Source organism: Maribacter spongiicola, assembly GCF_004364165.1.
In the GTDB taxonomy this organism is placed as follows: domain Bacteria; phylum Bacteroidota; class Bacteroidia; order Flavobacteriales; family Flavobacteriaceae; genus Maribacter; species Maribacter spongiicola.
The window spans coordinates 1,677-59,347 of sequence record NZ_SOAY01000017.1; the positions used below are offsets into that span (position 1 = coordinate 1,677).

Consider the following 57,671-nt stretch of genomic DNA (forward strand, 5'->3'; position numbering starts at 1 on the left):
AGACGGAAACGGCATAGCATCCACGACCGATAACGGAGACGGTACATTTACCTTGACTTACGATGACGGAACAACTTTCACTACGTCGGATTTAACAGGTCCTCAAGGAACTCCTGGAAATAACGGGGCAGATGGTGCGAATGGAGCGGATGGAGCTGATGGAAACGGCATAGCTTCGACGACCGATAATGCAAACGGTACTTTTACCTTGACTTATGATGACGGAACAACATTTACTACATCAGATTTAACGGGTCCAACAGGAGCTAATGGTGCTGACGGAAATGATGGAGCAGACGGAAACGGCATAGCATCCACGACCGATAACGGAGACGGTACATTTACCTTGACTTACGATGACGGAACAACATTTACTACGTCGGATTTAACAGGTCCTCAAGGAACTCCTGGAAATGATGGTGCTGACGGAGCAGACGGAGCAGATGGAGACGGCTTTACCGGAGGAAACTATAATGCAAGTACAGGAGTGGTTACGTTCACATCCGATGACGGATTAGGTTTTTCAACAGGTGATTTACGAGGTGCTGACGGAGCGGTTGGTGCGGACGGAGCACCAGGTGCACCAGGCCCAGCAGGTGACCCGGCAACAGATGATCAAACATTAAGTTTAACAGGAAGTGAATTGGCAATATCAGGTGGTAATAGTGTTAATCTATCAAGCTTATCAGACCATGATTGGTATGAAGTAGGTACAACTACCGCGCCAGATGCTATTACAGATAATATTTTCACAGAAGGAAATGTAGGTATTGGTGTTCCTAGCCCTACTGGGACTCTTGAAGCTTCAAGTACCTCAAATGTAGATGCTTTCTACTTTACTCAAAGCGCAGGGTTGACGGGTGAAAGAGATGTATTTACTATTGAAGATCAAGACGATGGCGGTGGTGGTCAAGATGAAAGTTCTGTTTTAAAAATACATAAAAGTGGACCTATTAATACAGGTGATAATGGTTTTAGTTTAATAGAACTTACAAATTCTGGTGGCGATCCAGGAGATTATAAATACTGGATATCTGGTAGAACTACTGATGAAGGAGCTGTAGAATGGGGAGTTGATATAACAGATAACGATTACTGGTCTGAAGGTGGTATCACATTAGGTGTCAATGGTGCCGATGGCGGAACTTATAGTGGTGGTAATTTTAGAGTAGAATCTAATGGTGATACTGGTGTTGGTACTACTACACCAGATGCACGATTAGATGTTGAGGGCGGTACGGTAAGATTCTCTGATTATGGATCTAATGCCGTTTCAGGTACACCAACAACATTATTGGGTGTTGAAGCAGATGGAGATATAGTAGAAGTAAACTCAATGAAATCTTCTAAGATTTTCTACCCACCTTCAATTGAAGTAGATGTAGCGACAACAGGTACGGGAAGAACAATCGATTTACATGATGAGTATATTAGTCAATATGGTACTCCGGCGGTAGCCAGCGCTGGCGCACCAGCAGCAATACCAACATATACAAATACCGAGCTGTACTATTATGTAACTTATTATGATACTTCAGTATTCGCAAATGTAAGTGTAAGTGCAACGGGTATTATGACTTACGATGTAATTGCAGCACCAACAGATTACAATACATTAATTAACGTAGTTTTTGTTGTTCAATAATTAGCTAATTGAAGCATAGATTCCAAATCGATTTGAAAAAAACGCATATATATAAAACCATATTTCTCAGTATTGTTACTACGATACTGGGGGTATTGGTATCTAACGCCCAGTTCTTACTTCAGGCACCTACGGATAGTGATCAAAATAACTTTCGTTGGTATGAAGCTTCAGACACGGCAACCGTACTTGGTACAGATTCTTTTTACGAAGTCACACAACCAGGTATTTACTATGCTACTTATGATGGTACTTTATGTGGTTCTAATGCAACAGGGTATTTTATTGTAACAGACTGTAATAATCCAGACAATGAAGTAACTATGGATATTACATCTAACGTACCAAGCACAGCTTCGGTAAGTTGGAGTCCGCCATTAATAGGTGATCAATTAAGCCCAATGGTCATAGCAACCGATGCTGTAGTAAAATATACTGCACTAGTAACCAAAGCAGGTAATACGTTTAGTCTACCAAATTTCACGGTGGTGTGTTTACCAGAGGCTGCAGATTTAGAAGATGACTTGGTAACTACAGACGAAGAAGTTCCGGTTATTATAGACATTTATGCGAATGATGCCGATTTACCAGATGTAGGTGCTTTAACAACTACAAATCCAGCAAATGGTACGGTAACAATCGATGATGGTGGTACACCAAACAATCCGTTGGATGATATAGTAACCTATACTCCAGATGTTGATTTCAATGGTACGGACACTTTCGATTACACAATTTGTAATGCCTACGGTGACTGTAGTACGGCAACGGTAACTATAGAAGTATTGCCAATATTAGATACTAACGATGATTCTATCGCAATTGACATCAATGCGATAACTGCAATAGATACATGGCAAGTAAATGATAATGATTTACCTACAGATGGTACATTTAGTGTAACGCAACCAACCAATGGTTCAGTAACTGTTGACGATAATGGTACACCCAATGACCCATCCGATGATATACCAACATATTTCCCGAATAATAATTACTTAGGCACAGATGCTTTTGATTATACGGTTTGTGATGCGGTGGGTAACTGTAGTACATCGACCATTACAATTCTTATTAATCCGTTAGGGGTTGATATGGATAGTGATGATGATGGTATCGTTGATAGTTTTGAAGATCTGAATTTAGATGGCGATAATGACCCATCTACCGATCCAACAGATTCCGATGGTGACGGCTTCCCAGATTATTTAGATATCGATGCAGATGGTGATGGTATACCAGATAATGTTGAAGCTCAAGCAACGGCAGATTACATTCCGCCTTCAGGGATCGACGCGAATACCAACGGTTTAGATGATGCGTATGAAGCTAATGGTTTAACTGGATTATTCCCGGTTGATACTGACGGAGATAACCTACCTGATTATTTAGATGAGGATAGTGATAACGATAATGTACTAGATGCTATTGAAGCTCATGACTATAATCATGATGGTATCGCAGATGTTGTTAGAATTGGTTCTGATAAAGATAATGACGGACTAGATGATGGCTATGAAGGTGCAATTTCAGTTGATATTGACGTCAATGATGAAATTGATGATCCTTACGCACAATTACCAAATACAGATAGTGATGAAGAGTCAGATTATAGAGATACCGATGATGACGATGATGGTATAGAAACCCGTGATGAAGACGTCAACCTTAATGGAGATTATGTTGATGACGACTCTGACGATGATGGTATACCAAACTACTTAGATTCAGATTTAGGTCAGCTAGAAGAAGAAATTGAAGTTTTCAACGTTATTACACCTAACGGTGATGGCATTCATGATGTTCTAAGAATAGACGGTCTACAGAATTACCCTAATAATACATTGAAAATCTATAACAGATGGGGTGTAGCGGTATATATGACGAAGGCATATGATACAGAGGGTAACGTATTTGACGGAACGTCTGAAGGTCGAGTAACCGTAGACATGGAAAGTAAATTACCAGTAGGAACATATTTCTATATTCTAGATTATGAATTGCCGAACGGAGAAACAAAAACCTTGTCTGGTTACATATATATAAATAGATAATTAGAATGTTGAATACCTTTATAAACATACTTAAGAAGAATTTTCTAAAACGAACTGTCGCTATAATGGCAGTTTGTTTTGGAGTGTTTTCTTATGGGCAGCAAGATGCGCAGTATACCCAGTACATGTATAACACCATAAGTGTAAACCCTGCATACGCAGGTTCTAGGGGGCATATTAGTATTGGTGCTTTACATCGTTCTCAATGGGTAGGTTTAGATGGTGCACCAACTACGCAAACTATTAATGTGCATTCACCAATTGGGTATAGAGGCGTAGGTTTAGGTTTATCGATCGTAAATGATGAGATAGGTCCTACTTCAGAAACTAATTTTGATATTGATTTCTCATATACGGTTTGGACTTCGCAAGAAGGTAGATTAAGTTTCGGATTAAAAGCCAGTGCCAACTTGTTAGATGTTCGGTTTTCAGAATTAAACCAGTATACAACAGATCCAACCTTACAGCAAGATATTGACAATAGACTTTCACCAAATATTGGGGCTGGGGTGTATTATCATACCGAAAGATTCTATGCAGGTCTATCGGTACCTCGATTTTTGGAAACATCACATTTTCAAGAAACCAACCTTTCTACGGCTAAAGAACAAATGAACCTTTATTTGATAACTGGTTATGTTTGGGACCTAAATGAGTCTGTAAAATTTAAACCCGCATTATTGACAAAAGTGGTACAAGGTGCTCCGTTACAAGTAGATATATCGGCAAATTTCATGTTGAACGAAAAGTTCATTTTAGGAGCTGCCTACAGATGGGATGCCGCATTTAGTGGTATGGCAGGTTTCAATGTTTCCAATAAATTCTTAATTGGTATTGCGTATGATAAGGAAACTACAGACCTTGGTAATACTGCTTTCAATGATGGGTCATTTGAAATAATTTTCAGATACGATTTCATTATGACCAAGAACAACTTAAAATCGCCACGTTTCTTCTAGATTTTTCTTTTTATATATTCATCGTTACGAAAAATACCTAAAACGCCTTATTTTTACCTTATGAAGGAAGAACAGGTAATTCTCGTAAACGAAAATAACGAGCAAATAGGCACTATGGCTAAGATGGAAGCCCATGAAAAGGCAGTTCTACATAGGGCATTCTCAGTATTTATTACAAATAACAGCGGTGAAATTATGCTGCAACAACGAGCGGCATCTAAATATCATTCGCCATTATTATGGACAAATACATGTTGTAGTCATCAGCGTGTAGGTGAAACTAATATTGAAGCAGGTAAACGTAGACTTCAAGAAGAAATGGGGTTTCAGGCAGAGTTAAAGGAATTGTTCTCATTTATTTATAAAGCTCCTTTTGATAATGGATTAACAGAGCATGAACTAGATCATGTAATGATCGGTAGTTATAATGCCGAACCAAATATTAATCCCGAAGAAGTAGAATCATGGAAATGGATGTCTCCTGAAGCTATAAAAGAAGATATCGCTAATAATCCTCAAGAATACACGGCATGGTTTAAGATTATCTTTGATAAGTTTTACGAACATTTGTTTAAAATGCCAGCGAAATAATGAAAGTGAAAGTAAGTAGAAAAGCACATTTTAATGCCGCCCATCGTTTGTATAGAAAGGATTGGGATGACAGCAAAAACACCGAAATTTTCGGAAAATGTAATAACCCTAATTTCCACGGACACAATTATGAGCTTGTTGTAAGCGTTACAGGAGAGATAGACCCCGTAACTGGTTTTGTTATGGATATGAAGGTGTTAAAAGATCTGATCAAAGTAGAGATTGAAGATTATTTAGACCATAAAAATTTAAATATCGAGGTAGAAGAGTTTAAAACTTTAAACCCAACAGCCGAAAATATTTCAGTGATAATTTGGCAGAAGTTAAGACCACATATTCAAAAATCGCACGATTTAGAAGTGGTGCTTTATGAAACGCCTAGAAATTTTGTAACGTTCTCTGGATAATTCAAACATTAAAATGTAAGAAAAATCCTTAATTATCGTTATAAACCTGAATTAATTGACCAACAAAATAAGATATACAATGATACATCCTTTGAAATTTAGACCAATTTTGAAAGAAAGACTTTGGGGCGGTACTAAGCTTAAAGAAGTTTTTGGTAAGCCTATAGAAAGCGATATTACTGGCGAAAGTTGGGAGTTGTCTACCGTTAAAGGTGATATCTCTGTTGTTGCCAATGGTAGCTTAGCAGGTAAGTCACTTCAAGATCTTATAGACTCGAATGCAGAAGAGCTTTTGGGTAAAAGTGTTGTAGAACGCTTCGGAAAAGAATTTCCTATTCTTATAAAGTTCATCGATGCCAAACAAGATTTGTCCATTCAATTGCACCCAAATGATGCCTTGGCAAAAGAGCGACACGATTCATTTGGTAAGACTGAGATGTGGTATATTATGGATGCTGATCCTAAAGCAGAACTAATTGTTGGCTTTAACAAAGATGTTACGAAAGAAGAATATGCTGAAAGTATTGCTAATGATACCTTGCTTGATCTTCTTAATTATGAAGAGGTTAAAGAAGGAGATACGTTCTTCATTAATACAGGTAAAATTCACGCAATAGGAGCAGGGGTAATGTTGGCAGAAATACAACAAACATCTGATGTTACGTATCGTGTTTTCGATTTCAATAGAAAAGACAAAGAAGGTAATCTTCGTGAACTACATACAGATTTAGCATTAGATGCTGTAGATTATGAAAAGAAAGATGATTTCAAAGTCGCTTATGGTCATAATAAGAATGAGGTAAATACAATGGTAGATTGTCCTTACTTTAAAACTAACTTCATTGAGCTGACAGAGAATTTAGATTTAGACACTACACAGAGAGATTCATTTACAATATTTATGTGTGTTGGCGGTGAAGCTAAGATCAGCACTGATGAAGGTGAAGTTTCTATAAAAAGTGGAGAAACAGCGCTGTTACCAGCATCTACACAAATAATAAAATTGCAGTCTACAGGGGCTAAACTATTAGAAGTTACTATTTAAGGACTAATTAACCATAAGGAAGTTCAAAAATTGTACTTTTGCAAAAAATATAATTAGAGATGGCAAGTATTAAAAATTTAAAGAAAGATATTAATAATGTTCTTGGTGACATTATCGAAGGTGTTTATATAGTTGAAGCTGCTAATGGTACTTCGCATTCAAAAGAAGGCACCGCTATTATAGATGAGGCAATTTCTTCTTTTGATGAATTAGTTGCTAAAGTCAACAAAAACGATGTTGAGAACAAGAAAGCACATTTCAAAGAAGTTAGAAAAGACTTGGAAACTAAAGCAACCAAATTAGTTGAAGACTTGAATAAGCTAGCTTAATTTAAGACTACTTTAAAATTTAAAAAGCATCCTAATATTTTAGGATGCTTTTTAATTTCATACAAACTGAGATAAACTTATTTCTTCAAAAATGTAGCTAGTTCTTTACCATATTTTGATTCAGCAACCTCTGGTGAAAGTACACTGTATATAGAATCTAAATATTTGTTGTTGGCATCAGGTATTTCTTTTAAGGCAATATAAGGCGCTATAAACGACGATTTGTTATTAAGGGCGAAGTTAATGGCAAATGCATAGCCTCTCTGCGTATTTCTATTGCTTATGTTTTCTAATGAATCGATGCTTATTTGACTAAGTTCATTCTCTGGCTGGGCGGCCTTCATCATTATCTCAATATTTCTTTTGTTAATGGCAGACATAGTTTGCCTGTATTCTTCTAACTTTTCTTGAGTTTCAGAACCTGTAATTTTTGCCGTGGTGTCGAAAGTATTCCAATCTGTATTGATAGTTATGATACCTGGTTCGGCAAAGAAAGTTATACGGTCGTTAATATCGTTATTGTCTTTTTTATCTAAGTATAAATAGAATACCTCTGGACTCATTAATTTCGTTTTAAAAGAAAAATTTCCATCTCCGTTAATAGCAACGGAATCAACAGTAATTAAAACGGAGTCAGGTACATGTTGTAAATAAAGTGTTCCTTTTTTAAGACCTTTTATTTTACCCTTCACGGTCATGGTCTCCTCTGGGTTATCGCCACATGAACCTAATGTTAGTAATGCAGTAACAACAAATAATAATTTCTTCATTCTATTTATTTAGGTCGCAAATATCTATAAAATTTAATAATAAAGAACGCCATCCTTTATTTTGTTATTAAATATGAATCGTTATAACGAAGAAGCAACCTCCATCAAATAGGCACAAAGCAATGCACCACCGGTACCTACTACATACCCTAAAACTGCAAGCAGAACACCTACCGATGTTAATGAGGGGTGAAATTCAGCAGCGACAACAGGGGCGGAAGCGGCACCACCAACATTAGCTTGACTACCTACTGCTAAAAAGAAATAGGGAGCTCTTATGAGTTTGGCAACCAAAATCATTAATCCGGCATGTATGGCAATCCAAATAAAACCAACAGCAATCAATCCTGGATTTTCAAGTACTTTGTTCAAGTCCATTTTCATACCAATGGTAGCTACAAGAATATAAATGAACATTCCCCCGATTTTACTAGCACCGGCACCTTCATAATTTTTTGCTTTGGTAAAAGATAAGGCTATACCTAGGGTTGTGGCAACGACCACCATCCAAAAGAAAGCAGATCCTAAGAAGGAAAGGAAACTTTTTTTATCGCTTACAGCATCAAAATTACTTTCCAAATAAGTGCTGATATGGTCTCCAAAAAAATGAGCTAAACCAACTGCGGTAAACGCTAATGACAACATAATCATATAGTCGTTTAAGGTGGGTACACGAGTAATTTTCTCGGTAAACTCCGTCACCTTTACTTTTAAAGTTTCAATGGCAGAAGTATCCGCTTTTAACCAAGCATCAATTTTTTTGGTTCTACCGACTCCCAAAAGCACAATGGCCATCCATACATTGGCTACAACGATATCAATCAATACCATGCCACCATATTTTTCAGGATTATATTGAAAAATTTCCAACATGGCAGCTTGGTTGGCGCCACCACCGATCCAACTACCTGCAATAGTAGATAAACCCCTCCATATAGCATCAAAATCATTTCCACCAACGGTATCTGGGGAAAAAATAGAAACAATAAGAATAGCAATTGGTCCGCCGATAATGATACCTGCGCTACCGGTCAAAAACATAATAATAGCTTTAGAACCTAAGTTAGAAATTGCTTTTATATCAATGCTCAAGGTCATCAAAACTAGTGCCGCAGGTAGTAAATACCTACTTGCCATAAAATATAAATTTGAAATTTCATCAGATACAATACCCGTGCTGGTCAATATCGCTGGTAACAGATAGCACATTAGTACCGCTGGTACAATGGAGTAGAACTTACTCCAAAATCCGGTTTTTAAACTTGAGGTGTAAAAGATGAAACCAAGGCATAGTGTCAGCAAACCGAATACTACGGTATCATTTGTAATTAAAGGTTGTGCAAAAAGATATGGCATAAATAGTATGTAAGTTGCTAGTTTCAAATATAGTTAATTAACCAAGTTATTGGCTATGTAATGTGCTACTCCGTCTGCAGTATTCTCTAGTGTAATATAATTGGAAATCGCTTTTACTTCAGCTCTCGCATTGGCAACGGCAACACCGCAACCTACATTTTCAAGCATTTCAATATCATTGTAATTATCGCCAAAGGCGATTATATCTACTAGAGATTCATGATTTACCATCAGTAATTTTATTGCCGAAAGTTTAGATACCGATTTTGGGGCAATTTCAATAAGCGTATCATTAGAACGGTAAAGGTTGAGAGCTTTTCCGAGTTTTTCTTGTAGAATTGGCATTAATATATCTGCACTTGTTTTAGTGCACATCAGCATGATTTTGTGAGCACCGATTTTACGCTCTTTCCAATTTTGTAATGTTTGCTTTGTATCTTGAAATACTGGGGTAGATTTTGTGTATTTGATTTCTTTTTCTACTCGTAATGAAGTTTTTGGCACATACCATTCATTATTATAGTACAATCCTAAGTCAACTTCAACTCCCGTACACAGCTCGTAAATCGTATTTAAAATATTAATAGGCATAAACACTGAACTAAGTTCTTTATTACCTGATAAAACCAGCGCCCCGTTATAGCAAATGATAGGTTGATCTATAATACCTAGGTCATCTTGTATATACCACATAGCACTAGGCATTCTAGCAGAAACAAGTATGATTTTAGTATCACTTTTTATTTTACCAATTTGTTCGATTGTATTTTTAGAAACATCACTTTTAGTTGAAAGTAAGGTGCCGTCTAAATCTGAACACAGAATTTTATACTTCATTTTAGATATTTAACCAGTAGGTGAGCTTTAAGTTTATAGAACGATATTTAGGTTCGAATGAGTTGACAAAGTAATTGTCATTATAGACAATGAATAAATCTGACAAAGGAGCAAAACGCCATTGAAGTCTAGAATTGAAACCTAAATTATCTCTTTGATTACTATATTGTACCAGTGTTGACCAAAAAATAGATTTACTAAAGGTAACGTCTATTTTAGGACTAATAAGCCATATATCGGTGCTTGAGTATGGTTCTGGTAGCGATATTTTATCATAGTTCATTGCTAACGATAAAAATACCTTTGGTTGAAATCTTAAAGACATTTCTGCACTAAGAGAAAACCTGTCACCATTATAAAAGCTACCTATGGTAGGTTCTACAGAATAGGCAAATCTTTTTCTACTATCAGATTGATATTCTAATGAAACAAAATTATAATGATAGCCTACTTCATTAGGCAAGGGTATGGCATCATCTAAATTGGTAGGATCGAACTCATCAAACAGATAGGTGTATGAATGGGTATAGGAAACATTAATTTCTGATTGGTCGTTAAATTTAGATTCCCACGCACCATTTAAATCATAATCAGTATGAAGAAAATCATTCTCGGGACTCCAGGTCATAACGGGAAAAAACTGAAAACTGTGACTTTGCAACGCGCTATCTTCTGGCCAGAATACTCGCTCGATCATAGTTGCCGTTTTAAAAATATCAGTTCTACGAATAAAGCCAAGGTCAGACCTAAAATCTTCACCTATGTAAACCATATCTTCAAAAAAGTTCCAGTTTCTAGAGTTATACTGTACAAATGCACCTGATGAAAGATTTGCTTTCCCGGCATTGTGGGCAAAAGATTTATGCAAATAGAATTTACCGTTCCAGATGTTATTATCTGAAATAAGGTTGTAGTCTATACCTGCAACTCTATTATAGCGGTCATCGGGATCTTGAAATTCGTAATCTTCAAAAGTTTGTCTATTGATAAAGAACATGCCAATATTAGATCGCCCGAATACATTTTGCTGTAATGCTAACATGGTGTTATTGTTCGAGGCGATATTTTGGTTTATATCTTCTGCAGTTTGCAAGTTTAAAAAGCCTAATCTAAGCCCTTGAGTTACTTTGCCACTTAAACGAACACCACCAATAATTTTATTCTCGATAGCATTATCTGCAGTGTCTTTGGCAATACCTATACGTCTAGAAAAAAACGGATTTGCATCTCTACCGCCCCCGAAACTGCCAAATAAATCACTGTTATCTATAAAAAATTGCCGCTTTTCAGGAAGGGAAACTTCAAAACGGGTTAAGTTGGTTACCTGGTCATCAACCTCTACTTGAGAGAAATCTGGGTTTATCGTTACATCTAAATTCATGCTATTTCCAATGGCGATTTTAGCATCGCCACCGACATTAAATTTGGTGTTGCCCTCGTTTAGTTCAAAATCTTTTTGCGACCCGAGATTTACATATGGAATAATAGCTAGGGGAGTACGATATTTACCTAAAGGTTTCTCAAAAATCATATCGCCCATAAAGGTGAGTCCGTATATATTCTGATTTTGTGGAATATTCATCCACGTACTATTTTCGTTAGATTGGGTATCAAATCTGTAGCTGTTGAAACGCCATTTGGTTTCCCCTTCTTTAAATTTAAATGCAGTTAGTGGTATAACCATTTCTGACGTATAGTATCCGTCATAAATTTTAGAATCTCCGCGCCACTTAACGTCCCATGAAATTGTAAAACCGTTCAGATTAAGTCCGCCACCAGAAACTAGACCTTCACGACGAACGCCATACGGATTGATACCAAAAAGAAAGGCATTGTTACCATCATTGAACGTATCAAAAAGTAGCGTGATATTATCACTATTACCAGCTCTAAAATCTCGTTTTAAAGATTGAATAGAATAATCTGAACCAGCGGTATGCACAGTAATACCAACATAAAGGTTAGTATCATCGTATAGCATTTTAATCTCTGTCTGTTTTTTAGACTGTACAGTATCTAGAGGGAAGTATTGCCAAAACTCATCTGCTTGATCTGCAGTTTCCCAACCTGGCTCATCTAGAATTCCGTCAGGGGTAATTTTATCACTTGTTTGTTTTACTACAAATGATTTATCTGAAATTTGTGCATGTAAAGAATAGCAAAAAAGTATAAGTACGAGGGTACCTAATTGTTTGGACATTTTGGTCATAGTTTGGTAGATGACCAAATTTAAGATTTTGTTTTGTTAAATAAATGCCAAACTCAATTTGGTTTATTTGATTTGGGTTCTCTTTTAGCCTCTTTTAAAGCTTTCATTAAGATCCACTCTATTTGCCCATTGGTACTACGAAACTCATCTGCAGCCCATTTTTCAATAGCCTGCAGCATTTCTTCGTTGACACGTAGTGCAAAAGGTTTTTTCTTACTCATCTAATAACAAAAATATAAATTGTACCCCTAGTCTAATGGTTTAAGGTACCAGTATTTACAATAGGTGAAACATCTTTATCTGAACATAGAACTACCATTAGGTTGCTGACCATTGCTGATTTTCTTTCATCATCTAAAGCTACCAAATTCTTTTTGCTCAATTCTTCTAAAGCCATTTCTACCATACTTACTGCACCCTCAACTATTTTATGTCTTGCGGCAACAATGGCTGTAGCCTGTTGTCTTCGTAGCATGGCATTGGCTATTTCTTGCGCATATGCTAAATACCCAATACGAGCCTCCAATACCTCTATACCTGCCATAGAAAGGCGCTCTTGCAGTTCTTTCTCTAACGCTTCACTAACTTCATTAACACTTGACCTTAGCGTAATATCTTCATCAAGTCCTTCATCTGCAAAATTATCATAAGGGTACATACTTGCTAACTTTCGAACGGCGGCATCGGTCTGTACACGTACAAAATTTTGATAATCATCAACATCGAAAGCGGCTTTGTAGGTGTTGGTAACTCGCCAAACAAGAATGGTACTTATCATAACTGGGTTACCCAGCTTATCATTAACCTTCAATCGTTCGCTATCAAAATTACTAGCTCTTAATGAAATTCTTTTTTTAGTGTATAAAGGATTCGCCCAAAACAGGCCATTCTCTTTAATTGTACCTACGTACTTACCAAAAAGAAGTAAAACTCTTGAGCTATTCGGATTCACCAGTACAAACCCTGCACACATAAATAATGCGGCAAAAATCATAAAGGCACCTACATAGACTCTAAGAAGTGCAATACCCCCAACCAATAGTAACAAGACTACAAAAAGCATTATGTAGCCATTTTGTGCTTTGTGAATTTTCTCTACTTTCATAATTTATGATATTAAAATGATATCATAAATATATCAAATTTATTAATACGAATTGCGATCAAGGAAAAATTTGAATGAAAAATCGATTATCCATTAAACTTTTTGCTCTTCTTTTTATTCGGATTTTTAAAGAGACGTTTAAAGAATCCGTCACGTTTTACGGGATCACAGTTCAATGCTTCTTGTACTGCAGCTGATGGTTTTGGAAAATTAGGTCTGGTGTAGATGTCAAAATCTTTGTCTTTATTCAATTCTTGCATCCATAGTGCGAATAGGGGTAGAGCGGCATTTGCACCTTGCCCAATACTTGTATTGCTGAATCCTATTTCATGTTGGTCTAGACCCACCCAAGTAATATGTACTAGTTTTGGCGTCAAGGCAACAAACCAAGCATCTTTATTATTTTGGGTAGTACCGGTTTTACCCGCTATATCATTTTTTAGTCCGTATGTATTTCGAAGTCTAGCAGCCGTTCCAGAATTAACCGTAGATTTCATCATTTCGATCATAATTTGGCTAGTTTCTTTCGAAAAAGCGGATTTTTTATTCAATTCGGATTTAAATTCAACTAAAACGGAGTCTTTATGATTAGAGATACCTTTAATTAAATTCGGTTGAATATGCTTGCCATTATTCGCATAACTGGTATAAGCTTGCGCTAAATCAATAATTTTAATTTCACCCGTACCTAAAGCAATCGAAGCTTCTTTGGGTAATTTATCTTCAATACCCATGTCTTTAGCCATTGTTAAAACATTGTCAATACCGGCTTGCTCTAACACTTTTACAGCAATGGTGTTGATAGAGTTGCTTAGCCCTTCTTCCATAGAATAGTTGAGGTACGCTTCATCTTTATTACCAGAGTTTGAAGGAGACCAACCTTTTAGATTGTCGTATTCAATTTCTTCGGCAGAAAAATAAGTACAAGGTGAAACACCTTGTTCAACAGCAGTGGTGTATACAATAGGTTTAAATGTAGAGCCAACTTGGCGCTTACTTTGCGAGATATGGTCATACTTATATTGTTCAAAATTAATACCGCCGATCCATACCAAGATATCTCCATTGGTAGGGTCTACAGCCAAAGAACCGGTGTTCAAGAATTTGGTATAATGCTGAATACTATCCATAGTACTGGCACTAATTTCTTTATCGCCATCCCAAGAATTGAAAATTCTCGGCTGTTTATCATTAGACAAACTATCGATAATCTGCTCATGAGACAAGCCCGATTTCTGTAACCTTTTATACGTTGATGTTCGCTTGGCTATTTTTTCCATCAACTTTTTATCTTTTAACCAAGGCGCGTTAGAACCATAACTTTTTTCAAAACTATTTTGCAGATTGGTCATGTGTTCTGTCATCACCTCTTCAGCCAATTTTTGCATTTTATAGTTTAGGGTCGTGTAAATTTTTAATCCCGATGTGTAGATGTTATAATCGGTATCACCATTTTGCTCTGCGATCCAACGTAGCATTTCTTTACGAACCTCTTCTCTGAAATAGGGTGCGATTCCTGCATTGTAGTCAAATTCTCTATAGTCTAGATTAAGGCTTTCTTGAGAATAATTCGCAACCTGCTCTTCTGAGATAAAATCATTGTTATACATAGCACGCAATACCAAATTACGTCTGCCCAAGCTTTTTTCAGGGAATATTCTTGGGTTATAGCCATAAGTAGCTTTTAGCATACCTACCAAAGTAGCTCCTTGGGTGGCGGTTATATTTTTAGTTCTAGTGTTGAAAAATTTAAGAGCAGCACTTTCAATACCAAAGGTGTTATCACCAAAAGAAACGGTATTTAGGTAATTGGTAAGAATCTCGTCTTTCGTGAAAATCTTCTCTAGCCTTTTGGCGATAATCATTTCTTTTACCTTATCGACTACGATATTTGTTTTATTGCGCTCTCTTCTTGGGTAGAGATTTTTGGCTAACTGTTGTGTAAGCGTACTGCCACCACCAGAAGAGTTATCGCCCAAAAGAACTGTTTTAATACCTACTCTAATTAAACTTCTAATATCAACACCAGAGTGTTCGTAAAAACGCTCATCTTCAATTGCAATTAATGCATGTATTAAATCTTCTGGAAAATCGGTAAAAGAAACAGGTTGTCTGTCGTATAAATAATACTTACCGATCAATACACTATCTGCCGAATAAACTTCAGAAGCCATTTGGTATTGAAAATTAGAGAGTTCTTTTTTAGAGGGAATTTTACCCCATAAACCTATGTTGACACTCCCGATGAAAATTAGAAATAACCCAAAGAGCCCAAGAATACCCAAGCCAATAATTTTTAGGATACTCCGTTTTCGTTTAACTGATTTTCTCGTCTTTTTCTTCATTTGTGCAAGTTCAGATATAAATTTAATCTTACCAAGTTTTAACAATACCTTAAAATATGTTGTATTATTTTTGGATAAAATATTAGTGATGAAGAATTGTATTGTTTTATTGTTTTTGGTAACGAATTTCACCTTTGCAAATGATATGTATTGGTCAAAAACTGGACATAGAGTGGTTGGTGAGATTGCCGAGCAGCATTTAAGCAAAAAGGCAAAACGTGCTATTACCGAGTTATTAGAGGGTGAAAGTTTAGCTGCGGTAGCAAATTTTGGCGATGAAATAAAATCGGATAAAGCGTATCGCAAGTTCAGTGCTTGGCATTATGTGAATATACCTTTTGGTAAAACTTATGCAGAAATCGAGAAGAACGAATATGGCGATTTGGTACAAGGGGTAAATACGTGTATTGAAATAATAAAAGACGAAAATAGTAGTAAAGAGGACAAAGCCTTCTATTTAAAATTCTTAGTTCATTTAATTGGCGATTTGCATCAACCTATGCATGTAGGTAGAGAAGAAGATAAAGGTGGTAACGATATACAATTACAATGGTTTGGTAGTGGCACCAATTTACATAGGGTGTGGGATTCTAATTTGATCGATGACAACGGAATGAGTTTTACAGAACTTTCAAACGAATATCCCGAAATGTCGAAACAGCAAATCAATTTTCTACAGGGTGGAAGTTTACTTGATTGGGTAGAAGAATCTCATTTATTGGCAGAAAAAGTATATGCCTCGGTAGAAACTGGAGAAAAATTAAGCTACCGATACAGTTATGATTGGTGGGATACCGTTGCAGACCAATTGCAAAAAGGCGGAGTTCGCCTAGCTGCAGTTTTAAACGAAACTTTTAAATAATTATCGTTTAGATATTTTATTGCCACTAATACTTCGCTGTCTAGAGCATCTAAAACGGTCCATTTCATCAGACCTTAATTTAGCATGCTTTGTAGCGCGACCTTGAACGCGTTTTCGCCACATTCTAAAACTACTCGGTTTCATTTCACGACGCATAACTTCAATAGTCTCTTGTTCGCTAATACCAAATTGAAAGGTAATGGCTTCGAATGGCGTACGGTCTTCCCATGCCATTTCAATAATACGGTCTAATTCTCTTTCTGTAAATTCTTTAATCATAGCGGTATAAAGGTACTACATGATTATACATTGTAAAGAATAGTTAAGATTTTTTTATAACTCTCTAAAAATAGAGCATCGAAAAAAGCTTCTAAATGGGTAGCTTAACACACCATATAGAAGCTTTAAATTTGAATACTATATATATATATAAGGTATAACTTTTACACCAAAACATTCTTTAGTTCATTGCGGTATTCCGACGGATTTTGACCTGTAAATGCTTTGAACGATTTATTGAAGTGAGAGAAGTTATTGAATCCGCATTCAAAACAAACTTCGGTAATACTCATTGGTTTTTCTGCCAAAAGTTTAGAGGCATGTACTAAACGATATTCGTTAACAAACTGAATATAGGTTTTATTCGTAATTTTTTTAAAGTACCTACAAAAAGAAGGTATGGTCATACTTACCATAGAAGATATCTCTTCTAGCGTCAATTCTTCTTTAAAGTTATTTTTGACATGATTGAATACGATATTAATGCGGTCATTATCTTTTACATCGGTAGTAAAAGAAAATCCTTCTGCATTCAATAATCGCATATCTTCTGAATTTCCTAATTCGTTCAATATATTAAGGATGGAAAGCAGCCTTTGAAAATCGGTCTGATACTCCAAAACTTCCATTTTATCTCCTATTTTTCGTTTTGTCTTACCAGAAAAGGCAATTCCGCCGCTAGCGCTATTAAACAAGCTCGCTATTTTCTTCATTTCAGGAAGGTTAAAGAAATCAGGCCCTAAGAATTCTAACTTCATCTGAATAACAGTTTCGCTAGTATTACCGGTTAGGGCATCTGTAAAGCCACAATGAGGTAGATTGCTACCTATTAATATAAGATCGCCGTTAGTATAGTAAGAAATATGACTACCAATTTGTCTTTTACCAGATCCTCCGTTTACATACACCAATTCAAGTTCTGGGTGGTAATGCCAAAGATTATTTTTATTCAGCCTATGTTCATCAAATTTCTGATATGTAAACGAGTGACCGAAATCTGGCTTTATGGCTTCAAATGTAGGTTTTTGCTTTACCATTGTATTTTGGGTTTATACTATAAAATTAAACATCTTGTTTTACATGTTCTTTGCAAAATTAACTAAAATATGTTGAATCTTAACTACTGGGTAGTAATGACTATGTTAAGTGGTTAAAATAGCATATAAATAGGGAAAATATGATGTAGTGAGAGCTTTATAACGGCTGTATGTTTGTAATGTAAATTATCATTAACCCTTAAATAATTTATATTATGAAAAACCTAGTAAAATTCACAACAGTTATTGCCTTTATGTTAGTTACAGTAACCAGCATGGCAAGAGAGCCGAAATTGAACCTATTATCTACAGGTAAAGCCAAGAGTGTGGTTTTGACAATGGATGCATCTATTAATGGTGTACAGGTTAAGTTAATGGATTCTGATTTAAATGTTATTTATTCAGAAAAAATGACCAAAGGTCAGTTTAGCAAGAAATTAAACCTTAAAGATTTGACAGATGGTATTTACTATCTATCTGCCGATGATAATATGACAGAATATTCATATACAATTGTTTTAGATAACAATGATGTGAAAATCGTAGCAGCTGATGAAGAGATCAAGCCTTTCTTTAGAAAGACCAATAGCATGATCTTCATGAACTATTTGAACTTAGATAAATCAGATTTGTCTATCAAGATTTACGATACTGAAAGTAGAACAGTATTTACACAAGAAGTAACAGATGAAATGATTGTTGAGAAAGCATTTAATTTCGCAGATGCTTTTCCAGGAACGTACACGGTAACCGTGAAGTCTGCTGGTAAAACATATACTGAAGAGTTTGTTGTTAATTAAGTTGATTTAAGTTGATTTTAAGAAGGGGACGGGAGCGTCCCCTTTTTGTTTTCTATACTTTCAAATACATGAAAGCCCAATACATTAATGCAAACTGTATTGGCAACCTTAATAGTAACAACCATTTAGGAAAACCTGCACTTGCCTTTTCGCTAGACAACATGTAAAAGTGTACTAATAAGAATACCGCTAGCATGGCAATAATACCATAAATGGAAAGGTTTTTTGTCTCTTTAAAAAACAGTCCAATACCTAATATAATCTCAGCCACACCACTTAGTAGAACCAAAGGTTTGTGAAAAGGAAGGTAGCGAGGCATAATTCTAAGATATACCTTAGGTTTAATAAAATGCATAATGCCCGCAAAAATGTAGATTGCGCCCATTAGATATAAATGCCACGGATAAGTCATAAGTATTCTTTTATCTAATTACGCTTTGGTATTCGCCGCGATCCAATTCATTATTTTTTCTTCAAGTAACGCTAATGGTACACAACCAACTTCTAGCACCTTTTCGTGAAAAACTTTAATATCAAAATCTTTACCAAGGTTAGCTTCAGCTTTAGCACGAAGATCCATGATTTTTAGTTGACCAATTTTATAGGATAATGCCTGACCGGGATTAGCCATATAGCGTTCGATTTCTGCGGTGATACCAGCTTCAGATTCTGCTTCATTATCTAAAGAATACTGAATAGCTTTTTCTCTAGACCAACCTTTAGAATGTAAACCTGTATCTACGACCAAACGAACGGCACGGTGCATTTCAGCACCAAGCATTCCAAAATATTGATATGGATCTGTGTATAGACCTAACTCCTTGCCTAAAGACTCTGTGTACAAAGCCCAACCTTCGCCATAGGCACTATACCATAGTGTCTTTCTAAATTCTGGTAAATCTTCATTTTCTTGAGTAAGCGAAACTTGAAAGTGGTGGCCAGGTATTGCTTCATGTAAGAATAAATCTTCATCAGAATACGTGTTATAAGAAGTTACATCAGGTATTGGAACATAAAATATACCAGGTCTGGTACCGTCTAAAGAGCCAGGGTTATATTCCGCGCTTGCAGAAGCCTCTCTAAAAGCCTCTGTACGTCTCACCTCAAAAGGCGTTTTTGGCTGTTTGCTGAATAATGCATTTACCTTTGGCATCATTCTTTTATGAATAGCGTTGAAATTATCGACTACCTCTTGTGGATCCTTAAAAGGCATCAATTCTTTTTTTGTTCGTACTTCATTAAAGAACGCTTTTAGGTCACCTTTAAATCCGACCTGTTTTTTAACAGCTTCCATTTCGGCACTAATTCTAGCCACTTCTTTTAATCCTATTTCATGAATCTCTGAAGCCGTCATATTTGTTGTGGTATACAACTTAATTTGATGATCATAATATGCATCGCCATTTGGTATTCCTTGTATACCACTAGTTTCTCTACCTGCATTTAAATATTCGGTAGCCATAAAATCATACAATTCTTTATATGCCGGAATAATTTTATTGGTAATAACAGCTGTGTAAACTTCAGTTAATTTTTGCTTATCCGAATCAGAAAAATCGGCAGGGAAGTTTTTAATGGGACTATAGAATAAGTTTTCTTCAAGTTCAATTTTAGCAACACTTGCCAGTTGCGGTAATACTTTTTTGATTAGAGATTTAGGTAATACATTTTTAGCCTTAATACCCGCTTCCATTTTTGATTTAGCGGAGTGCAACCAAACTTCATAATCTTCTAAACGCTTGCTCCAGTTTATATAATCATCGGTCGTCTTAAAAGGTTGTGCACTAGTGCCACCAGCTAACTGCCCCATCATTAAATTCATAGACCACATTTGATCTATCGGCGTATACTGCTCAAAAGCGAGTCCCTCTAAATTGACTTCGCATTCCCATTTTAAAATAGCTCTAGACATGAGCTCACTTTCAGAAAGTTGTGCATTGTCAAACTTCTCTGCTTTTTCTAAATAGGTTTCATAGTAGTTGAACAGTCTTTTCTTGTAATTATCAGAAAGAAAATTTGGTAGTGTGTCGTTGTATATATTATTTCCTTGAAAAGTAGCATTTAACGGATTCAGTTTTAATCCGTCATCATAATAATGCGCCAATAGGGTCATGAAACCAATATTGTGAACAGTTGGGTTGGTTGTAACCTCTGCGTTCGTCGTTAGTTGAGCCTGAGTATGCAGCCCAGCAGTTAGGGCAAGTAGTATAATTAGCTTTTTCATTAAATTAAGAATTATAATTAAGATAGGTATTTCTTGAATCTGTCCTTTTTGTATTGCGGTACAGCTTCGTTGGTCATGAACAGTTCAAGCAAATCTTTAGATTTTTCTTTTGCGAACATCAATTCATAAAATTGTTGAGACGTAAATGTGTTTTCAGATTGCTCAACTAATATCATTTCATCACCAGCAGATACAAGACCTTCTTCTAGTATTTTTACGTAGGTGCCTGGGTGATTATGGGTAATAAATTCTTTAAGTATTTTTTGCGTTTCAAAACGCACGCCTAGTTTATAACAAGGTTCACGTGGCTGAGAAACTTGAACGAGAGCTTTGCCTAATTTATAAATATCGCCGACGCGAATTTTAGATTCATCAAGACCTTCTACGGTAAGGTTTTCACCGAACATGCCCCAATCCCATTTTAAATCTGGGTAAAGGTTTTTCCAATAATCATAGTAATCGGCAGAGAAAAGATAACAAGCTTTGTTGGTGCCACCATGGTGCACACGATCTATAACAGTGTCATCTTTAACGTCATTCTTAGTTAAAAATAAACTTTTAGAAGTTGGGTATTTGAAGATACCGGTTTGTTCTGTTGCGCCGTTCCATTCAAAAGTAACAGCGTCTCCTATGTTTGTTGAAATCACCTTCATATGGTGAAGATAAAAAAAGCACTAGTATTTCTAGTAAAAGGTTTATCTAAACTTTAAGTAACTATTATAAAATCGAGTAGTAAAACTGTTTATTAGCTATTTATTAAAGCTGATAATTGTTTAATCCCTATTTTATCGATGGTTCACTTTTGTCTCAATTCGAGGTTATGGAATCAAGGTGAATGCTTGAGTTTTGAATATTTGATGTTGAACTGTTTTCAGGGAAATACCAAAAGGGTATAGTGATTAGAGTATCTCTTTCAAAAACTCCTTTCTCCTTCTCATCCGGACCAATTATTCTAAGAAAGTGTTTTCCTCTTGGTAATTCATTTATATCTAATATTGTTTCAAAACCAAACTGTTCTTGTTTGTTTTTTGTCAAATTGAAATGGTTGATCTGTTTTTTTGAGTCTATTTGAACTTTAAAAATAGAATCGAATATTTTCAAATATTTAGATTGAATTTCAAGATTGTCTTCAGGTGTAACGTGAAAATTAACTACACCTGAGGCTGACTGCATATTAGATAAATGAAAGCCAAAACCCCTTTCATCTACTTCGGGTAAAAGTGTAGAATCATTTTTAAAAACAGCATCTTCCATATAATTAGTGTAGCTGATAAATATTGGTAAATAAGATTTTTCTATAATTTTAGAGGGTATAGAGGCAAAATTCACCATATCGGTATCTTTTAATAATTGGTCTTCATAGTTTTCTTTACCTGTAAATTGTTGCGAAGTATTTTGGTCATGATCAAGATAATTGGATCGTAACGTACTAAAACCGGACGAAAAAAAAGTAACAACAAAATAAGTGGGTACCATTAAAATACCGATCCAACGTGCTTTTTTTTGATCTAAGAAATTATATACTAAGGGTCTGTATAAAAACGAAAGTGTAATGTAGCTAAATACCCTATAAATAGGATAGTATATTATTGATGTCCATTTGTACTTTTTTAAAAAACCAGCGCCTAGAAAATCAATCACTAAAATAATAATGCAAGTGATGTATAAAGTGTTATAGATGGTTTCAACAGTGGTATGTAAAGAAACAGAGATTACTTCTAAACCTTCTAAATAATACACGCTTAGAGCATAAAAACCGATTACAGTAAAAAATGAAATCAAATAGAAAATCATTAAGAAAGCTAAGGCAAATAAGGTGCTACAAATATTCTCAAGCTTAGAAATATAATGGTCAAACGAACCTACTTTGTCTTTTAAGAAAGATGTAAATTTTTCAGAGTAGTTTAAATTTTTATAATCAATATCTCCAGATACATATCTTAATCCTATAGCTCCAATCCATAAGCCTCTTATGACAACGTGGGTTAACAATACACATATTAAAATGAGCATACTAGTTAAAAGTATGCTTAACATAAAACTAGTAAAACCTTCCTCTTTTTGAACAGATTTTAATAATCCTAATTCTATAGAATCATATCCAGCTATTAACCCATAAATGGCAAACCCAGATATAATAAGTTCTAGTTGCCAGCTTTCTTGCTGTAGGTTATCCAGTAGTTTTTTAAATTTATTACTACGGTAGTCGTTCTTCATTTGGTCAATGGTTTATCAACTGAAAGATAACAACATTTAACAAAAAAGCCACTACAAAAAATGTGTGGCTTTTTTAAGAATTATAGGAAATGGAACTTACTTTACCATCTCGTAGCTACGTTTAATAAACTCGGTTAAAGCTTTACCTTTAAGTAAGCCTTTAGATAACTTCGCCAAGTCTAGTGATTGATTGATCAATCGCTCTTTTTTCTTTGCAGTCTTTGTATTTAAAAACTCGCTAACCAATGGATGATTCGTATTAACGATTAGGTTGTACATCTCTGGCATGGCACCCATACCGAACATACCACCGCCACCGCCGGTTTGTTGCATTTCTTTCATACGACGCATAAACTCAGGCTCAGTAATCGTGAACGGAGAAGAATCGCTATCCATAGCTTCTAATTGAACCGTAAAGCTTTTATCTGTAATTGCTTCTTCCAATTCTTTCTTCAAAGTCTCTTTTTCTTCTTCAGATAATTTAGAGATTTGAGTTTCTTCTTTCTGAATCAGTTTGTCAATATGGTCAGCATCTACACGAGCAAAAGAAATATTCTCTTTAGAGCTTTCTAGCTTCTGCATTAAGTGACCGATAATTGGCGAATCTAATAACAGCACTTCGTAACCTTTTCCCTTCGCAGTTTCAATGTAACTGTGTTGTGCTTCTTTGTCAGATGCGTAAAGAATAACTGTTTTTCCGTCTTTGTCTGTCTGTGTATCTTTTATTTTCTCTTGTAACTCATCAAACGTAAAGTAAGAACCATCTACTGTTGGGTAAAGGGCAAACTTGTCTGCTTTGTCAAAGAATTTATCTTCAGAAAGCATTCCGTATTCAATAACGATTTTAATATCGTTCCACTTTGCTTCAAACTCGGCACGATCATTTTTGAACAACGAGTTCATTTTATCAGCCACCTTTCTAGTGATATAAGAAGATATTTTCTTAACGGCACCATCAGCCTGTAAATATGAACGAGAAACGTTTAATGGAATATCTGGAGAATCGATAACACCGCGTAACATGGTCAAGAATTCGGGTACAATACCTTCTACATTATCGGTAACGAATACCTGGTTTTGGTATAATTGAATTCTATCTTTTTGCTGATTTAAATCGTTAGAAAGTTTTGGGAAATATAGAATACCCGTAAGGTTAAAAGGATAATCTACATTTAAGTGAATATTGAACAAAGGCTCTTCAAATTGCATTGGGTAAAGCTCTCTGTAAAAACTCTTATAGTCTTCTGGCTTTAAGTCTGCAGGTAGCTTTGTCCATGCTGGGTTAGGGTTGTTCACAATATTGTCAACCTCTTGCGTTGGCGCAGGATCTTCTTCTTTTGCACCTTCAGGTTTAGGTAAGGTTTCAGTTCTCATTCCGAATTTGATCGGAATCGGCATAAACTTGTTATACTTACTAAGTAAGCTTTCTATTTTACCATTTTCTAAAAACTCGGTAGAATCATCTGCAATATGAAGAATGATTTCTGTACCGCGAGTTTCTTTCTCAGCTGGTTCCATAATAAACTCAGGCGAACCGTCACAAGACCATTGCACGGCAGGCTCATCTTTATAACTCTTGGTAATAATCTCTACCTTATGGGCAACCATAAAAGCAGAATAGAATCCAAGTCCAAAATGACCTATAATTCCAGAATCTTTTGCAGAGTCTTCATATTTATTCAAAAACTCTTCGGCACCAGAAAACGCCACTTCATTAATATACTTTTTAACTTCTTCTTCTGTCATACCAAGACCTTGGTCAATAACGTGAAGTTTTTTTCCTTCTTTATCGATTTTAACCTCTATAATCGGGTTGCCATATTCAACCTTTGCCTCGCCAATTGTGGTCAAGTGCTTCATTTTTAAGGTTGCATCTGTTGCATTCGAAATTAACTCTCTTAGAAAAATTTCGTGATCACTATACAAGAACTTCTTGATCAGTGGAAAAATGTTGTCTACGGACACATTAATTTTACCTGTTGCCATTTTTTATATTTTTTATGCCACAGTTAGTGCGGCCATTATTAATAATGATTGTTCGTTGAGATTGGTCAAAAAAAATACCACAATAGCTTATTATGACAAACTGACAGTTTGCTGCCTTTAAAAGTTTAACATATTTTTTTGTTTATGAAATATTGAAAAAAGTTAAACATAATGTATATTTGTAATGTGATTATGAAAAAGTGCTATGAAAAAGAATTTTAAGCATAATCACATGTTGATTATTTATTGGTTAGGTTGTTTTGAAAACGTGCTATTTTTTAATAGCACGTTTTTGCTAAATAAAAGCTAATGTTTTATGAAAACGGCTAACTATTAAATTTGCATCGTACCTTATATAAAAAAATTCGATATGCCTACAAAAGCTAAAAAAGTAACAAAAGAGACAATTATAACCATGTTTATGGACTACGTTTTAGAAAATGAACATGTGCCAAAAACAGTCTATAAGTTTTGTAAAGTAAACGCTATTGAAGAATCAGACTTTTATCTTCATTTTGGTTCCATAGATTCTGTTAAAAAAGGGATTTGGGATACTTTTTATATGAATACGATTAGTGTGATCGAGAAAAATAAAGATTATCAAAATTTTACCAATAGAGATAAGATGCTTACGTTTTTCTACACGTTTTTCGAAGTACTGACACTAAATAGAAGTTACGTCTTATTTATAATGGAAAATGCTTCTGGTTCATTTAAGAATATGGAGCAGTTAAAAGGACTTAGAAAAAACATTAAGGAGTTCTCTAAGGGCTTGATTGCAGATGGTAATGCGAGCAAGAATTTCAAAATTACGAAACACAATCCCCAATTGTTTTCAGAAGGGGCATGGTTACAAACTATGTTTTTAATGAATTTTTGGAAATCGGATGACTCTGCGGCTTTTGAAAAAACAGATGTTGCTATTGAAAAATCTGTAAACACTATTTTCGATGTGTTCGATAACACACCACTAGAGAATATTCTTGATTTTGGGAAATTTCTTTACAAAGAAACCTTTGCCTAATCTAACCCATACGATTTGAAAACACTTGATAAAATACCTACCGGAAAAATAGAGCGTGCAAGCAAGCTGGTGAAAACCGGAGCTAAGATTGGTGGTAATTATGCCAAGTATTTAGGTAAAAAAATCATAAATCCGGACACGACTAAAGACGAATTAAATGAAGATAATGCCGCAGATATATATGACGGATTAAAATCTTTAAAGGGTAGTGCGCTTAAAGTTGCCCAAATGCTAAGCATGGAAAAAAATCTACTGCCAAATGCATATGTAGAGAAGTTTTCTTTGTCTCAGTTTTCAGTTCCCCCTTTATCTGCGCCATTAGTTAGAAAAACATTTAAAAAGTATTTAGACAAATACCCAGAAGAGGTTTTTGACACTTTTGATAAAGATTCTATAAACGCTGCCAGTATAGGACAAGTACATAAAGCTACCAAAGACGGAAAAAATTTGGCGGTAAAAATTCAGTACCCAGGCGTAGCGCAAAGTATAAGTAGTGATTTGGCGATTGTGAAGCCTATTGCAATTCGCATGTTCAATCTTAAAGGTAAAGATTCAGACAAATATTTTAAGGAAGTTGAAAATAAACTGGTCGAAGAGACAGATTATATATTAGAAGTAGCACAAAGTAAAGAGATAACCGAGGCATGTTCGATAATACCTAATATTATTTTTCCTAAATATTATAACGAACTATCAAGTTCACGTATTATTACGATGGACTGGATGACAGGTAAACACTTAAGTGAGTTTACAAAAACGGGCTTCTCTCAAGCTACTGGCGATAAATTAGGTCAAGCCCTTTGGGATTTTTACATGTTTCAAATTCACGGTTTACGAAAAGTACATGCAGATCCACATCCTGGCAATTTCTTGGTGAATGAAAATGATGAGCTTATTGCTATTGACTTTGGTTGTATTAAAGAAGTGCCAGACTCTTTCTACGTACCGTATTTTGAATTGGCACGACCAGAGGTGATTTCAAATGATGAGAAGTTTACCGAAAAGTTATATGAACTTGAAATTCTTATGCCTACTGATTCGCCAGACGAAATATTATTTTTCAAATCTATATTTCATCAGTTGTTAAGTTTATTTACATCACCATTTCATAATGAAGATTTTGATTTTGGCGACGAGGTATTTTGGGGTAAAATTGCAGCATTAGGTGAACAGTTTTCTTCTGATAAGCAAATAAGAAAAATGAATGGTAATAGAGGTTCAAAGCACTTTTTGTATATGAACCGTACCTTCTTTGGTCTTTATAATCTACTACATGATTTAAAGGCTAATATTAAAGTGAATGACTTCAAGAAATATTTGAGCTAATTATACTACTCTCATATTGATAGTAGATGATTGTTATATTTTCAAATAGAATTCTTAATAGTTGTTTATATTGCAACACTAATTCTACCTGAGCTTTATCAGGATTAAAATATTACTATGTATAATTCAAAAATAATTGGCTTAGGTCATTATGTACCTGATAACGTAGTGACAAACGATGATTTGTCAAAGGTGATGGAAACAAATGATGCCTGGATCCAAGAGCGTACTGGCATAAAAGAAAGAAGACATGTAGTTAAGGGTGATGGCGACACCACCACAACTATGGGTGTAAAAGCAGCGAAAATTGCAATTGAAAGAGCGGGTATCGATAAAGACGATATCGATTTTATCGTCTTCGCTACTTTGAGTCCCGATTATTATTTCCCTGGTCCAGGTGTATTGGTTCAAAGAGATTTAGGTATTAAAACCGTTGGTGCGTTAGATGTACGTAACCAATGTTCTGGCTTTGTGTATGCCATCTCTATTGCTGATCAGTATATAAAAACGGGTATGTATAAAAATGTACTTGTTATAGGTTCAGAACTTCACTCTCATGGGTTAGATATGACTACCCGTGGTAGGGGAGTTTCTGTAATTTTTGGTGATGGTGCCGGTGCGGCAGTTTTAACAAGAGAAGAAGATAACACTAAAGGTATATTATCGACTCATTTACATTCAGAAGGTCAGTATGCAGAAGAACTTTCTTTAATTGCACCTGGTATGGGTAATAGATGGGTAACCGATATCATTGAAGATAGCGATCCTAATGACGAATCTTACTATCCGCATATGAACGGTCAATTTGTATTTAAAAATGCAGTTGTTCGTTTTAGTGAAGTTATTGTAGAAGGTTTGGAGAAAAATAAATTGAATGCCACCGATATTGATTTATTGGTACCGCATCAAGCCAATTTGAGAATATCTCAATTTATTCAAAAGAAATTTCAGTTAAGTGATGACCAGGTTTTCAATAATATTATGAAATATGGTAACACAACAGCTGCATCTATTCCGATAGCGCTTACAGAGGCATGGGAAGAAGGTAAAGTGAAAAGTGGAGACTTAGTAGTTTTAGCTGCATTTGGTAGTGGTTTTACCTGGGGCAGTGTCATCATAAGATGGTAATAATAAAGCACCCATAGTATTAGCTATGGGTGCTATATAGTTTTACTCAATAAGAAAAAACCAACCAATCTTCTTTATTAAATATCCCTATATACAGTAACAGACGCAATAAAGGTTCTATTGTTACTAGAAATAGGTAATTATCTCATTTTCAATATAATTTAGATATTTAGGTAAGTTTAGAAAAGCTTTGAAAAGAAGAAACCCGAACATTCCAAAATGAATTGGAAGCCGGGCTTCAAATGCTGATAGGCTATACTAAACACTAACCATTAACTATAAACATATAGCGTTACCAACAAAATCTTTATACTCGTAGAGTATTTAACTTTACTAATAGACGAAATATTGCCTAATTAGTTACAGAATTTATATTATTTAACATTAATTTATCATGAAAAAGACCCTAGTATTCGGAGCCTCCTTAAAACCAAATCGATATAGCAATTTAGCGATACATAGACTGGTTGATTCGGGGGTTGAAACCTTAGCTTATGGATTAAGAGAAGGTGAGGTTTCAGGAGTCACTATCAGCAATAATTTAGACAAAATTAGTGATATTCATACAATTACCCTATATATAAATCCAAAAAGACAAGAAGAATATTATAATAATATAATTTCTTTGGCTCCGAAAAGGGTGATTTTTAATCCTGGCACAGAAAATCCAGAGTTCTATAAGCTATTGGAAAATAACGATATAGAGGTGGATGTTGCCTGTACATTGGTGTTATTGGGTACTGGTCAATATTAGGCGATATCGCTAATGTTAGCGGTTGTCTTTTTTTTACGAATGAGCCATAATCCGACAAAGGTTAATAGACCATTCATCGGTAAAAGTTCATAACCGAAAATATAACCACCAAAATAGTCACTTGGCAACTTTGCTAAAATTAGAATTATCGACACACAAACTAGCGCAACGATCCATACATAATTATCTTTTATTTGATGTTTTGTGAAAATTCCGAAAGAGAATAATCCCAATAATGGACCATACGTGTATGAAGCAACGGTTAATAATCCGTCAATTACATTTTTATCCAATATATATTTAAAAGAGATGACCACTAGAATTAATAAGACGCTCATGCCAATGTGTGTTATTCTACGTGTCTTTTTTGCTATATATTCAGATTTCTTCTCGGTATTAAGAAAATCGATGCAGAATGATGTAGTTAACGAGGTAAGTGCACTGTCTGCACTACTATAGGCTGCCGCGATTAAACCGAGCATAAACGTAACGGCAACTGTTATACCTAAGCCACTGTTTAATGCTATTTCTGGAAATAGTAGGTCAGACTTCGGTGATCCGTCCATAAGTGGTAGTGCTATATTGTGTGCATCTGCATAAATAAATAGCAAGGCACCGAGAAGCATAAACACAAAAGTGACTACTACTAGTACAATACTAAAACTGACCATATTTTTTTGAGCTTCACCTAGATTTCTACACGTTAGGTTTTTTTGCATCATATCTTGATCAAGTCCAGTCATACAAATGGTAATGAACATTCCGCCTAAAAATGATTTTACCAAATGGTTTTTAGAAGAAAGGTCATCTGTAAAAAAGGTCTTGCTATACTGTCCTAATTCTTTAGAGTTTATAAACTCTATGAATGTCCAGTTCATTTTATCCAATATAAAATACATCGATAGCCCTACAGATACCAGCATGAATAGGGTTTGTAAGGTATCCGTCCAAACAATAGTTTTTATTCCGCCTTTAAAAGTGTAAATCCAAATTAGTAAGATGGACAGAATTACAGTGATTTCAAAAGGAACGTTCCAAGCATCGAATACGAATTGCTGTAAAACGATAGCCACTAGAAAAAGGCGAAATGCAGCACCAAGAACTCTAGAGATGAAAAATGAAATAGCGCCCACTTTATAACTTACAAAACCAAAGCGATCATCTAAATACTGGTAAATTGAAGTAACATTTTGTTTGTAATAAATAGGAAGAAGTACAAAAGCGGTAACCATATAACCTAAAAAGTACCCAAAAACAACCTGCATGTAGCTGAACTGAGAAGCATCGACCCAACCCGGTACAGAAATAAAGGTTACTCCAGATAATGATGCGCCCACCATACCAAACGCCACTAAATACCACGGGGATTGCTTACCGGCTTTGAAGAAATCTTCGTTAGTATCATTTTTGCCCGTGAAATAGGAGATAATCAAAAGCAAAACAAAGTAACCAGAAATTAAAATTAAAATATGAGAGGCGTTCATGGTGTAAAATTTGAGCCAAATTACAAAAAGTTAGAGGAGCTAGTACGATAACTTAAAATCTTAAATTTTAAATTGAGAATACTTTAATAAGTAAATGAAAAACTAGTCGAACATTTCTTTACACATTAAAATTTGATACCTTTTACAGTATTAAATTATAAACTAAAATAATCATGCGACGAGAATTTCTTTTAAAGAACAGGGCTTTACTTCCCTTATTGATAATCATTTTATTAGTTAGTAATGTATTGATTGGTCAGGAAAGTGTAATAGCGGATAAGAAAATTAACAAAGAGGTTGGAAAGCTGTTAAAAGATAAAAGTATTAAAAGTGCTTTTGAGTTTATAGACGCAATTGAAAATGAAACGGAGAAAGACTTAATTAAGTTGACCGAAATACCTGCTCCGCCATTCATGGAAGCTAAAAGAGCAGAAGCGTTTAAAAATATGTTAGTTGAAGCAGGTTTAGAAAACGTGTCCATAGATGAGGTCGGTAATGTTATAGGAATTAAAAAAGGAACAGATGGTGGTAAGGTAGTTGTCTTAGATGCGCATTTAGATACTGTTTTTCCTGAAGGTACAGATGTAAAAGTAGAGAAGAAAGGAGATACCCTATATGCACCTGGTATAGGTGATGATACAAGAGGACTCTCTATGTTGATTGCTAATTTTAAGGCAATAAAAAAGGCTGATTTAAAAACCAAGGCAGATGTTTGGTTCGTTGGTACAGTGGGTGAAGAAGGTTTAGGAGATTTACGTGGTGTTAAGCATTTGTTTAGAGAAGGTGCGGTAAAAATAGATTCTTGGATATCAATTGATGGTGGTGCTATTTGTAGGGTTAATAATGCAGGATTGGGTTCGGTTAGATATAAAGCTTTGTTCAAAGGAAAAGGAGGTCACTCATGGGGAGCATTTGGGTTGGCAAATCCTCATCATGCGCTTGGTTTCGCAATAAAAGAATTTACAGAGAATGCAAAAGTATTTACAGATGAAGGGGCTAAAACAAGTTTTAATATAGGTAGAATGGGAGGAGGTACTTCTGTAAATTCTATTCCTTTTGAATCTTGGATGGAAGTTGATATGCGATCAGTAGATAGTGGCAGATTAAATGAGGTCGAGGCAATTTTTAAACAGTCAATGCAGACCGCTTTAGAGGAGTATAATAATACAGGTGTTGATGATGAAATATCATTAGAATTAATAAAGATTGGGGACAGACCATCTGGAGAACTCTCGTTAAAAACTCCGTTAGTTCAGCGTGCCATTAGTGCCACTAGTTCATTTGGGTATGAACCAAGTCTTACCAGAGGGTCAACAAATGGTAACATTCCAATTTCATTAGGTGTTCCGGCAATAACTATTGGTAGAGGAGGTGTAGGGGGCGGCGCACATTCGCTTCATGAATGGTGGGTTAACGAAAATGGAGCAGAAGCCATAAAATTAGCATTATTACTTACGGTGATAGAAGCTGGTCTTGACAAATAACGTTTAGAATTTTTGATGTATGGAAAACACTTCTTGGTTTAGATGGTTTCTGTGCAGTAATTATATGTTCTAGTTTTTTAAATGTTAAATAATTTTGTGAAAACAGTGAGGTATGCTTTTCAAGTTTAGTTGTAAATTTATACCGAATTAAGCCTATGGATTTTTCATCAAAATTATTAGAAAACGCAGTATACGAAGTTTCGCAGTTGCCAGGTATTGGTAAGCGAACCGCATTACGTTTGGTTTTGCATTTATTGAAGCAGCCAGAACAACGTACAGAAAATCTTTCTACATCTTTAGTAGATTTGAGAAGTAAAATACAGTTTTGCGAAAATTGCCATAATATTTCAGATACCACAATATGTGAAATATGTGCCAACCCTAAAAGAGATGATGCAGTAGTATGTGTTGTAGAAGATATTAGAGATGTTATGGCTATTGAAAATACAGGTCAATTTAGAGGAAAGTATCATGTACTTGGAGGTAAAATATCACCTATGGAAGGCATTGGTCCTCAGAATTTGAAAATAGGAACCTTAGTAGATAAAGTTAAAAAAGGCGTCATAAAAGAGTTAATTTTTGCATTAAGCTCTACTATGGAAGGGGATACCACCAATTTTTATATCTATAGACAAATAGAAGGCATAGCTGTAAAAACCTCTACAATTGCCAGAGGTATAGCCGTTGGCGATGAATTAGAATATGCTGATGAGGTTACTTTAGGAAGAAGTATTTTGAATAGAGTGCCGTTTGAAGGTTCTTTTCGACAAGATTAGTTTTTTGAATTTCAAGTAAATGTCAATAAAAAGGTATTTATTTTATTATTTTTGCAAAAAATATAAACAAAACAAGCTTTAAATTATCGATATGTCAAAATTTGAATTGAAACTACCACGTATGGGAGAGAGTGTTGCAGAAGCAACATTAACGTCATGGTTAAAAGAGGTAGGTGATACGATTGAAATGGACGAGGCCATTTTTGAAATTGCTACAGATAAAGTTGATAGTGAGGTGCCGAGCGAGGTAGATGGCATTTTAATTGAAAAATGTTTCAATATTGATGATATTGTCAAAGTGGGGCAAACCGTGGCCATCATACAAGTTGGTGATGATGAAGATGTACCAGATGTTTCGAATACGGTCAATGAGGTAGAGGAGCAAGCACCAGAGCCAGTTCTTGAAGAAATGGTTGCTGTAGCTGAATCGGCTGTAGTTCAAGCTAGGGCAGAAACTTCAACAGTTCATTTAAGTGGGGCCTCTGATCGTTTTTATTCTCCGTTAGTTAAAAACATAGCTAAAGAAGAGGGTATTTCTTTCGATGTATTAGAAACTATACCTGGCACAGGTAAAGATGGTAGGGTTACCAAAGATGATATATTGAGCTTCGTTAAAACGGGAGTTACCAAGCCGGTAGAACAAGTTGGGACACCTGTTAAAGTAGATGTGCAAGATAGCGTACCTGCTTCGCCGGTTGCTAAAGCAGATACACCTTCGCCCGAAAAACCTAAAATGCCAATATCTAGTGGCGATGAGGTTATACCAATGTCACGAATGGGCAAATTGATTGCTAAGCATATGACAGATAGTGTTTCTACATCTGCACATGTTCAAAGTTTTATAGAGGTTGATGTCACCAATATCGTTAATTGGCGTAACAAACTAAAAGACGCGTTCTTTAAAAGAGAAGGTGAAAAACTTACTTTTACTCCAATTTTTATGGAGGCGGTGGCTAAGGCTTTAAAGAAATATCCAATGATGAATGTTTCCGTAGACGGCGATACCGTAATTAAAAAGAAGAATATTAATATAGGTATGGCGGCTGCATTGCCAGATGGTAATTTAATAGTTCCTGTTATCAAAAATGCAGATCAACTTAATTTGGTGGGCATGGCCAAAGTTATAAACGACTTGGCAAATCGTTCAAGAAATAACGCTTTAAAGCCAGATGAAGTTCAGGGTGGAACGTATACCGTTACTAATGTAGGTACATTTGGTAGTGTATTTGGTACACCGATTATTAATCAGCCACAAGTAGGTATTTTGGCGTTAGGTGCTATAAGAAAAATACCGTCAGTAATTGAGACACCTGAAGGAGATTTTATTGGTATTCGTAGTAAAATGTATTTATCGCATAGTTATGATCATAGAGTTGTAAATGGTGCTTTAGGTAGTATGTTCGCAAAAGCTGTAGCCGACTATCTTGAAGGGTGGGATGTAAACCGAGAAATTTAGATGTATAAAAAACAATAGTTAAAAGTTCGACGATATACCATGTATTGTCGGACTTTTTTTGTCTACTATATTGGTTTTTAAATCTTTGAAAAGTAATTTAATGATGTTTTGATATATTTAGTTGTATTAAATTTTTTGAAAGCATTTTAGATTTTTATTTCGAGGTAAAAAATTAATAGCGAGTAATTATATGTGTCTAAAAAACGAAAGGGTATCTTTGTTAAAAGTAGAAAACCTATGGAATTAAAGCTTACCAGACCCATTTGCTTCTTTGATTTAGAGACAACTGGGGTCAATGTAGCAAAAGATCGTATTGTAGAAATTGCGATACTAAAGGTATACCCTAACGGAAACAAAGAAAGTAAAACTTGGCTTGTTAATCCTGAAATGGTAATACCGGAAGAGGTAATTGCCGTTCATGGTATTACGAATGAAAAGGTTGCCAACGAACCAACTTTTAAAGAACTTTCCAAAGAAATTTATAAGATTATAAAGGATAGTGATTTAGGCGGATTCAATTCCGATCGATTCGATATTCCCTTATTGGCAGAAGAATTATTACGTGCAGATATCGATTTCGATATGAAAAATACGGTATCTGTAGATGTACAGACCATTTTTCATAAGATGGAAAAACGTACGTTAGAAGCAGCTTATAAATTCTATTGTGATAAAGATTTAACCGATGCGCATAGTGCAGCGGCAGATACCAATGCTACGTATGAAGTATTGCTTTCTCAATTAGATAGATACCCAGATCTTGAAAATAATGTCAAAAAACTTTCGGAATTCTCAAGAAGAAAGCAATCGGTAGATTTCGCAGGTTTTATAGCTATGGATGAAGAAGGGGAAGAAGTATTCTCTTTTGGTAAGCATAAAGGCAAAAAGGTTCATGCCGTTTTAGAAAATGAACCAGGGTATTTCGGGTGGATGTTAAATGCCGATTTTCCATTGTACACAAAAAAAATTCTTACTCAAATTAAATTGAGCAAACTCAATAATAAATTAGGGTAAAAAATGCGTATTTTTTTAGTAGTATTTCTTTTGATGATGGGCTTAAGTCATGCGCAAGAAGTTTTGGTTGAAGGTTATGTATATGATAATAAAACAAAAATGGCTGTACCGTATGCCAATATTAGTTTTTTAAAGACCTTAAAAGGAACTTCAAGTGATGAAGATGGGTATTTTTATATCGATGTTCCCAAAGATTATCTAGAGCGAGATGTGCATGTATCAGCGTTAGGTTTTAAAGATACTATTATGCCGGCGAGGGTTATTAAAGAGAAAAAGAAGATATATATGCAAGAGGAAACTTTTGAGCTTGAAGAGGTGGTCGTTGTTCAGAGCTTAGGAGATTCGCAGGTATTGAATCCAGTTAGTTCATATAGTATTAAAAGTGGTTTTTCGTCAGCAGAGACTCCATGGGTATTGGCGTTATACTTCCCAAATATTGGCGCTGCCAAAAAGTATTTAGAGAAAATTACTATACACGTTCAGCAAAATAGTCAGTTTAAGAGAGAGTCGTCAAAATTTAGACTTCGTTTGTATGATGTAGATAAAGAGACACGTAAACCAAGTAATGATATCATTCGAAAAAGTATCATTTTAGAAAGTTCAAAAACAGAAGATTATGTTTCTATTGACTTATCGAGCATGAACATTAGAATACCTGACGAAGGTATATATGTGGGGTTAGAATGGATATTTCTTCCGTATAACTGGTACAAAAATACCTATAAGCATCCTATTACGAATAAGAACGTCGTAGAAGACCGTTTTGCGCCTACATTTGCTGCAGTTTATCAAAAAAACCAGAATTTTAAAACGATGGTTTATGGTATGGGCGAATGGACAGATTTTGCAATAAAAGCACCAGGTAATAATGAGAATTTGATACCTGCTATAAGTCTTAAATTTTCAAAGAAAAGATAAAAAAAGTATGAAGATTATATGTATTGGCAGAAATTACACTGCACATATCGATGAGCTTAAGAACGAAAGACCTGAAGAGCCGGTGGTTTTTATAAAACCAGATTCTTCGGTTTTGCCAAAACAGCAAGATTTCTATATTCCCGAATTCTCAAATGATGTACATTATGAAGTTGAGGTTTTGGTAAAAATCAAAAAAGTAGGTAAGCATATTAGCAAAGAATTTGCACCAACCTATTATGATGAGATAGGTCTGGGAATAGATTTTACAGCAAGAGATCTACAGTCTAAATTAAAAGAAAAGGGTCTACCTTGGGAGAAAGCCAAAGGTTTTGATGGTGCCGCCGTAATAGGCGAGTGGTTGCCAAAGACTGATTTTAAAGATGTAAATAATCTCAATTTTAAGCTGTTAAAGAACGATGAGGTTGTTCAAGAAGGCAATACCAGTTTTATGCTTTGGAAGATAGATGAAATAATCGCCTATGTTTCAACGTTCTTTATGTTGAAAAAAGGAGATATTATCTTTACTGGAACACCTGCCGGTGTTGGCAAGATAAGTCCAAATGACTATCTTACAGGTAGTTTAGAAAATAGAGAGCTTTTTACCTTAAAAATTAAATAATGATTTATAACCTGGATAAGATTAATGAGATGGCAGAAGGTGATCAGGATTTTATAAATTCTGTTATAGCTGTTTTTTTGGAAGAGGTACCTGAAGATTTAGAAGCTTTAGAAAAAGCCCTGCAAGAAAAAGATCATGATCAAGTATATAAACTTGCGCATAAGATTAAGCCAAATGTAGATTTACTCGGAATGGAGCAAACCCGCGCCATAGCCTTAGAGCTAGAAACTTTGGGTAAGCAAGAGGCTAATATGGCAGAGATAGAGAAAAGATTTCCATTGCTAAAGACTGATATCAAACAGGTTGTAGCAGAGTTAAAAAACGACTTTCACTTATAATGCTAGCTGAAATAATTACCATTGGCGATGAAATTCTCATCGGTCAAGTTATTGATACCAACTCCGCATTTATAAGTAAAGAGCTGAATAAAATTGGTATTTCGGTATATCAGATTACTTCGATACAAGATGAGCGTGAACATATCTTAAAGGCTTTTAAAGATGCATCAGAACGTGTAGATGTTGTTTTAATTACAGGTGGTCTGGGACCGACGAAAGATGATATTACCAAACACACACTGTGCGAATTTTTCAATGACGAACTTATTGAGAATGCAGAAGTATTAACACATGTAGAAGAACTGTTTGCTAAATACATAAGCAACACCCCAATATCAGATATTAATAGAATGCAGGCTTTGGTACCAAGTAAGGCCGAGGTTTTGCATAATGCGAACGGTACTGCACCTGGTATGTTGATCAGACAAAATGGAGTAACATTTGTTTCAATGCCTGGCGTGCCTTTTGAGATGAAGTACTTAATGACGGAATCTGTAATTCCTAAATTGGCAGCTTATTATAAAAGACCGCATATTATTCATAGAACCATAATAACCTATGGTTTAGGTGAAAGTGCAATTGCCGCTAGAATTGAAGCTTGGGAAGATAATTTACCTTCCAACATTAAATTGGCATACTTACCTAATTTGGGTAAGGTACGGTTGCGATTATCGGGTAAAGGACCTAATTATGATGAATTGGCGGCTGCCATGAATGCCGAGTCTGATAAATTACACCCTTTGATAAAAGATATTGTATACGGATTAGAAGATGATGAAAGTTTAGAAGAAATTGTCGCGAAATTATTGACAGAGAAAAATTTAACCCTGTCAACTGCCGAGAGTTTTACCGGGGGTACAATTGCGGAAAGAATAACATCGATCCCGGGTGCCTCAAACTACTTTAAAGGTACGGTGGTCAGCTATGCTACCGAAGCTAAAATAAATGTGCTTAAGGTGCCTAAAGAATTAATAGAGCAACATTCTGTAGTAAGTGCAGAAGTGGCAACAGCAATGGCAAAAGGAGCAAAAGAATTGATGAAAACCGATTTTGCGATAGCCACAACAGGTAATGCAGGACCTACAAAAGGCGATTCAAATGTCAAGGTAGGAACTGTATTTATTGCAATAGATGCACCGAAGGTGAAATTTGTACAAGAATTTCAAATGGGAAGCACCCGTGAGCGGGTTGTGGAAAAGTCTGTAAATAAGGCTTTTGAGCTGCTTCAAAAAGAAATTTTAAAAATGTGATGTTTATTGTTGTTGGAAAGATAAAAAAGATATAAATTTGCACCCTGTTTAAAAGAAAAAGTCAGCACGATGTCAAAAGTTTGTGAAATTACGGGTAAGAAGGCGATGTTTGGAAACAACGTATCGTTTTCCATTAATAAAACTAGAAGAAGATTTGATGTAAATCTATCTAAAAAACGTTTTTACATTCCAGAAGAAGACCGTTGGATAACGCTTAAAGTTTCTACAAGAGCTTTAAAAAGTATCAATAAGAAAGGTATATCTGCTGTTTTAAAGGAAGCAAAAGCAAAAGGATTAGTTATTAAGTAATCTGGAAAATAGAGCGATAAGATGGCAAAGAAAGGTAATAGAATACAAGTTATATTAGAATGCACTGAGCATAAAGAATCTGGTCAACCAGGTACTTCAAGATATATTACTACCAAGAATAAGAAGAACACTCCTGAGAGATTGGAAATTAAAAAATTCAATCCTATTCTTAAGAGAATGACCCTTCATAAAGAAATTAAATAAATTTTTCTTTTAAGAAAATCACTAAAAAAATAAGTCATGGCTAAGAAGACCGTAGCAAGTTTACAAACAAGTTCTAAAAGATTGACAAAGGCAATAAAAATGGTTAAGTCACCAAAATCAGGTGCTTACGTTTTTGTTGAGCAAGTAATGGCACCAGAAATGGTTGATGCTTGGATTGCCAAAAAATAAGAAAAATTACTTTTAGTAGTTATTAAGCCCCTTTCCTACGAAAGGGGCTTTTTAATTTTTATATTTGAATAACCATATGATGAACAATGAGCTTATTTAAAAAAATATTTTCTTCTCAAAAAAAGGAAACCTTAGATAAAGGTTTAGAAAAAACAAAATCCAGCTTCTTTTCTAAGTTGGGAAAAGCTGTTGCCGGTAAGTCTAAAGTAGATGATGACGTACTAGATAATCTTGAAGAAGTTTTAGTTTCTTCAGATGTAGGGGTAGATACTACTTTAAAAATTATTAAAAGAATAGAGGCAAGGGTATCGCGTGATAAATATGTGGGTACTGATGAACTGAATACTATTCTAAGAGAAGAAATAGCAGGTCTATTATCTGAAACCAATACTACAGACGATATAGATCTTCAAATACCTAAAGGCAAAAAACCATATGTAATTATGGTGGTTGGGGTAAACGGGGTAGGTAAAACAACCACTATTGGTAAATTGGCATATCGATTTAAAAACCAAGGATTAAAAGTTGTTTTGGGTGCGGCCGATACATTTAGGGCGGCGGCAATTGATCAATTACAAGTATGGGCAGACCGTGTAGATGTACCTATAGTAAAGCAACAAATGGGTAGTGATCCTGCATCTGTAGCTTTTGATACGTTGAGTTCTGCCGTTAAGCAAGATGCAGATGTTGTAATTATAGATACCGCGGGTAGATTACATAACAAAGTCAATTTAATGAATGAGCTGACCAAGGTAAAACGTGTAATGCAGAAAGTAGTAGATGATACTCCACATGAGGTATTGTTGGTGCTAGATGGTTCTACGGGTCAAAACGCCTTCGAGCAAGCAAAACAATTTACAAAAGCAACCGAGGTAACAGCTTTGGCTATTACAAAATTAGATGGTACTGCTAAAGGCGGTGTGGTTATAGGTATTTCTGATCAGTTTAAAATACCGGTAAAGTATATTGGTGTTGGCGAGGGTATTGAAGATTTACAGGCATTTAATAAGCACGAGTTCGTAGATTCATTCTTTAAAATTTAAAATTGCGATATACCTGGTTCATACTTCCTCTTTTATTATGTAATCTGAGTTGGGGGCAAATGAACCACCCAAAAGCTAGTCCGTTTTCTAAGATTGAGCAAGAAGTCGGGCTTTCAAAAATCACCATAGCATATTCAAGACCATCTGCTAAGGGTAGAGTTTTGTTTGGTAATCAACTAAATGGGGAATCTGGTTTAGTACCTTATGGTCGTATTTGGCGCGTAGGTGCCAATGAATCTACCAAGATTACATTTAGCAACGATGTTTTAATTACCGATCACCTACTCTCAAAAGGTACTTATGCTTTATATACTTTTCCAGAAGAGAAGGAGTGGCAAGTTATTTTTCATAATAATACTACACATTGGGGAGACGGTCGTACAAATTACAATCTAGATGAAGATGCTTTACGTATTCTGGTAGCAGCTACGCAAACACAAGATTTTCAAGAAAGTTTTTTGATTTCGTTTGATGGTCTTGATCACAACGGTGCAGTAATGAATTTAAATTGGGGTACAACGCAAGTGTCCGTTCCTATGTTTTTTGATACCAAGTCAATAATGCAATTGCAGATTGATGAAAGACTAGCTAACTCACCCACACCACAAACCTATTACGAAATTGCACGATATTATCAAGAGCAAGATATTCATCGAGAAAAAGCCCTTGGGCATGTTGAGGAGGCTATAGAAAAAGGAGGTGATACATACTATTTTTATAGAGTGAAATCATTGATTTTAGCAGATTTATTGAGATATGATGAAGCTATTGCAGCAGCTGAAATATCTTTGAAGTTGTCTGAAATAGAGGGTAAAGATGAATTTGTTCGCCTAAATCAGAATACTATTAGCAATTGGAAATCCCTTCGCAAAAAAAATAAATAACCGTATGAAAAAGCATCTTTTATTATTGGTCATCATTATGTTAAGTGCTTGTAAAAATGAGCAAGACGCAAAAAAGGAGGAAGTAATTCTTTGGACACCATATAATGATTCTATTGAAGTTGCAGCGAACGCCGATCACGAAAATGGTCGTATGCAATACAAGTTAACACAATCTAAGGTGTTAGATAAAAATGATGTGTTTCGACCGCTATATGAGGAAGTTTCTAAGCTTACGCAAGCGGAGTATCAAAAATTGCTTCCTATGATTTTGGAGCAAGATATTTTTGTTATTCGTAATCATATCAAAGAAGGTAGGCTTAGCTATGAAAATCTGGTATTGTTTTATTTATATCGTATTTATAAGTATGAGTTGAATAATGAGACAACTTTAAATACCATAATAGCGCTAAATAAAGATGTGGTTGAGCAGGCACGAGAATTAGATAGGGAAAATGAAAAGGGAATAGCGGCTCAAACGCAACATCCAATTTATGGTATGCCTATTTTGTTGAAAGACAACATTAATACCAAAGGCATGAAAACCACTGCTGGTTCAATTGCGCTAATGGATAATGAAGTAGATGATTCATTTATAGTTCAGCAATTAAAAAAGAACGGAGCCTTAATTTTAGGGAAGGTCAATTTAAGTGAATGGGCATATTTTTTATGTTCAGGTTGCCCAGTAGGGTATAGTGCATATGGTGGTCAAACTCTTAATCCGTACGGGCGAAGAATCTTTGAAACAGGCGGTTCTAGTTCAGGTAGTGGTACTTCGGTAGCTGCCAATTATGCAGTTGCTGCAGTAGGTACAGAAACCTCTGGGTCTATTTTATCACCAAGTAGTCAAAACTCTGTCGTGGGTTTAAAACCAACGATAGGTTTGTTGAGTAGGTCAGGTATCGTTCCTATTTCAAGCACTTTAGATACTCCGGGCCCAATGACCAAAAATGTAAAGGATAATGCCATTTTGTTATCTGCCATGTTAGGTTTTGATGAGTTTGATTCGGCTTCTGTTGAAGATAATTTTCCAGGAATATTATCTGCAGGCTTGCATCCAGAACCGTTTTCTGAAATGAGATTGGGTGCAATAAAAGAGCTGATGGAGACCGATAGTATTTACAAGCAGACCATAAAAGATTTAAAAGAGGCAGGGGCAACCATAATAGTGTTTACACCACCAGAAGTTGCTATGAATGGTTTTTTAAGTATACTCAATATTGATATGAGAAACGATTTAAAGTCGTATTTAAAGAATGAAACTAATCCTGAATTTGTAAAAATTAGTTCTATTGCAGATGCTGTTTCTTTTAATAATGCAGATTCGCTGGTTAGAATTCCCTACGGGCAGGCATTATTTGAAGGAATATTATCAGATACTACCACAACTGCCGAGCTAGAAGAAATTAAATCTAATCTTGAAAAAAATGGACGCACTTTCTTCGATACAGCGATGGATGAGTACAAACTAGATGCTGTGTTATCTATTAATAATTATCACGCCGGTTACGCTGCGGTTGCCAAGTACCCTGCTCTGACAATACCAATGGGATATAAAGCATCTGGTGAACCAATAAGTTTGACATTCATAGGAAAACAGTTTTCAGAGGCACATTTATTAAGAATAGGTAAATCATATGAAGATAATTTTCATAAACGAGTAATGTCTAAAGACTATCAAAACTAAATTTGATTACTTAAAATGAAAAGACGGAGCTTTTTTAAAAAGACTTTTCGGTGGGTAGCTGGGCTAGGTTTGGTAACAGGTTTGTACAGTTGGCAAATAGAACCGTTTTGGATGCAGTTTGTTCATGTAAAAATGCCTTTGAAGAACTTGCCAGATTCACTCGTTGGTAAAACAGTAATGCAAATAAGCGATGTTCATATTGGTAATTCTTTTGATTATCAATACATCATAGATTCATTTAAAGAAGCCCAAGAATTGCATCCAGATTTTGTGGTATATACGGGAGATTACGTAACCTATGAAGATGATGAACAAATAAGCCAATTGCAAGATGTTTTACAAAATGTAGTTAAAGGATCTTTGGGTACTATTGGTATTTTAGGAAATCACGACTACGGAATCGATTTTGTAGAAGATGATGTCGCTCAAAAAATCACGAAGAGTCTAGAAGATGTAGGGGTGACCATGTTACGTAATGATGCAGTGGAAATTAACGGACTCAATTTTTTGGGGATGGATGATTTTTGGGGAAGTAATTTTTATCCTGAAAAAGCTACTGGAAAATATAATCCTGAGAAAGCAAATATCACCCTTTGTCACAATCCTGATGTATGCGATTTGCCAGTTTGGAATAATTTTGAAGGCTGGATACTCTCTGGTCATACCCATGGCGGACAAGTAAAACCACCTTTTCTACCTGCATTAATATTACCGGTAAAAAATAAAAATTACGATGCGGGTATCAAAGATTTAAAAGACGGTAGAACGCTTTATATTAATAGTGCTCTGGGGTGTCTGCGACAAGTACGCTTCAATGTAAGACCAGAAATTACGGTGTTTGAGCTTACGAAAGAAGTTTAAATAGCTTTGGACTAATCAATTGATTGAATTACAGTATCTGCAGCCAATCTAGATTTACCTATTAAATTGGGTTGTGTAGTATCATTTTCATCGCGGTAGCCAATTGCCACTGAAAATAAAACCTTGTGATTTTTAATCTTAAGTATGTTCTTATATTTTGCAACATCGATACCTTCCATAGGAGTCGAGTCTATTTCCATAGATGCACATGCGGCCAAAAAGAATCCTAACGTAATGTACACTTGATGAGATAACCAGTTAACCGTTTTCTCTTTTGATTGCGTTTTTATGTATTGCTTGTAAAACTTAATAGAGTTTTCAAGTAAATTTTCTTCAACACGTTTTTCAAACTCTTCAAGATTATCCATTACACTAAAAACGACCAAATGGCTGGCATTTTTTATTTTAGGGGCATTAGAATATGAAGCATCAGCTAAGTCATTTTTTACCTGTTCATTGGAAACGAAGGTGAACAACCAAGGTTGACTGTTTATAGAAGACGGACTTAGTTTTAAAATATCCTTTAAATCTTCAATATCTGCATTTGAGATTTTTCTAGAAACATCATATTTTTGGGTAGTGTATCTTTTTTCTGCAATACTTCTAAAATCCATTTTACAATTTTATGCAAAAGTAAGGATACTTATTTTCTAAAAATCAACAGCAATAGATGATGTTGCTAAAAAAGAAAAGAAACTTTTATTCTATGATCTGATTAATCAATCCCCAAAGTTCATTATCGAAATTAGAAGGGCCTAAAAGTTCTTCATTACTGGCGCCGCCTAATCGTACAACAACCAAATCTAAGCTAGGTACCATATATAGTTTCTGGTCATTTAATCCTAAACCAGCATACATATCTGCAGGAGCATTGGGTATTAAGCTGCCGGTAAACTCTTCAACAGTACTCGGTAGTCTAAAACTACTTTTACCATTTAACCAATACAAATATCCGTACGAAGGATTTAAATTTTGAGAACTATTAGTCATAGCGTTAAAGTAACTCTCATCAGATAGAATTGAGGTTCCGTCCCAATTACCTTGATTTAAGTTTAAAATTCCGAAACGTGCCATACTTCTCGCAGAACTAAAGAATACATTATTATATCCGACTTTAATGAATAAGCCTTGCATACCAATTGGTTCTTTGATTTTTTCAGAAAAATAAGAATTAAAATCAGTGTCGGTCGCGTTGGCAATGACATCATCTAATAACGTATAAGGTGCATTATGATAATACCAAAAAGTGCTAGGGTCATTTAAATATGTTAGGCATTCAAGATCGGTGCAAAAAATGTCATCGACTGTATAATCTAGACCAGTAGTCATGGTCAATTGATTTTTTATGGTGATATTCAATTCTTGTTCTAGAGGCATACTCGACCAGCCTTCACCTAAATATGTAGATGTAGCATCTGTAATATCAAAGTATTCTTCTTCTTGAGCAATACCGGTAAGCATTGCCGTTAAATTTTTTCCGGCAGAATTCCATGCATGATTATCATCAGACTTAAAATCGCCAAAGTATTTTTCTATTACTATCCTGCCATCCTTGAGAATAATAAAAGCGTCGGTGTTATTATTTTCTAAAAAGAAATATAAGTTGCTTACTTGATCTTCGTTCCAACCTAATGTTTCCATAGATATGGTTTCCCACTCGTTGGCTCTCGAAATTGGAGGGAAATAAGTTTCTGTCGGTAATGGTGCCACCTCGGGTGGTATGCCACTTTTGCCAGTTTCTGAAGTAGGTTCAGAATCACTTGAGCACGAAGCTAAAATAATTGATAGGGCAAGTAGCCTGAAATATTGGGAGAATTTCATGGTTAATTTAAGATTTGGGTATTGATAAACTGTAATCAAATAAAGATTACAAGTAAATTTGTCCATATCTAACGTTTTTAAATACCCAAATCGTATTTTTGCACCCCAATTTAAATTATGAGGACAAAAACCCTTAAGAAGAACAAAATCAACGTAGTAACACTAGGTTGTTCCAAGAATGTTTATGATTCTGAAGTACTCATGGGTCAGTTAAAGGCTAACGACAAAGAAGTTGTACATGAAGAAGAAGGAAACATAGTTGTAATTAACACCTGTGGCTTTATTGCCAATGCAAAAGAAGAAAGTGTTAATACCATTTTAGAATATGTACAAAAGAAAGAAGATGGTGTCGTAGATAAAGTTTTTGTTACTGGTTGCTTGAGTGAGCGATACAAGCCAGATTTGCAGAAAGAGATTCCGAATGTAGACGAATACTTTGGTACCAGTGAGCTACCAGGTTTATTGAAAGCACTAGGGGCAGATTATAAACACGAGTTAATTGGTGAGCGTTTAACGACCACACCAAAGAACTACGCGTATTTAAAAATCGCTGAAGGTTGTGATAGACCTTGTTCATTTTGTGCAATTCCGCTAATGAGAGGTAAGCATAAGAGTACTCCGATTGAAGATTTGGTGACCGAGGCTGAAAAGTTAGCAGCCAAAGGAGTTAAAGAATTAATATTGATAGCTCAAGATTTAACCTACTACGGATTAGATTTATATAAGAAAAGAAATCTTGCCGAGCTTTTAGAAGCATTGGTAAAGGTTGAAGGAATAGAATGGATACGTTTACATTATGCATTTCCGGCTGGTTTTCCGATGGATGTGTTAGATGTAATGAATAGAGAACCAAAGGTTTGTAACTATTTAGATATTCCGTTACAGCACATATCTGACCGTATTTTAAAAAGTATGCGTCGTGGTACAACTGAAGCTAAAACAACCAAGTTGTTGAAGGAGTTTAGAGCTGCTGTGCCAGAAATGACTATTAGAACCACATTGATCGTTGGTTACCCTGGTGAAACCGAAGAAGATTTCGAGATTCTTAAAAACTGGGTAATTGCCATGCGTTTTGAGCGTTTAGGATGCTTTACCTACAGTCATGAAGAAAACACACATGCGTTTTCATTAGAAGACGATGTTCCGGAAGAAGTGAAACAAGAACGTGCTAACATCATCATGGAAATTCAATCTCAAATTTCATGGGAATTGAACCAGAAGAAAGTAGGGGAGACTTTTCGTTGTATTATAGATCGTAAAGAAGGTAACTACTTTATTGGAAGAACAGAATTTGATTCTCCAGATGTTGATAACGAGGTTTTAATTGATGCCGCTAAGCATTATGTGAAGCAAGGTGAGTTTGTAGATATTAAGATTACAGAAGCAGCTGACTTTGACCTTTATGGTGAGCCGGTTGTGTAGATTAATTAAATAGAAATCCCGCTTTAAAACCGCCCCAATTGGCAGAATTACCAGAGATAAATTCTTTGGTAATCGTTGTTCGGGTATATTCTAAATACAGTTTTCTGTATTTGAGTATGAGTCCGTAGTCGACTTGTGCGGTCAACCTTTCTATATTTTTCGAAGAAATGGTGTGAGGATTATCATTGGTAAAAATGCCTCCTTGCAAGGTGGCATCAAAACCTACTATATTAACTGTGGGCTGTACAAAAGCATAAAATTTAAACTTCGAAGGTGTATTGTTTCTAGAAAACGGATTATCTAATAATCCTACGGTAGTATTAAATCCGACAGATGCATTTGTAAATAGTGTTCCCAGTTGAAATGACGTTATGGCCTGTAAATTAGCTATGTCTTTAAAATTGAAGACTTGTTTCTCGTAACCAATTTTATAATTAAATACTGGGTCATTTTGAATTTGATTGTCCCAGCCACCGGGAGTTTTGTTTTCTATTAATTTATGAATAGCTGTTTGCATTTCTCTACCAAATGCACCGGGACCAATAATCCCCAAACTTAACGATTGAGATAATCTTGATTTAGTAATGGTATCTGTTGCAGTAACAAAACTCTTAAGGTATATAGCAGCAGCAAAGGGTCTATCATCAATTTGAATATCGGGACTAACAAAATCACTAGGCGTATAGCCAATATGCTCTAATGCTAATCCGTAAGTAAAGTGATTAGCTTTTGGCTTGATGAAAATATAATTTATTGGGTTCTTAGCTAAGCCATTGTTCACGTATTCAAAACTGTAACCCTGCGTGTAATTTTTATCTGATGCAGCGAAGAAATCATTGTCATAATTGAGCCTAAAATAGTTCGAGGTACCCATATCTCTAAAGGAAGCAAGGTTGTCTATTTTTTGACTTGAAAGTATCGTAGGCAGTAATAGTAAAACTAGAATGTAATTTTTCATCACACTACTTACGATGAAATTTTATGAAGGTTCTAAATAATAAACCTTAGAAAGTAAACCTTTTGATAAAAACAACTAAAGCTCCTTCTTCATCATCCTAATGGTGAAATAGCCTAACAAAGCGATTACAACACCAATAATAACCCACAACCACCATTTATTTTCGAAAAGGGGATTGGTTGTCTCAATTTCTGGTTTTGGAATTTCAACGACGCTACCAAAATCTAGAGTTGTAATATTTTCAGGTAAAGAAACTGTAGTTTTTGTTATATCATAATTCGGGAAATTAGCATACGGCTTGCCGTAAACTAAATAATAAGTAGCTGGTTCTGTAAAACGGGTAGTCAGCGTATGCACGAACCCTTTAAGTTTTACATCAGATATTTTTAAAGGCTGATTATCATTATTTAATATGATAACTCGGAGTTTTTGTGCTAGCGTACTAGGTAATTGAAAACTATTATCTTCCATTGAAGAAAGAGTCTTTGTAGCTAAGGGGCTGTAATTATGATAATATCCTTTTTCGGTCTTTACACTATCAACTAAGTACTGAATAGAAATTGACCTGTAATAATCTATTTTATCGTCAACCGTTAGCTCTAGTAAATTTAGAGGTACTCGATTTTTTAAATCAATATCTATAATGGTCTTCTCATCCTCTTGAGAAACTTTAAAAGACTGTACATCGTAATCGCGATACTCGGCAGGCTTTATAGCCTTTTTTGAAATATTTACAGATGCTAGGTCTGGTTTTTCTTTACTCTTTATCAATACTCTATAATATCTAAAACTAGCGTCAAGAAACTTCAATGTGGTAAACGAATAATTTGTCTGGTCATTAATAATAGACAAAATGCGATAGTCTTCTAGAATAGTAAACCATTGTTTTTGATGTTGACTTCCTTCAAGTGTAATTTCCCAATTAAAATTAGAATCTTCTATGTTTAGTAAAATCTCATTTATCGTTTCTTTCTGAGGTAGCTCATAAGTATAGAAATAACCTTTAGAATTATTGACACTATTTAATAAGTTGAAAGATATTTCTGAATTTGCATTTTCAGCTTTAGATACCTTGTGAAGGTATGGTGCTTCAATAGTATCTGTAGCGGTTACCCCATAAACACGAATATCGCTCATGTCGGTATTTACATCTTCAAATACGTTGTTTGGTACTTCAATAGTATGCCATTGACTATCGATACCTTTCAACTCTATTTTTTTAGAATAAGCATCCATCTGTCCGAAACAAATTGAAATCGTCAGAAAGACAAGTATTGTTAGAAGACTATTGTTTAGTTTCATCTGTAATAATGTGTTTGTATTTGTTGTAAAGAAATGAAATAATCAATAATAAGACACCCAATGATACAAATACGATTGTCTTAGAAATGGTATTCAATGATGAAATATCATAGAAGAACAACTTAATTAACGTAATGGAGAATAGTATAATAGCACCAATTCGCAGGTATTTTTTCTTTTTCCAAATACCTAAGGCGATGAGTAATAGCGCATACACACCCCAAAGAATACTAAGTCCTAATTTATAAGATTGTTCAGACCCAGAAATATCCATCCAATTTAACAGTTCGCTACTTGTTACCCATATAATTGTGGTATGCATTAGAATTTCGAACGGAACTTTATAATTGAATTTTAAATACTCTTGTTGTGCTAATTTATAAATGGCGAGTAATAGAAATGTCAGAAATGCAAATGAAATATAGCGCATGTAAATATTATATGCTCCTACATTGTAAAATTCTGAAAGCTGCTGGGTAAGGTAATTTTCACGCAGTTCACTTAAGGTGTAAAGTCCGTTTGTAAGGAACAATAAAGTAGCTAAAAGCGCAGCGCCTAGGGCAACTATTCCTAAAACCTTGTTTTTAATTTTTATAATATTTATAAAGCTTAAAACGCTAATGAAAAACATGGTATACAGTGTTAGCCAAATATCTTCAAGATCTTTAAGGTTATAATTATATTCAGGGTATTCGCCAGAAGTACTCGATATATCTATTTTGGATAACTGAAAGGCATTGTTCCAATACTGTTCAATTTCAAGAAAGAAGGCAAAGTAGAGTGTGCCAGCAAATAAAGCAGGAATACCAAATATCATGATTTTTTGAACTATTGACGGTTTGCTAGTGTCAAATTTTATTTGAATCCAATTCATGAATCCGAAGACTGCTGCGCAAAGTATCGAAGTCATGAAGGTGGTGTTTAATAATAGGCTCCATTCATCTGCGGTATTCATATAGGAGTACCTTTCTGCCCAGTCCATAGTTAAACTTAAAAACGCTAGGGCAACCAGTATATATGAAAGGTATTCATAGAATTTGACTTTTTTGGTGCGCCCGATCCAAAATAGTAGCGCGGCTTCAAAAGCCCAAAATAACGTTACCCAATTGCCATCTAATTGAACAGGCACGGCTATGGTAATAAAGGTAAGTACAAACCCAGATGTCAAAAAGAATAGCTTTCGATCAGCTAATTTTCTTTTGAAGATAATTACTGTTATCACAAAATGAATAAGTGCATTCAATAGGGTGAATAAACCTAAATAAAACTCTCCGCCTTCATAATCATAAAGCCAGGCAATACCAAAGCCGTAAAATATGAACGAATTTAGCATGATCAGAATAATATCTGCAACTTGAAATTTTTCAGATTTTATCAGTTTAAACGCTAAAAACGTAGCGTAGAACAATGTGAAGAATAGCGCTAAAAAACCAAAACCAATAGAGAAATCTTCATCGTAGCTAGAGAATGCATACCAAGACCCATAAATGAGCCAGGTGAATGCAAAGGCTACGTAGTAAAGTGCTTTCCAATATTTTTTAAACGAAATAACTAAGAGACCGATATTAATTAAGGCGATATAACTAAATAGTGCAGTAACATTGCCAGAATCGTTACTCAGTAGAAAAGGTACGGCGTAAGCCCCTACTAGACCGATATGAGCAATAATCTGCTTATTGTAACTCAGCGCGGCTACGACTCCAAAAACAGTAAATAACAGCATAATACCAAACGCTACCATCTGTGGGAATAACCCGTAAAGGTCATAAGCAATATAAGTTAAGAAATAGAGTATAGCCAAAGCACCACTTACTAGAACAGAGCTATAGCTTACGTATTTTGCTTTTAGCTTAAATCCGAATCCTAATAAGCCTATACCTACCAAATACCCAAGTATAATTCTGGTTAGCGGACTAATTAAGTTATTTTCAATAGAATACTTTGCACCGATTCCAACACCGATAACGGTAATCAGTATCCCAATTTTATTGATAAGGTTTTCGCCAATAAATTTCTCAAGATTAGATTTACCTTTTGGTAATTTTATTTTCTTTTCAGAACTAATTTTAGATTCGGTCTGTATAGGAGTAGCAGCTGTTTCAGTCGAAATAGGAGTTTGGGTAATTACTACTTCAGGGGTAACAATAGGTTCTTTTTCAGAGAGAACCTCTTGTGGTGCGATTGTTTCTTCAATAGATGTTTCATTGAATTTAAGCGCCTGAGTATTTCTGAGTATTTGAATATCTCTACGAATTTCATTTACCTCAATATTAAAGTCTTGCTGCTTTTTTAAAAGCAGTTCTAACTTCTGCAGTAATGCATTTATTTGGTCTTGGTCGTTTGGCATAAGTGTTGGTTTGTACCCTAATATATAAGGCTCTGCTAATTTAAACGCAAAAGATGCAAATATGTTGGGAGAAGAATGGTGTAGCTATAAAATAACATATCCCTGAAACCATTTGAATTGGTTAAGGGATATATAAACTAGATATTGTTTTCGTATTTTTTACTTTTCAAAGAATAAGTAAACATACATATCCATGCTATACTCTGTTGTATTGGTTGAAACCAAGCGCCAGCCATTTTTAGCATATTCGTCCAACTTTTCTTGAATTGCTTTATTTGATGATTTCGCTAAATGATTTCTATCAAAAGTCAATTTAGCACGAAAAGTAAGGGTTTCGACTTTATATTCTTTCATGCTGTTTTCTAGTTAACCATGAATAAAGCGTTAGCGAAAAATAGTTTTCCATTTTCCCAGAAACCTCTAAAAAGCGGATTGTCTACCATGTATATTATTTGTCCGCGACCCATATCTTCGGTTCCGAAAATTAAGGTTTCAGCAATTTTTTTCTTTGCTTCGCTACCTGCGAATCCAGATACGGGTTCGTTGGCACCTTCACTTAAATAAACAGCGCTTCCGTTTTCTAAATAATTATAAGAACGAGCTCCTAGTTTAAGGGTAAAATAAGTATCGCTGTAGCCATAAGCTAACGGATTTGTATTATCGACAGTTGCTTTAAAAATAGCCCCTGTAATGGCAGATTTGATTTGTTCTCTTTCTGAAATTTCAAAAGATTCTATTCTATTTGAAGAGTCTTTTTTGATTTCTTTTTCTTTTATGGCGAAGTCTTTATCAGAAGCTGTAATACCATCAATTGCACCACCCATAGCAATTAGTTTTCCACCTTGCTTTACCCAATCTTTAATTTTTTCTTTAATGTTTTTAGATAGAAAGCTATTGTATCCCCATCCATCAGGTAAAATTAAAATATCATATTTGGCAAGATCTACACGTGAAAAATAATCCTCGTCCAATACAGAAATAGGGTAGTCTAATTGTTGTTCAAAAAAGTTCCATATTTCTCCAAATCGAAGGGTAGAAGTAGGCTCGCCAGAAAGTACGGCAATATTCAAATTCTGAATAACATCAACATAGCCAGAACCAAAATCTTTACCACTTTCTACAAAGCCTGTGCTTGTTGAAATTAGGTTTTTAGAATGGTTGACAGATGCAGTAGTCAAAATTTCATTAAAGTTTTTCAACTGCTTATTATCACTCTTTGTAATAATCAATGTACCACGCTCATGAGAAATACCATCTAAAGTAAATGGTTTGTGCGCATAACGTACACGTATTTTATTACGTAGTAATTCAGCCAGGAACCTTGCATCTTTCATACTATTCCAGTCTGATAAATAAGCGTAACTGTCTGGTTTTAAAACTCCATATTCAGTACCGTTATGTGGCGGATAGCTTTTAGTAATACTGCTTTCACTGGCGATAGCATCTAATCCGTATGCATAAGGTAAAGACCATGCGGTAATGTCATAGGTGACAGAATCACTTAGTTTGGCCATAGGTTCGAACAACACTTTAACCAAAGTACTTTTTGGCTGGTTTGATGATATTACCAAACTTTTTTTGCTGCTTTTTATTGAACCAGCTTTACCGGTTGTATAGCTGTATCCTTTAACGGTGGCATTCGTGCCCGCTTGATATTCAATTTCATGCATGCTTAACAAATCTGCTAATGCCTCAATGTTATCTGGATTGCCATTCAGCACATAGCTATTGTATTTAAAATTTTTATTCAAGTAAAATTTCTTGAACTCATCATTTAACTTAGTGACATTTTTAGATGCAACTTCTACGGTAGACAGACCAGTTGTTAAATGATGAGAAATTCTATCTTTTAGCGTAAGTGTATCTCCAATACTAGTAATAATGCTTAAACCGGCACGACCACTACCACCTTGCTCATACGTCATGCCAATACCGCCATTATAAGTAGGGTAGGTATCGCCATAACTTGGGTAAAGAAGATCGAACACTTCTTTTGTAAAATAAAACCATCCGTTTTCATCAAAATATTTTGCGTGGTTCTTGCCAATAGTTTCTTGAAATTCTCTTTGAAAATCAGTTATTACCTCATGAAAAGGCTCTGCTGCGGGGGCAAAGTAATACGGGTTATCAACACCTTGTTCGTGAAAATCTACATGTACATGAGGCAGCCATTTATTAAATTGCTTTAAACGTTGCTGACTTTCAACTTGCGTTAACCAAGCCCAATCCCTGTTAAGATCGAACATATAATGGTTACTGCGACCACTCCACCAATTCTCATGATGCTCCTTACTATTAGGATCTACCTGGTTGGGTGAATTTTTAAATTGGTTGTACCAATTTACATAACGATCTCTACCATCTGGATTAATACACGGATCAATCAATACTACTATATTATCTAGGTAACTGCTCTTAGTAGTGAAAAGGTCATATATAGTCTGCATTGACGCTTCTGTACTCACGCTTTCATTACCATGAACATTATAGCTAAGCCAAACAATTGCTTTATCTGGTAATCCTTCGCCATTTATACCTTTCATATGCTCTTCTCTAATATTGTCGAGGTTTTGCATATTTTCTTTTGTAGAAATGGTTGCCAATATTAGCGGTCTGCGTTCATTGGTTTTACCATATTCAATAAGCGTCATGCGTTGCGGCTCGGCATCTGCTAAATATTGATAGTAATCGACAACTTCATGATGTCTTGTAAATTGTGTGCCTAGCTCATAGCCTAAAAACTCTGACGGAGATTTTAATTGAGCCAAACTAAACAATGGGATAAAAAGTAAGGCGGTTCGTAGAATTAGTTTCATATAGTTATTTGTGTTCTGAGTCAGCCAAATCTATTAAAATAAATGCAAAATGCACCTGATTTAGCTTGTATTTTGACGAGTAATCGGGTATTTAATACTAACCGTAATTAACTTATATTTAGGAAATGTAAAACGAAAGGGTTTTATATTTACCAAGTATTTACTTTTTATATGGATATTGATTGTTTACCCCTAGAAAAAACAGGCTATTTTTCGAAATTAATTTGCGATTATACAGCAAAGGACCCCAAACTTAACACCTTATACAATCGGTTTCCCGATGTTGAAGGATTTAAAGGACAGATACAAGAGAAGGGTGCTCATTTTACCCAAGCTCAACGAGATGTACTCTATTATTCAATTCAGAATCAGTATAAAAACACGGATACATCTAAAAGTACAGCGGCTAGAATTAAGCTGTTAAAAGAGCAGAATACGTTTACTATAGTTACCGGTCATCAGTTAAATCTTTTTACGGGTCCGTTATACTTTTTATACAAGATTATCTCTACGATTAACTTGACAAAGCAGTTAAAAAAGGAATACCCTGATAGTAATTTTGTACCTATTTATTGGATGGCTACAGAAGATCATGATTTTGACGAAATCAATTATTTTAATTTCAAGGGATTAAAATTTCAGTGGAACAAAGAAGCATCTGGTGCAGTTGGGCATTTGCCTACGGGAGGATTGGAAGAAGTTTTTGCATTATATTCTAAAACCATTGGCGACAGTAACAATGCCAAAAAGCTAAAAGAGTTGTTTGAAAACGCATATCTGAAACATGATAACCTAACGGATGCAACTCGGTTCTTGGCAAACGAAATTTTTAAGGACTACGGATTGGTAATTGTAGACGGTGATGATATCGACTTGAAAAAGACGCTAGTGCCGTTTATGAAGAAAGATATTTTTGAGCAAACTGCGTTCGACAAAGTATCGGAAACCATTAAAGAAATAGAAGAAATTTCGTCTGATTATCCGGTACAGGTAAATCCGCGAGAAATTAATTATTTCTATTTGAAAGATGGAATTCGCGAGAGAATAATAGAAAGTAAAGGGCAGTATATCGTAAATGAAACAACTATTTCTTTCACTAAAGAAGCGTTGATAGCCGAGATGAATGCGCACCCAGAGCGATTCTCACCCAACGTAATAGCAAGACCATTATACCAAGAAGTGATATTGCCAAACTTATGTTACATAGGCGGAGGCGGAGAGATTGCCTATTGGTTAGAATTGAAGGCAGCTTTTGAAGCAATGAATGTTACTTTCCCTATTTTATTGGTGAGAAATTCGGCTTTGATTATTACCGAGAAGCAAGCTGAAAAGCTAGGTAAAATGAATATTTCAAAGTCCGACATATTCTTAAAGCAGAATAGTCTTATCAACAAAAAGATTCGAGAAATTTCAAATATAGATATTGATTTTTCGCCACAGAAGAAATTGTTAGAAGAGCAATTTAAGGATATGTACGTACTTGCAGAAAAGACGGATAAATCTTTTCTAGGTGCTGTAAAGGCACAAGAAGTTAAGCAGAAAAAAGGATTGGATGCTTTAGAAAAACGTTTGCTACAAGCGCAGAAAAGAAAATTGAAAGATCATGTAGTCCGTATGACAGAGCTGCAGAATGAAATTTTCCCAAACCAATCGCTTCAAGAACGACAGTCAAATTTTTCTGAATTTTATTTAGAATATGGCGAAGAATTAGTGCCTATGTTATTTGAGGCTTTAAATCCGTTAGATTTAAGTTTTACCGTTATTACCCAAAAATAAATGATAGGCAAGAACGTATCTCAAAATAAGATAACCGTACTTGCTGTATTATCATTTTTAGCAATATCCTTAATTACATTTTTTAAAAGTGCTTTAGAATTAGAAGACGCTGAACAGGCATACTACTCGCAATGGCTTCGTTGGGGTTATGACGACCAGCCACCGCTTTATACGTGGTTGCAATATGGTTTCAATTCTATATTTGGTGTGGATAAAATAGCATTCTCTATGCTTAGAGGACTATTATTTGCAGGTACATTATTAATGCTGTATCGATTTTCTAGGATAAGAATTAAAGACGCTGATGCATCTAAATTGGCTGTTTTAGTATTGGTTTTAATACCAGTATATATAGATTTTACTTTTCGCAGGCTTTCACATACTAGCTTACTTTGCTTATGTATAGTTGCCTCTTATTATTTCATACAGCTATTAATAGCGCGCAAATCTATTTCCAATTATCTTTTACTTGGTTTGGTTGTAGGTGTGGGCATGATGTCTAAATACAATTATGCATTTTTTCTGGTAACCTTCGGTTTGGTTGCTTTGTGGGATAAAGAATTAAGAACTATAGTTTTTAACCCCAAAATACTGGTGTCTGTTTTTATTTCTGTATTATTAGTAGCTCCACATGTCAATTGGTTGTTAGGTCCTGATGAATTTCAAACTTTTTTGACACAAAGCGTAGAAGAGAAAATAGGCATAGAAGAAGCGGAATCGGGATTTTCGTTGCTTCCCATTTTAATTTATTTAAAAAGCTTGTTCGCCTTGATGTTTCCACTTCTTATAATTGTCGGTTTAGGCTATTTTTCAAAAACTGTGAGTTTCAATAAACGGAAACTAAATTGGTTTGTTAAAATGTTCATCGTTCAATTAACGGTGTTAGGTTTATTTTTTCTTGTTTTTCAAAGTCAGAAAGTAGAGACGAGGTGGTTACTGCCGCTTTTTATTCCTTTTATAGTGCTACTAATAGAGGCTATTAAATTTAAAAAGAAAGTGAAACTGGTAACTATTGGGTTCTGGATTTTTATTGCAGTAATAGGCGTACAAACAATAAGAACACCAATAGAGAAACTATTAAACATACCTTCATCTGTCCATTTTGGTTTTGAGCCAATAGCCAATACGTTGAGCAAAAATTATGATGAATATCAATGGGTGCTTCCTAATGTTACTTATGCCGGTAATGTGCGCTTGTTGCATCCGGAGCGAACTATACTTTCTGCGGATGATTATTCGTTAAACGCTTTAGAATTAAAACATGATAAGGAAATTTCAATTACTATTAATGCATCCGCAGTAAAACAAAGCAAACCCGTAGATAGTTTAATTGGTTTTGGAAAAGAAAAAGAAAATCTATATTTCTATATAAATTAAGGAACTAAAAATTTCCCATTCCACTTATCATCCGTTTTTAAAAAAAGAGC

53 protein-coding genes and 1 pseudogene (1 of these 54 only partly in view) are annotated in these 57,671 nt (G+C 35.1%); 31 read left to right on the forward strand and 23 right to left on the reverse strand.

The window, feature by feature from the left end; translation table 11 throughout:
- From CLV90_RS19385 to CLV90_RS18275, 7 genes and pseudogenes are all read left to right on the forward strand, one after another.
- A pseudogene (locus CLV90_RS19385) lies at window positions 1-1,645 on the forward strand (hypothetical protein); the annotation flags it as partial.
- 32 nt (window positions 1,646-1,677) lie between these two features.
- A complete protein-coding gene (locus CLV90_RS18250) occupies window positions 1,678-3,699 on the forward strand; it encodes a T9SS type B sorting domain-containing protein (protein WP_243835568.1) in 2,022 nt (673 codons plus the stop codon).
- 65 nt (window positions 3,700-3,764) lie between these two features.
- Window positions 3,765-4,658 (forward strand): PorP/SprF family type IX secretion system membrane protein, encoded by an 894-nt coding sequence (locus CLV90_RS18255; RefSeq protein WP_243835579.1) that lies wholly within the window; start codon window positions 3,765-3,767, stop codon window positions 4,656-4,658.
- 60 nt (window positions 4,659-4,718) lie between these two features.
- The gene (idi, locus tag CLV90_RS18260) at window positions 4,719-5,249 is read left to right on the forward strand and encodes an isopentenyl-diphosphate Delta-isomerase (RefSeq protein ID WP_133688954.1); all 531 of its coding nucleotides are present in this window, start codon (window positions 4,719-4,721) and stop codon (window positions 5,247-5,249) included.
- On the forward strand, window positions 5,249-5,656 hold the full coding sequence (locus CLV90_RS18265; protein WP_133688955.1) for a 6-pyruvoyl trahydropterin synthase family protein: 408 nt from the start codon (window positions 5,249-5,251) through the stop codon (window positions 5,654-5,656). The genes idi and CLV90_RS18265 overlap by 1 nt, the downstream gene beginning before the upstream one ends.
- A gap of 82 nt (window positions 5,657-5,738) precedes the next feature.
- Window positions 5,739-6,701 (forward strand): type I phosphomannose isomerase catalytic subunit, encoded by a 963-nt coding sequence (locus tag CLV90_RS18270; protein ID WP_133689030.1) that lies wholly within the window; start codon window positions 5,739-5,741, stop codon window positions 6,699-6,701.
- 59 nt (window positions 6,702-6,760) lie between these two features.
- Window positions 6,761-7,030, forward strand: a complete 270-nt coding sequence (locus CLV90_RS18275; RefSeq protein WP_133688956.1) for a hypothetical protein — start codon at window positions 6,761-6,763, stop codon at window positions 7,028-7,030.
- A 77-nt stretch (window positions 7,031-7,107) separates the two neighbouring features.
- On the opposite strand, the gene CLV90_RS18280 is transcribed toward CLV90_RS18275, so the two are convergent.
- The 7 genes from CLV90_RS18280 to CLV90_RS18310 form a co-directional block, all read right to left on the reverse strand.
- On the reverse strand, window positions 7,108-7,800 hold the full coding sequence (locus tag CLV90_RS18280) for a DUF4369 domain-containing protein (protein WP_133688957.1): 693 nt from the start codon (window positions 7,798-7,800) through the stop codon (window positions 7,108-7,110).
- 81 nt (window positions 7,801-7,881) lie between these two features.
- Complete coding sequence (locus CLV90_RS18285; protein ID WP_133688958.1) at window positions 7,882-9,156, reverse strand: DUF819 family protein; 1,275 nt, start codon at window positions 9,154-9,156, stop codon at window positions 7,882-7,884.
- Between the two features lie 33 nt (window positions 9,157-9,189).
- Window positions 9,190-9,993, reverse strand: a complete 804-nt coding sequence (locus CLV90_RS18290; protein ID WP_133688959.1) for a Cof-type HAD-IIB family hydrolase — start codon at window positions 9,991-9,993, stop codon at window positions 9,190-9,192.
- A gap of 1 nt (window position 9,994) precedes the next feature.
- Window positions 9,995-12,193: a DUF5916 domain-containing protein gene (locus tag CLV90_RS18295; RefSeq protein WP_133688960.1), complete on the reverse strand. Its 2,199-nt coding sequence runs from the start codon at window positions 12,191-12,193 to the stop codon at window positions 9,995-9,997.
- A 62-nt stretch (window positions 12,194-12,255) separates the two neighbouring features.
- Window positions 12,256-12,423, reverse strand: a complete 168-nt coding sequence (locus CLV90_RS18300) for an Arc family DNA-binding protein (protein WP_133688961.1) — start codon at window positions 12,421-12,423, stop codon at window positions 12,256-12,258.
- 32 nt (window positions 12,424-12,455) lie between these two features.
- Window positions 12,456-13,307, reverse strand: a complete 852-nt coding sequence (locus tag CLV90_RS18305) for an SPFH domain-containing protein (protein ID WP_133688962.1) — start codon at window positions 13,305-13,307, stop codon at window positions 12,456-12,458.
- A gap of 86 nt (window positions 13,308-13,393) precedes the next feature.
- Window positions 13,394-15,652, reverse strand: coding sequence for a transglycosylase domain-containing protein (locus CLV90_RS18310; RefSeq protein ID WP_133688963.1), 2,259 nt, complete (start codon window positions 15,650-15,652; stop codon window positions 13,394-13,396).
- An 88-nt stretch (window positions 15,653-15,740) separates the two neighbouring features.
- Between CLV90_RS18310 and CLV90_RS18315 the strand changes: the two genes are divergently transcribed.
- Entirely contained in the window at window positions 15,741-16,514 is a 774-nt protein-coding gene (locus tag CLV90_RS18315) for a S1/P1 nuclease (RefSeq protein ID WP_133688964.1), read from the forward strand.
- On the opposite strand, the gene CLV90_RS18320 is transcribed toward CLV90_RS18315, so the two are convergent.
- Both CLV90_RS18320 and CLV90_RS18325 read right to left on the reverse strand, forming a co-directional pair.
- On the reverse strand, window positions 16,515-16,793 hold the full coding sequence (locus CLV90_RS18320) for a TIGR03643 family protein (RefSeq protein WP_133688965.1): 279 nt from the start codon (window positions 16,791-16,793) through the stop codon (window positions 16,515-16,517).
- Window positions 16,794-16,957: 164 nt separating this feature from the next.
- Entirely contained in the window at window positions 16,958-17,830 is an 873-nt protein-coding gene (locus CLV90_RS18325; RefSeq protein WP_133688966.1) for an AraC family transcriptional regulator, read from the reverse strand.
- Between the two features lie 215 nt (window positions 17,831-18,045).
- Here CLV90_RS18325 and CLV90_RS18330 point away from each other — a divergent pair, with 215 nt between their 5' ends.
- A complete protein-coding gene (locus tag CLV90_RS18330; RefSeq protein ID WP_133688967.1) occupies window positions 18,046-18,630 on the forward strand; it encodes a hypothetical protein in 585 nt (194 codons plus the stop codon).
- 52 nt (window positions 18,631-18,682) lie between these two features.
- Here CLV90_RS18330 and CLV90_RS18335 read toward each other — a convergent pair whose 3' ends face one another.
- The 5 genes from CLV90_RS18335 to htpG all read right to left on the reverse strand — a co-directional run bounded on the left by CLV90_RS18335 (window position 18,683) and on the right by htpG (window position 25,057).
- Window positions 18,683-19,042, reverse strand: coding sequence for a DoxX family protein (locus CLV90_RS18335; RefSeq protein ID WP_133688968.1), 360 nt, complete (start codon window positions 19,040-19,042; stop codon window positions 18,683-18,685).
- Between the two features lie 18 nt (window positions 19,043-19,060).
- Entirely contained in the window at window positions 19,061-20,854 is a 1,794-nt protein-coding gene (locus CLV90_RS18340; protein WP_133688969.1) for a DUF885 domain-containing protein, read from the reverse strand.
- A gap of 17 nt (window positions 20,855-20,871) precedes the next feature.
- Window positions 20,872-21,507: an MOSC domain-containing protein gene (locus tag CLV90_RS18345; RefSeq protein ID WP_133688970.1), complete on the reverse strand. Its 636-nt coding sequence runs from the start codon at window positions 21,505-21,507 to the stop codon at window positions 20,872-20,874.
- 154 nt (window positions 21,508-21,661) lie between these two features.
- Window positions 21,662-23,071: a hypothetical protein gene (locus CLV90_RS18350; protein WP_133688971.1), complete on the reverse strand. Its 1,410-nt coding sequence runs from the start codon at window positions 23,069-23,071 to the stop codon at window positions 21,662-21,664.
- 96 nt (window positions 23,072-23,167) lie between these two features.
- A complete protein-coding gene (htpG, locus tag CLV90_RS18355; RefSeq protein WP_133688972.1) occupies window positions 23,168-25,057 on the reverse strand; it encodes a molecular chaperone HtpG in 1,890 nt (629 codons plus the stop codon).
- Between the two features lie 370 nt (window positions 25,058-25,427).
- Here htpG and CLV90_RS18360 point away from each other — a divergent pair, with 370 nt between their 5' ends.
- The 4 genes from CLV90_RS18360 (at window position 25,428) to CLV90_RS18375 (ending at window position 29,289) form a co-directional block, all read left to right on the forward strand.
- Window positions 25,428-26,081: a TetR family transcriptional regulator C-terminal domain-containing protein gene (locus tag CLV90_RS18360; RefSeq protein WP_133688973.1), complete on the forward strand. Its 654-nt coding sequence runs from the start codon at window positions 25,428-25,430 to the stop codon at window positions 26,079-26,081.
- A 15-nt stretch (window positions 26,082-26,096) separates the two neighbouring features.
- Window positions 26,097-27,407, forward strand: a complete 1,311-nt coding sequence (locus tag CLV90_RS18365) for an ABC1 kinase family protein (RefSeq protein ID WP_133688974.1) — start codon at window positions 26,097-26,099, stop codon at window positions 27,405-27,407.
- Between the two features lie 117 nt (window positions 27,408-27,524).
- The gene (locus tag CLV90_RS18370) at window positions 27,525-28,535 is read left to right on the forward strand and encodes a 3-oxoacyl-ACP synthase III family protein (RefSeq protein WP_133688975.1); all 1,011 of its coding nucleotides are present in this window, start codon (window positions 27,525-27,527) and stop codon (window positions 28,533-28,535) included.
- 394 nt (window positions 28,536-28,929) lie between these two features.
- Window positions 28,930-29,289 (forward strand): CoA-binding protein, encoded by a 360-nt coding sequence (locus CLV90_RS18375; RefSeq protein ID WP_133688976.1) that lies wholly within the window; start codon window positions 28,930-28,932, stop codon window positions 29,287-29,289.
- Here CLV90_RS18375 and CLV90_RS18380 read toward each other — a convergent pair.
- Window positions 29,286-30,773: a sodium:solute symporter gene (locus tag CLV90_RS18380; RefSeq protein WP_133688977.1), complete on the reverse strand. Its 1,488-nt coding sequence runs from the start codon at window positions 30,771-30,773 to the stop codon at window positions 29,286-29,288. The genes CLV90_RS18375 and CLV90_RS18380 overlap by 4 nt on opposite strands.
- Window positions 30,774-30,946: 173 nt before the next feature.
- On the opposite strand from CLV90_RS18380, the gene CLV90_RS18385 reads away from it, so the two are divergent.
- The 15 genes from CLV90_RS18385 to CLV90_RS18455 all read left to right on the forward strand — a co-directional run bounded on the left by CLV90_RS18385 (window position 30,947) and on the right by CLV90_RS18455 (window position 43,802).
- Window positions 30,947-32,257 (forward strand): M20/M25/M40 family metallo-hydrolase, encoded by a 1,311-nt coding sequence (locus CLV90_RS18385; protein WP_133688978.1) that lies wholly within the window; start codon window positions 30,947-30,949, stop codon window positions 32,255-32,257.
- Between the two features lie 155 nt (window positions 32,258-32,412).
- Window positions 32,413-33,033, forward strand: coding sequence for a recombination mediator RecR (gene recR / locus CLV90_RS18390; protein ID WP_133688979.1), 621 nt, complete (start codon window positions 32,413-32,415; stop codon window positions 33,031-33,033).
- A 91-nt stretch (window positions 33,034-33,124) separates the two neighbouring features.
- Window positions 33,125-34,489: a dihydrolipoamide acetyltransferase family protein gene (locus CLV90_RS18395; RefSeq protein WP_133688980.1), complete on the forward strand. Its 1,365-nt coding sequence runs from the start codon at window positions 33,125-33,127 to the stop codon at window positions 34,487-34,489.
- 237 nt (window positions 34,490-34,726) lie between these two features.
- Window positions 34,727-35,503 carry a 3'-5' exonuclease gene (locus tag CLV90_RS18400; RefSeq protein WP_133688981.1) on the forward strand — a complete coding sequence of 259 codons (777 nt, stop codon included), beginning with the start codon at window positions 34,727-34,729 and terminating at the stop codon, window positions 35,501-35,503.
- Window positions 35,504-35,506: 3 nt separating this feature from the next.
- Window positions 35,507-36,421 (forward strand): carboxypeptidase-like regulatory domain-containing protein, encoded by a 915-nt coding sequence (locus CLV90_RS18405; protein WP_133688982.1) that lies wholly within the window; start codon window positions 35,507-35,509, stop codon window positions 36,419-36,421.
- Window positions 36,422-36,428: 7 nt separating this feature from the next.
- The gene (locus tag CLV90_RS18410; RefSeq protein WP_133688983.1) at window positions 36,429-37,040 is read left to right on the forward strand and encodes a fumarylacetoacetate hydrolase family protein; all 612 of its coding nucleotides are present in this window, start codon (window positions 36,429-36,431) and stop codon (window positions 37,038-37,040) included.
- The gene (locus CLV90_RS18415) at window positions 37,040-37,378 is read left to right on the forward strand and encodes an Hpt domain-containing protein (RefSeq protein ID WP_133688984.1); all 339 of its coding nucleotides are present in this window, start codon (window positions 37,040-37,042) and stop codon (window positions 37,376-37,378) included. The genes CLV90_RS18410 and CLV90_RS18415 overlap by 1 nt, the downstream gene beginning before the upstream one ends.
- Entirely contained in the window at window positions 37,378-38,628 is a 1,251-nt protein-coding gene (locus CLV90_RS18420; RefSeq protein WP_133688985.1) for a competence/damage-inducible protein A, read from the forward strand. The genes CLV90_RS18415 and CLV90_RS18420 overlap by 1 nt, the downstream gene beginning before the upstream one ends.
- A gap of 69 nt (window positions 38,629-38,697) precedes the next feature.
- Window positions 38,698-38,937: a 50S ribosomal protein L28 gene (rpmB, locus tag CLV90_RS18425; protein ID WP_079512565.1), complete on the forward strand. Its 240-nt coding sequence runs from the start codon at window positions 38,698-38,700 to the stop codon at window positions 38,935-38,937.
- Between the two features lie 21 nt (window positions 38,938-38,958).
- Entirely contained in the window at window positions 38,959-39,141 is a 183-nt protein-coding gene (rpmG, locus tag CLV90_RS18430; protein ID WP_027067805.1) for a 50S ribosomal protein L33, read from the forward strand.
- Window positions 39,142-39,177: 36 nt separating this feature from the next.
- Entirely contained in the window at window positions 39,178-39,330 is a 153-nt protein-coding gene (locus tag CLV90_RS18435) for a DUF4295 domain-containing protein (protein ID WP_073245811.1), read from the forward strand.
- Between the two features lie 86 nt (window positions 39,331-39,416).
- Complete coding sequence (gene ftsY, locus CLV90_RS18440) at window positions 39,417-40,373, forward strand: signal recognition particle-docking protein FtsY (RefSeq protein WP_133688986.1); 957 nt, start codon at window positions 39,417-39,419, stop codon at window positions 40,371-40,373.
- A gap of 59 nt (window positions 40,374-40,432) precedes the next feature.
- Window positions 40,433-41,257 carry a DUF2911 domain-containing protein gene (locus CLV90_RS18445; RefSeq protein WP_133688987.1) on the forward strand — a complete coding sequence of 275 codons (825 nt, stop codon included), beginning with the start codon at window positions 40,433-40,435 and terminating at the stop codon, window positions 41,255-41,257.
- Window positions 41,258-41,261: 4 nt separating this feature from the next.
- Window positions 41,262-42,941 carry an amidase family protein gene (locus tag CLV90_RS18450; RefSeq protein ID WP_133688988.1) on the forward strand — a complete coding sequence of 560 codons (1,680 nt, stop codon included), beginning with the start codon at window positions 41,262-41,264 and terminating at the stop codon, window positions 42,939-42,941.
- Window positions 42,942-42,956: 15 nt separating this feature from the next.
- Window positions 42,957-43,802, forward strand: a complete 846-nt coding sequence (locus CLV90_RS18455) for a metallophosphoesterase (protein ID WP_133688989.1) — start codon at window positions 42,957-42,959, stop codon at window positions 43,800-43,802.
- Window positions 43,803-43,813: 11 nt separating this feature from the next.
- Here CLV90_RS18455 and CLV90_RS18460 read toward each other — a convergent pair whose 3' ends face one another.
- Complete coding sequence (locus tag CLV90_RS18460) at window positions 43,814-44,416, reverse strand: nitroreductase family protein (RefSeq protein WP_133688990.1); 603 nt, start codon at window positions 44,414-44,416, stop codon at window positions 43,814-43,816.
- 85 nt (window positions 44,417-44,501) lie between these two features.
- A complete protein-coding gene (locus CLV90_RS18465) occupies window positions 44,502-45,689 on the reverse strand; it encodes a serine hydrolase domain-containing protein (RefSeq protein ID WP_243835571.1) in 1,188 nt (395 codons plus the stop codon).
- Window positions 45,690-45,740: 51 nt separating this feature from the next.
- Between CLV90_RS18465 and rimO the strand changes: the two genes are divergently transcribed.
- Complete coding sequence (rimO, locus tag CLV90_RS18470) at window positions 45,741-47,045, forward strand: 30S ribosomal protein S12 methylthiotransferase RimO (RefSeq protein ID WP_133688991.1); 1,305 nt, start codon at window positions 45,741-45,743, stop codon at window positions 47,043-47,045.
- Between the two features lies 1 nt (window position 47,046).
- On the opposite strand, the gene CLV90_RS18475 is transcribed toward rimO, so the two are convergent.
- The 5 genes from CLV90_RS18475 to CLV90_RS18495 all read right to left on the reverse strand — a co-directional run bounded on the left by CLV90_RS18475 (window position 47,047) and on the right by CLV90_RS18495 (window position 54,468).
- A complete protein-coding gene (locus CLV90_RS18475; protein WP_133688992.1) occupies window positions 47,047-48,003 on the reverse strand; it encodes a lipid A deacylase LpxR family protein in 957 nt (318 codons plus the stop codon).
- A 75-nt stretch (window positions 48,004-48,078) separates the two neighbouring features.
- Complete coding sequence (locus CLV90_RS18480; protein WP_133688993.1) at window positions 48,079-49,305, reverse strand: DUF3999 family protein; 1,227 nt, start codon at window positions 49,303-49,305, stop codon at window positions 48,079-48,081.
- The gene (locus tag CLV90_RS18485; protein ID WP_133688994.1) at window positions 49,289-51,652 is read right to left on the reverse strand and encodes a DUF2339 domain-containing protein; all 2,364 of its coding nucleotides are present in this window, start codon (window positions 51,650-51,652) and stop codon (window positions 49,289-49,291) included. Before CLV90_RS18485 ends, CLV90_RS18480 begins: the two co-directional genes overlap by 17 nt.
- Before the next feature lie 159 nt (window positions 51,653-51,811).
- The gene (locus CLV90_RS18490; RefSeq protein WP_133688995.1) at window positions 51,812-52,006 is read right to left on the reverse strand and encodes a DUF4177 domain-containing protein; all 195 of its coding nucleotides are present in this window, start codon (window positions 52,004-52,006) and stop codon (window positions 51,812-51,814) included.
- 8 nt (window positions 52,007-52,014) lie between these two features.
- Window positions 52,015-54,468: a M14 family metallopeptidase gene (locus CLV90_RS18495; protein WP_133688996.1), complete on the reverse strand. Its 2,454-nt coding sequence runs from the start codon at window positions 54,466-54,468 to the stop codon at window positions 52,015-52,017.
- Between the two features lie 171 nt (window positions 54,469-54,639).
- Between CLV90_RS18495 and bshC the strand changes: the two genes are divergently transcribed.
- Together bshC and CLV90_RS18505 are read left to right on the forward strand one after the other, a co-directional pair.
- Complete coding sequence (bshC, locus tag CLV90_RS18500; RefSeq protein WP_133688997.1) at window positions 54,640-56,244, forward strand: bacillithiol biosynthesis cysteine-adding enzyme BshC; 1,605 nt, start codon at window positions 54,640-54,642, stop codon at window positions 56,242-56,244.
- Window positions 56,245-57,621 (forward strand): ArnT family glycosyltransferase, encoded by a 1,377-nt coding sequence (locus tag CLV90_RS18505; RefSeq protein ID WP_133688998.1) that lies wholly within the window; start codon window positions 56,245-56,247, stop codon window positions 57,619-57,621.
- Here CLV90_RS18505 and CLV90_RS18510 read toward each other — a convergent pair.
- Window positions 57,618-57,671 carry the end of a pyridoxamine 5'-phosphate oxidase family protein gene (locus CLV90_RS18510; protein WP_133688999.1) on the reverse strand. The gene runs 492 nt beyond the window's last position, so the window shows 54 of its 546 coding nt (coding positions 493-546); its start codon lies off the right edge, out of view; the stop codon is at window positions 57,618-57,620. The genes CLV90_RS18505 and CLV90_RS18510 overlap by 4 nt on opposite strands.

Coding starts and splice junctions, on each gene's coding strand:
- CLV90_RS18255 (WP_243835579.1), top strand. CDS start 3,765: ATGGCAGTTTGTTTTGGAGTGTTTTCTTATGGGCAGCAAGATGCGCAG.
- idi (WP_133688954.1), top strand. CDS start 4,719: ATGAAGGAAGAACAGGTAATTCTCGTAAACGAAAATAACGAGCAAATA.
- CLV90_RS18265 (WP_133688955.1), top strand. CDS start 5,249: ATGAAAGTGAAAGTAAGTAGAAAAGCACATTTTAATGCCGCCCATCGT.
- CLV90_RS18275 (WP_133688956.1), top strand. CDS start 6,761: ATGGCAAGTATTAAAAATTTAAAGAAAGATATTAATAATGTTCTTGGT.
- CLV90_RS18280 (WP_133688957.1), bottom strand. CDS start 7,800: ATGAAGAAATTATTATTTGTTGTTACTGCATTACTAACATTAGGTTCA.
- CLV90_RS18285 (WP_133688958.1), bottom strand. CDS start 9,156: ATGCCATATCTTTTTGCACAACCTTTAATTACAAATGATACCGTAGTA.
- CLV90_RS18290 (WP_133688959.1), bottom strand. CDS start 9,993: ATGAAGTATAAAATTCTGTGTTCAGATTTAGACGGCACCTTACTTTCA.
- CLV90_RS18295 (WP_133688960.1), bottom strand. CDS start 12,193: ATGTCCAAACAATTAGGTACCCTCGTACTTATACTTTTTTGCTATTCT.
- CLV90_RS18300 (WP_133688961.1), bottom strand. CDS start 12,423: ATGAGTAAGAAAAAACCTTTTGCACTACGTGTCAACGAAGAAATGCTG.
- CLV90_RS18305 (WP_133688962.1), bottom strand. CDS start 13,307: ATGAAAGTAGAGAAAATTCACAAAGCACAAAATGGCTACATAATGCTT.
- CLV90_RS18310 (WP_133688963.1), bottom strand. CDS start 15,652: ATGAAGAAAAAGACGAGAAAATCAGTTAAACGAAAACGGAGTATCCTA.
- CLV90_RS18315 (WP_133688964.1), top strand. CDS start 15,741: ATGAAGAATTGTATTGTTTTATTGTTTTTGGTAACGAATTTCACCTTT.
- CLV90_RS18320 (WP_133688965.1), bottom strand. CDS start 16,793: ATGATTAAAGAATTTACAGAAAGAGAATTAGACCGTATTATTGAAATG.
- CLV90_RS18325 (WP_133688966.1), bottom strand. CDS start 17,830: ATGGTAAAGCAAAAACCTACATTTGAAGCCATAAAGCCAGATTTCGGT.
- CLV90_RS18330 (WP_133688967.1), top strand. CDS start 18,046: ATGAAAAACCTAGTAAAATTCACAACAGTTATTGCCTTTATGTTAGTT.
- CLV90_RS18335 (WP_133688968.1), bottom strand. CDS start 19,042: ATGACTTATCCGTGGCATTTATATCTAATGGGCGCAATCTACATTTTT.
- CLV90_RS18340 (WP_133688969.1), bottom strand. CDS start 20,854: ATGAAAAAGCTAATTATACTACTTGCCCTAACTGCTGGGCTGCATACT.
- CLV90_RS18345 (WP_133688970.1), bottom strand. CDS start 21,507: ATGAAGGTGATTTCAACAAACATAGGAGACGCTGTTACTTTTGAATGG.
- CLV90_RS18350 (WP_133688971.1), bottom strand. CDS start 23,071: ATGAAGAACGACTACCGTAGTAATAAATTTAAAAAACTACTGGATAAC.
- htpG (WP_133688972.1), bottom strand. CDS start 25,057: ATGGCAACAGGTAAAATTAATGTGTCCGTAGACAACATTTTTCCACTG.
- CLV90_RS18360 (WP_133688973.1), top strand. CDS start 25,428: ATGCCTACAAAAGCTAAAAAAGTAACAAAAGAGACAATTATAACCATG.
- CLV90_RS18370 (WP_133688975.1), top strand. CDS start 27,525: ATGTATAATTCAAAAATAATTGGCTTAGGTCATTATGTACCTGATAAC.
- CLV90_RS18375 (WP_133688976.1), top strand. CDS start 28,930: ATGAAAAAGACCCTAGTATTCGGAGCCTCCTTAAAACCAAATCGATAT.
- CLV90_RS18380 (WP_133688977.1), bottom strand. CDS start 30,773: ATGAACGCCTCTCATATTTTAATTTTAATTTCTGGTTACTTTGTTTTG.
- CLV90_RS18385 (WP_133688978.1), top strand. CDS start 30,947: ATGCGACGAGAATTTCTTTTAAAGAACAGGGCTTTACTTCCCTTATTG.
- recR (WP_133688979.1), top strand. CDS start 32,413: ATGGATTTTTCATCAAAATTATTAGAAAACGCAGTATACGAAGTTTCG.
- CLV90_RS18395 (WP_133688980.1), top strand. CDS start 33,125: ATGTCAAAATTTGAATTGAAACTACCACGTATGGGAGAGAGTGTTGCA.
- CLV90_RS18400 (WP_133688981.1), top strand. CDS start 34,727: ATGGAATTAAAGCTTACCAGACCCATTTGCTTCTTTGATTTAGAGACA.
- CLV90_RS18405 (WP_133688982.1), top strand. CDS start 35,507: ATGCGTATTTTTTTAGTAGTATTTCTTTTGATGATGGGCTTAAGTCAT.
- CLV90_RS18410 (WP_133688983.1), top strand. CDS start 36,429: ATGAAGATTATATGTATTGGCAGAAATTACACTGCACATATCGATGAG.
- CLV90_RS18415 (WP_133688984.1), top strand. CDS start 37,040: ATGATTTATAACCTGGATAAGATTAATGAGATGGCAGAAGGTGATCAG.
- CLV90_RS18420 (WP_133688985.1), top strand. CDS start 37,378: ATGCTAGCTGAAATAATTACCATTGGCGATGAAATTCTCATCGGTCAA.
- rpmB (WP_079512565.1), top strand. CDS start 38,698: ATGTCAAAAGTTTGTGAAATTACGGGTAAGAAGGCGATGTTTGGAAAC.
- rpmG (WP_027067805.1), top strand. CDS start 38,959: ATGGCAAAGAAAGGTAATAGAATACAAGTTATATTAGAATGCACTGAG.
- CLV90_RS18435 (WP_073245811.1), top strand. CDS start 39,178: ATGGCTAAGAAGACCGTAGCAAGTTTACAAACAAGTTCTAAAAGATTG.
- ftsY (WP_133688986.1), top strand. CDS start 39,417: ATGAGCTTATTTAAAAAAATATTTTCTTCTCAAAAAAAGGAAACCTTA.
- CLV90_RS18445 (WP_133688987.1), top strand. CDS start 40,433: ATGAACCACCCAAAAGCTAGTCCGTTTTCTAAGATTGAGCAAGAAGTC.
- CLV90_RS18450 (WP_133688988.1), top strand. CDS start 41,262: ATGAAAAAGCATCTTTTATTATTGGTCATCATTATGTTAAGTGCTTGT.
- CLV90_RS18455 (WP_133688989.1), top strand. CDS start 42,957: ATGAAAAGACGGAGCTTTTTTAAAAAGACTTTTCGGTGGGTAGCTGGG.
- CLV90_RS18460 (WP_133688990.1), bottom strand. CDS start 44,416: ATGGATTTTAGAAGTATTGCAGAAAAAAGATACACTACCCAAAAATAT.
- CLV90_RS18465 (WP_243835571.1), bottom strand. CDS start 45,689: ATGGACAAATTTACTTGTAATCTTTATTTGATTACAGTTTATCAATAC.
- rimO (WP_133688991.1), top strand. CDS start 45,741: ATGAGGACAAAAACCCTTAAGAAGAACAAAATCAACGTAGTAACACTA.
- CLV90_RS18475 (WP_133688992.1), bottom strand. CDS start 48,003: ATGAAAAATTACATTCTAGTTTTACTATTACTGCCTACGATACTTTCA.
- CLV90_RS18480 (WP_133688993.1), bottom strand. CDS start 49,305: ATGAAACTAAACAATAGTCTTCTAACAATACTTGTCTTTCTGACGATT.
- CLV90_RS18485 (WP_133688994.1), bottom strand. CDS start 51,652: ATGCCAAACGACCAAGACCAAATAAATGCATTACTGCAGAAGTTAGAA.
- CLV90_RS18490 (WP_133688995.1), bottom strand. CDS start 52,006: ATGAAAGAATATAAAGTCGAAACCCTTACTTTTCGTGCTAAATTGACT.
- CLV90_RS18495 (WP_133688996.1), bottom strand. CDS start 54,468: ATGAAACTAATTCTACGAACCGCCTTACTTTTTATCCCATTGTTTAGT.
- bshC (WP_133688997.1), top strand. CDS start 54,640: ATGGATATTGATTGTTTACCCCTAGAAAAAACAGGCTATTTTTCGAAA.
- CLV90_RS18505 (WP_133688998.1), top strand. CDS start 56,245: ATGATAGGCAAGAACGTATCTCAAAATAAGATAACCGTACTTGCTGTA.